The following is a 52,228-nucleotide window of genomic DNA, read 5'->3' as shown; positions in this document are numbered from 1 at the left end:
GCCCCTGCGCTTCCCGGGAAACGCTCAGCCAGCTCCCCATGCCGGACGTCCTTGGCTTGAAGGAGTGCCAGGACAACGAGAGAAAGCAGTTCCACTTGGTTTTTGCGGTACTCCGGGAAATGAGCACAAAAGCAGCGCGTCAGATGGGTCAGCGTGGCAGGGGACGCGTTCTGTTTTGACGGATCAGACGGGAGATTTCAACCCCTCAACAAAGTGTCGGGTACTGAGGGGTCTTTGACCCCCCCTTCTTCCCCAGGAATCAGCACACCGAAATTCCACAAGAGTTGACCGAACCGCTGATCGGGTTCAGTTTCTACAGCTTCCAGCAGACGTTCCAGAATCGCAAAGTTGGCTTCCAGGCGGCTTATCGGCACTGCGGCAGTGTCTCACGTCGCCCGCACGAGGTTTCCGACAGGGTCTTCCTAAACGCTATTCTCCTCGCCAAGTTGAGTTCTAAACCGAGCGGCCCTTGGGCAGGGTGAAGCCGAAGGTCGCGCCCTGATCCACTTGCCCCTCGGCGAACACCTGGCCGCCGTGTTTGAGGATCAGGCGGCGAACGCTGGCCAGTCCCACACCCGTTCCACCGACTTCGTCGGCCCGGTGCAGCCGCTGGAACAGGTTGAACAGTCGGTCCTGATAGCGTGGATCAAAACCCAGACCGTTGTCCTGTACGCACACCCGCCAGGCCTCGCCCTGATCCTCTGCCCAGATCCGGACGCTGGCCGGGTCACGGGTCCGGGTAAACTTCAGCGCGTTCTCGGTCAGCTGGGTCATGACCTGTTTCAGGGTTTCCCAGTCTCCCCACACCACAGGCAGGTCTGCCACCTCCCACACGACGTTCCGGGTCAGCAGATCCGGGAGCAGGGTGGTCTGGATCTGCGCCATCAGCCCGTTCAGGTCGACCAGACTCGGCCGCAGGGTCTGCTGGGCCGCGTGCGACAGGTCCAGCAGGCCATCGATCAGGGTGTTCATCTGCCGTCCTGACTGTTCGACCACATCCAGGTATCGTGCGCTGCGCTCGTCGAGACGGCCATCCAGGGTCTTCCGGGCCAGTTCCAGAAAGCCGATCATGTGCCGTACCGGGGTACGCAAGTCGTGCGACACCGAGTAAGAAAACGCCTCCAACTCCTGGGTCGATTCTGCAAGCTCCCGGGTGCGGATATCAAGCGCGTCCCGCTGGGCGGTCACCATTCGGGTCTGCCGCGCCCGGTCGAGGGCCAGGTCCAGACTCCGACCGACAGCGCGGAAGATCCCCTTGCTCCGCTCATCCCAGGTCGCTGATGTCTGTGACCCGATCATCAACACGCTCTCCAGCGCTCCGTCCAGGAAGTACGGGTAGCCGGCCACCGCCTGATAGATTCCAGACTCTGGGATCAGCAGCCCGGTGTCCTGCCAGTGGTCGATGTACGCGGCTGTATTCTGCTGAAGCACCTGAGCAATGCCGGAGTTTTGCAGGGGGAAGCCCTGTTGTAAGAGAGGCAACAAGGCAGGATCCGCCGAGGAATTCCAGACTGTGGCCCTGAAGAGATCGCCATCACGCTCGAAGTGAGCGGCTTCTACACCACAGGTTTCATGCAGCAGGGTGATGGCCTGCCCGACCAGGATCTGAACATCGGTCTCGCTGCCCACCATCTCGGCGAAGCGTATAAACGCCTGCAAAGCGGCGCGTTCCTCGTCGAGCGACTTCGTCTTGGCGGCCCGGTCCAGCGCCAGTTCCAGGCTGTGCACAGTCGTCTCCAGCACCACCCGGTCCACGCTTGACCAGGTGCGCTGGTCGAACAGCACAAATGCCAGCACCCCGGTCAGCGTTCCTTCCACCCGCAGGGGCAGGGCGGCGGTCGCGCTGACGTGACCCGTGAGAGAAGCCAGTCCATCGGTCTCTTGGTCGTAGACGTCCTGATAGTACGGTCGCCCGGTTGTCCAGGGGATCAACAGGTTGTGGGTTTCGGCATAGGGCAGGCCCGCGTCAATGGTGGTCTGCAATTCGGGCGAGCGCAGGACGCCGTGCTGCACCCGGTTATACCAATGGTCGCCTTCAGGGATGTAATACAGCGCCGCGCCGTCCGCCAGCATCGACACCACCACCTCCTGAGCATGCCGGATGAGCAGGAGCGGGTCGGTGGTGAAGGCCAGGTCACGGGTCAGTTCCGCAAAGGCTTCCAGCGCCCGGGTGCGGGCCTGCAATTCGGTGTTCCGAAGCGCCAGCTGACGGGTGGTCTCGGTGCGTTCCAGCGCCAGATTCAGGCTCCGACCGACCGACCAAAGCAGAGCTCTGTCCGCTTCGCTCCAGCTGCGGGTGTGACGCAGACCGATGGACAACAACCGCTGCAGGACACCGTCCATCACAAGCGGATAGTTGGCGGCAGCGCCGTATTCCTCGCTTGAGGTCACGCCCTCCCGCTCGGCGTCCCAGGCGTCAGTGAACACCGGCTGACGGGTGTGAGACACTTCCGCGAAGAGCGGAGTTTCCACCGGAAGGCCAGCGGTGATCAGGGCGACCAGTTCAGGGTGCAGATCGTCGCTCCAGACTCGCGCCTTCCAGAGGTTTCCCTCCACCTCGTAGTAGACGATGCTCGCCCCTGGAAAGCGGCCCTGGAGCACGGTGATCGCCTGGCGGATCAGCGTGGGGAGGTCGGTCTCACTGCCGACAGCCTCCGTGAAGGTCACGAAGGCAGCCTGAGCGGCCCGTTCTTCTTCAAGTCGCCGGGTCTGTATCTCCAACTGCCGGGTACGCTCCTGAACGCGGTCTTCCAGCGTCCCAGTTGCCTGCGCACGCCCCAGAGCAAGGGCGCACTGACCTGAAAGAATCGTGAGGAAGCGCCGTTCCTCGGGTGAGAAGTGGTGTGGCTCGGTAAAATCCAGCACGATGACCCCAAGAGGTCGGTCATCCAGGAACATCGGGAGCGTTGCGTGGGCAATCGCCGCGAGCCCCCCGGTGCGGCTCTCCAGTTCTGGATAAGCTTCCCTCAACGCACCGGCATACTCGAAGTACAGCGCCTCACGCATGCGCAGGATGTCCGCAATCAGGACATGATCTTCAAGTGCGCCTTCCTGCCAGATGGTCGGGATGCCGTCTTCATATCCCTGGCTGCCCGCAATTTTCAGCTGCTGGTCGGTCTGGTCAACAAGCAGGACGATTCCGGCAACGGCTCCCAGAGCTTGTACGGCGGGGGTCAGAGCGATCTCAATGACCTCCCGCTCCGTGTTGGTTGCGGCGAGCGCTTCGGTGATCTGCTGAAGGTTTTCTGCCAGAGAGGCGAAGGGCTCCAGATCGGAGCCGGGCAGCGAGGGCATGGCTCAACATACCCGCTGCGTCCTCCGTTGGCCGTTGTCGGAGCCTTAACCCGGTGGGCAGTCCGTACACCTGAGTGGGTGTCTGCCAAACATAAGCATTCCAAATTGCGAACACCTGCGGCATGGATCAACACAACAGCAGCCGCAGGGCATATAGCAGGGGGATGCCATGTTCATTAGCATCTGTTCTACAATCTCTTCCCTTGACGCGGCTGATTTGCACAGCTTCTTTAATCCGGCACGGTCTGCAGCGGGCGGCACTGTTGGACTGGAAGCCGACCTCGCTGAAAAGCAAAGACTGCAGGTCAGTCGCCATCTCTCCAGAACCAAATGCCCATCGGTCAATGATGTCTTCAATCACCACAGAAGTTGAGCTTCGTCCCCCGAGTCATGCCGCCGCACGCAGGTAGTGCGCCCAGTATCCCTGCCAGGCCCCGTAGTGGCGCGCGTGAGCGCTCAGGGCTTCAAAGTTCAGTGGGCCATATACATGGGTCGCTGCTTTCATTATCTCCTGCGTGAACAGGCTGTCTGGAGCATCCAGGACCGCACCCTCCATTCGTCCCAGTCCGCGCAGCAGCACAAAGGTCGCCGACCACTCCCCAATGCCATGAATGCCGCGCAGCCAGGCCCGCACCTCGTTCAGCGGCCCCTGACGTAGCCAGTCCTCCTTGACTTCTCCGAACGCCTGGACAACGGCAGCCAGGTACTCGCCCTTACGCGGATGCTTCAACAGCGCCCCCAGCTCGGCTGCAGAAGCCCCCGCGAGATCAGCAGGCTCAGGAAACGCCCACAACACGCTGTCTCTGTCCTGCACTGACCCACCGTATGTTTCCACCAACCGCCGCTTCATCACCCTGGCCCCATCCCCCGGAGTGCGCTGTGTCAGCACTGCCCAGCAGACGTTCTCGAACGGCGTCAGGAACTTTACCTGGTGGTAACCGTACAGGGGACGCAGCACCTTCTGAAACGGTGCATCCTGCTGTGCCAACGCATAGAACGGCCCCAGATCCTCGTCCAGGCTGAGGAAAAAGCGCACGCGCTCCAGGACGGCTTCCTCGACTCCCGGCGTCAGAGGCCGGTCTGCGAAGAGGGTACATCTCAACTCAGGTGCCTCAAGGGTGCCGACCGAGCGCAGGTCAAATCCCACAGTCTGTCCATGAATCCGCACCGCCTTGGTCAGCGACCGCGCATCCACCTGCTGTTCACCGCTGGTAGGCGTAAATCCGCTCAGAAACCCCAGCGTTTGCGCGAAGTCGAAGGGAGGGATGGGCCGCAAAAGGTGGGTGGTGTGGGTGATCACGTTCTTTTCCCTCCTCCCTGATGGAAGGTGAGCTGGTAGCCGTCTGGGTCGCGCACCACGAACATTCGTCCGAAGGGGCCAAGCTGCGGGGGCGAGACGACCTGTCTACCCGCCGAGACGATGCGGGCGTGCTGCACATCGGCATCATCCACGGCAAACCAGAGCGCCACACCCAGCCCCAAGTCTTTGCTGATGTCTGTCTCAGGCAAGGGCAGACGAATGGCGAAGATTGCGTCCTGCTGGTTTCTAAACACCACCGCGCCCGGAGGAGAGTGGTCAACTGCTTCAAAGCCGACCACCTGGGTATAAAACTCCTGCGAAGCGCTGAGATCGCGCACCTGTACTGACATGAAATCCAAACGAGTCTGCATCTGTTGACCTCCGCCTTCAGTTTGGCGGGGGCGAGTGACACCGTCCTGTCAGTAGCGTTCAGGCGTACTTTCGCAGGATGTCTTGGGCGGCCCTGATCAGCTGGGCTTGCACAGAAGCAGGTTCGAGCACCCGTACCCTGCTCCCCCAGGACAGCAGCCAGGGCAATACCTCCTCAGCGGCACGCACCCGCAGCGTCACCAGGAGTCCATCTGGGGTGTCCTGCGTCTGCGTCACGTAGTACGACAGGTTGTGCCTCACCTCGCGCCTCACTTCCGGGTCGAAGAAGGCCTGAATGGTCAGCTCGCGTCCCTCACGCGTCTCGTCACGCTCAAGTTTGAAGTGTGGTTGCCGCCTGAACTGCCCGGGCAAAACCTTCAGATCCTCAATCCGGTCAAGACGGAAAGTGCGGAACTCCACCCGTGCATGATCGAAGGCAGCAAGCAGCCAGACCAGGTTGAGGCGGAAGAGCCCATGCGGATCGGCCTGCCGGATCTCCTGCTCGGCGTGGGGCTTGTGATAAATGAACTCGACGGTTCGTCGCTCGGCGATCGTCTGACGAAGCATCCTGACCTTGCCGTGCAGTTCTTCCGGCTCTCGCTGCACCAGGCGGAGGCTGTCGTAGAGGAACTGTACCTCACCCCGTACATCCTCGCTGAGTACAGCCCTGAGCTTGCGTGCGGCGCTCCCTGCGGGGCCAGCCTCGAAAGCCTGCGCGACAACGTCGCTGCCCAGGAGAAGCATGACGGCTTCCTCGACACTGAAGTGAAGCGGCGGCAGGAAGTACCCGGACATCAGGGTGTAGCCCTGCCCAGGGGCACTGATGATGGGAACCCCAGCTTCGTTCAGAGCGAGTACGTCCCGGTAGATGGTTCGCTTAGAGACTTCAAGTTGCCGCGCGAGGTCTTCGGCACGCACGCGGCCCCGTCCTTGCAGTTCGAGGACGATAGCGAGCAGACGGTCAGTACGGTTCACGTGCCTTCAGTCTAAATGAGGGGCCGTTTTCTCCGATCGGGCGGGGCAGTTTCGTCCCGGTCGTCCCTTTAGACGTTCCCTCCGTATTGAATGCTCTGCAGATGGGTGTGGCTGGACGCTCCAACGCAACGCGGCGCAAGTATCAGGCACCCGTTGTAGGCCCATGGTTCTACGGGCCTCAATACTGGCAAATTCAGGTGGGTGTCTGCTGATTGGCAGGGATTTCCCCTCTGATCATGTGGCACACTTCCTTCAGCATTCAGGTGGCTCAATCAGCACTGGAAGCCCTTGACAGCGGTCCTGGTCACGCTTGAGGGACTCAACTTCCCCCACCACCAACCATTTGATCTACCAGCAGAAAATTTGGAATTATGATGCGGTCAATTGTTGTTTGAGGTCATCGACAAACGTCTGGAGCGTAAGTGTGGCGGCCCCCCGGGCTGCGTCGTGGGCCAGCTTTTCTACTCCGGCACAGTGTCTCCAGGGTCGTCCGTTCGATGGGGGTCGGGACTTTTTGGAGCCGCCGCCGCAGGGTCTGACTGACCGCCGTCCACTTGGAGACAACGCCACCTAGGCAGTCAGCCGGGCGTCGTGTTCCTGCTGAGCCTCCGTCTCGCTGTGAGCCAGTGCCCGTTTGATGTGCTCACCCGGGCGCGGGGCGGCTGGTTCACCCACCTGCTCAGGCAGTTGTCTGGGTTTGAGATCACATCAGCGATAAATCCTGGTGGGTTTCGGGGAGGCTTTCCTTGCCTGCGTAATTGCTCAGCATAGACAACGGCCTGCTCTACCCGTTGTGGATATTCAGTGGCCAACTGCACCGCTCGCGGCGCACTGATCCGCTGCTCCCTTAACAGCTGAACCAGCGCGGGATCGGGCTCAGACTCTTGCCGAAACAGGTACATCAGATGCTGATCCTGCCCGCGATCCGTGACCGTGATGTCAGTCAGGTCACCGACGGCTTTCAGTTCCTCATGGGCTGCATCCAGAGCCCGCATCACCTTGCTGGGTCGGTCCTCACGAATACCGCAGGCTTGCCGCCACTCCAGCAACGGCACACTCAAGCTCCGCAGGCGCGTGCCGCCGTCCGCATACCGGTGGGCCTCGGCCAAGCGGTAGAGCGCCCGGGCATGAGGTTGTTCAAGGTGTCTCAGCACTTCCCGGCGTAAGGCATGGGTGTAGCCCGCCCGGATACTGGACGCCAGATGCGCCGAGAGCCGGATGCTCAGACGGGCGTCTGGCAACAGTTCGGGCAGCGCTGCTGTTTCCCGGTCCCAGTACCTCAGCTCTTCAAACAAACGGAAAGCTGCGTTGAAGCGGATGGGCCGTCCCAAAGGATCCACCCAGCCCTCCCGGACAATAAATCCGGTGGCCCAGATGCGCAGCAGGCCTTCCCGCATGCGGTGAAAAGCACGACCATTCTTGGTCATGAGTGAAGCTTCACTCAGCGCATTGGGGGGAGTGTGAAGCCAGTTGTCCTCGGGAGATCCCTGGGCGATGAACAGCTGTTCCACACCGAGCATCAGGTCTGTATCGGCCCCGTGATGCCTTCCACGGGTGCCTTCGCCGTGCATGTGAACGGATCGCCCCCCCACCTGGAACTGGCTTTCCCAGGACGTTTCCAAAGGAAGGCGAGTCTGTACCGAAAAAAAGCCCAAGCGGTCAAGATTTCGCTCAGTCAGCAGTTGGGGGGTTGAGGGGGTGTTTTTCGGTACATGATGTTTGTCTTCTGTCTAAAATATAAAAGAAACAACCACAAGGGAATTAACGTTTGCTGTGCTGGTGCAGGTTTTTGGGGTCAAACGGCCCAAAGGTATCCCACAACAGGGCCAAAACGGCCCAAAAGTATCCCAAACAGAGCAAGAAAGACAAAAAGCCTCAGGGCACTGTCTGAGATGAGATTTGAGGAGCAACGGCCCAAAGGTACCCCACGGAGATAGGCGGGTTCTGAGGGGCTGATCAGCGGTCAAATATTTTAAAACGGCCCAAAGATATCCCAAATTGGGCTGTGTTTCCTTGACCGGGTGGGGCCAGGCTGACCCGCCCTGACTGATGTCAACCCTTACGGCCACCGTTTCTCCATGACCACCATCCAGCCCGCCCTGACATCTGTACTCCCTGTTCCTCTGAGTGACATAGATGTTCAGGAAGACTGCAACCGCGCCGCCTAGAAATCCAGTCACGAGACGCTGCGTGAATGTGTATCAGGTTCGGTCTGGGAATACCTCGTTTTTGCCTACCTGAAGAACACCCCCGAGAATTGACACTTAGCCCTCAGTACCCGAACCTGGTATGTCAAGTCGGCAGGGAAAAAGATCCTAAGAGGGGGCTGGGATGGGGCCGCCAACATGGCTGGTCTGCAATGTTCGGTACAACTCGCGAGCCAGGTGGGTCTTGAGTGCTCGAAGTGCCGCTCGTTTCGTTTTTCCCTCTTGCTCTTTCTTGGTCACGAATGTTTTGGTCCGTTCATCACAGCGCAGGCGGGTCAAGGCCATCAGGTGGAGCACTGTGTTGAGTTGCCGATTGCCGCTGACGTTCACACACCAGCGCGTGTTCTTCCCACTGCCCCGTTCAACTGGGGCAGCGCCGCAATAACTGGCGAAATGATGGACAGTCTCAAACCGCTTGATGTCACCGACTTCGGCGAGCACCGTGCCGGCCAGCACGACGCCAATCCCCTGCAACGTCAACAGGGTGGGGGCGACCTGAGCGACCAGGGTCGCCATGACGTGTTCCAGCTCTTTCAATGCTGTTTCGAGAGAGGTCAACACCGCCTGAAGGGCGGTGCTCAGCGAGGCAGTCGTGGTGTCTGGGAGCGCTTCGAGCATCATCTGGTTCGCCTTGCGCTGCTGAGCGAGCTTGTCCCGTGTGCGGGACAATTCCTGCAACCGGGTGCGCTGCGTGCTGAGCTGATAGGGCGGTAGTTTTGGATTGGCCAGCAACACCCGAGCGACGTTCTCGGCATCGACCAGGTCGTTCTTTTTCTTGCCCCGCCGTGCACGGTACTGACTGGTCAGGCTGGGATGAATGTGATACACCAACTGATTCCTGGCGAAGAGCAGGGCCAGCAGGGGAGCCACATACCGGTTGCCTGCGCCTTCAATCGCCCAGCAGTGCTCTTCGAACTGCACGGACCACAGCCACAACTGGTGGAGACTATCGGCGCCGTTCTTGACGCTGAGGCTGTCCAGCACCACTCCACGCGAATCGAGAGCAACGGCGGTATGGGTCGTTGGGTGGGGATCAAGTCCAAGAATAATCATGGCGTCCTCCAGCAGAGTTCGGCGTTTCACCCCCACCCGCGCAGGTCTGTTCTGGATCGGGCCCGGAGGCAGCCTGGTATCAAGCGAAGAGCAGCGGTGTGGTGCCGTTGAGAAAGAGAACGCGCAATTCGGGTACAAGCGACAAGCGCAGACAGTTTCAGGGCGACGCTCTCTCCTCACCTTATTGTTGACATACAGACACTTTCTGAATTGAGCGTCTGAGACGGCGTCAAGAGTCCAATCAGATCGAGAACCTCTGCCTTGCCGTGTTCGAGACTGCGGGCGAACGTTCGCACCAAGGTGCGCAGGCCAAGTGTGACGATGCTCCAAGCCCGTCGGCCATGCGCCTTCGTGGCGCATGCCTGAAAAATACCCACCAGCACGCACCAGACGTAGGCTAGGGTCAGGAGGCACAGGAGGCGCTCCACGTGATCGTGGAGCGTCATATCAGTACTCTCGAGCTTGAACCCCTTGCTCTTCAAGGCTCGGAAGAGGCACTCGATGCGGAATCTTTTTCGGTACCCGCTCAGGATGCTCTAGGCGGGGCCAGCGTTGCTGGCGATGATCAGCGCCTCTCCCTCGTCGGTGTACGTCAACACGACGTTGATGGGCTGTCCGTACACCTCGGCCCCATCGACGAGGATGCCTCTCATCTCTGGCTGCAGTCCCTGCAACCACTCGCTCGCCGGGACGTCGTCGATGAAGGTGTCCTGCCGCAGTCGGACGCAAAGAGGGATACCGGCGCGTGCCAGACCCTGGATCCACGCTTGGCCGATGAATTCCCGGTCGGCAGAGAGGACGGCGATCTCCCGGCAGGACAGCAGGCACAGGACGTCATCCAAGAGGGCCAGGCGGATCTCGGTGCCGCTGCTGCCCCCGTGGGGCAGCAACTCAAAGAAGAGGGGGATGGCGGTACCACGCCACAGGACGGCCAGCACAAGGGCGTTCACATCGGCTGTGCCGAGCTTCCAGTTGGTGCGGTCGATGATGAATTCCCGTTTTCGGGTATCCGGAAGCAGCGCGAGGACAACGGCCGCAACGTCTGCTGGACACAGCGGATGGCGGTTGAAGAACCGCTCGATCCGGCGGACGACAGAGGCGGTCTGAGCGCTGCTCAGGCAGCGCTCCGCGAGTTCAGCATGACGCACATCCTTGGCTTGGAGGAGCGCGAGGACGATCAGCGCCAGGACTTCAACCTGATTTTTCCGGTACTCCGGGAAGTGAGCGGTGAAACAACGTGCAAGAGACTGGAGGGCAACAGGAGACGCGCTCTGTTCTGCCGTTTAGAACGCGGGCTTTCAAGCCCCCCTAAAACTGTCGGGTCCTGAGCACTTAGCCTACCTGTCTACCTTCAACTTCGCAAAATAGGGCCTGGAGGTTGTGAATCCCTCTGGGCCGGAGACCCTCCACGTTGATTTCCCACACCAATAGGAGATGTCCAGCAGACGAGGAACCCTCATTCTGCTGGACATCTCTTGGTTCGTTCAGTTATTCCATTTGCTGACCGTAAAGACGTCACCGGTAAATTTATTGACGCTCCAGGTGGCGAGGTTGCCTTCAGAGTGGCAGCCATAGCAGTTGCGGTCAAAATTATCTTTGACGACCCCGTCCACCAGAAGGTCGACGTGCATCTTCCAACGGAAGGTTTCGTACCACGACGGCGACCGGCCCACGACACCCACCCGGATTTCGGCGTCTTCAGCCAAGAGCTCCGGCGTGAGGTCGATGGTGCCGGGATTCCCGCTGTAATTCAGGCGTCTGAAGGTGTTGGTACCGGAAGACTTCACTTCGATCACGGCGTCGTTGTCGACCTCGCGGAAGCGCAGCTGAATTTTCTTGGTGGGAATGGCCTGGCACTCGCGGCTGTCGTAGTCGTAGGTTCGGTTGACGCGCATCAAGGTGTCGTCCCAGTAATTGATGGTGTGGGCTAGCGGCATCAGACTGCTGATCGCGATGCGGCTGGTATCGAAGTAATTCTGGTAATTGCCGCTGCGAACGACAGCGATCTGCGGCTCTGCGGGGCCGCCTGCCGCGTAGACGCTGATGTGGCTCGAGCTCATGATCTCTTTGTCCCGCGTCGACGATCCAGCTGAGCCGTTCTTGAACGTGGCATTCACGGACGCTTCAAGCTCGGTGGTCGAGGCATTGGCACTCACGCGGACGATCAGCATCCGGCCCAGGGTGCTGCCAGTGGCGTAGGCAGGCGGGTTGGTGCTGTCGATCTCACCGACATTGCCGAGGGTATTGATCTCACTCAAACCGAAAGCCGAATTGAACAGGCCATTGACCGGGTAATTGCCGGATAGATCAACCCGGATGTTGTAGAGACTCTGATAGAAGACGGCGTACACGGTGTTCTCACTCCGGACGGCGGTGCTGTCCAGCTTGCCTTTGACGTCACTGCCAAACGCTTTAAAGTCGATGTTGAATTTGCGCGACGCTTCTTCTACGGTCGAGGCCGACCGCACATCGAACATGATGTTGGACTGCTGAAAATCGCCGTCTGCGTTGGCCTGCACCAGCATCTGCCGCAGGGCCTGCGCGTAGTCGGTGTAGGTACTGGTGGGCATGGTGGCCGTGTTGAGGTAGCTGTCGACCAACCGGACAGGGGCGCGCTGGCTGCTGGGCACATGGATGGGCGTGGGCGTGTTCCCTGACACTGACAGGAAACGGCCCTGCAAAATGGTGCTGGGGAAGACCGTCGAGGCCGTACTCTGTTCGGCGAAGAGTTTGTCGACCGAAGTGACGGCGTTGACGCGGCTGACCTGGCAACGTCCATCAACGACTGGCGAGCCGCTGGTCTGACTGTCTGGAAGCACGTTCTTGTTTACCTGAATAAACAGCTGACGAACGTAGTCTTCCCGGTTGGTGGCGTTGGTGGGCACCCATTGGGCACTCAGGCGGCCTGCAGACACGGCGCTGGCCGTGGTATTGGCGCTGTCCCAAGGCACCAGGGCGGGCGTGCCGGGCATCGAGATGTACTCCGGATCTTCGGGCGGATCAACCGGGCCGCCGCAGGGGTCACTGGGGTACCGCTGACCCTGCAACGGAGCGCTCTGGGCCGCCAGATAGGGCTCGCAGGGTTCAATGAACTGCCCTTTGACGGTGGTGCCTGCAGCCGGAGCGGGCGTGGCCTGTTGGCTGCAGGCTCCCAAGGCGAGGGCGACGGTGGACAGCAGCATCAAACGGGTGGCGCGAATAGACATAGGAAACTCCTGGTGCTCAGAGCACAGAGAAGAGGGGGCCAGACGCCCAGTGCGTCCGGTAAGGGGCGCTTTGCTGTTCGGCGTGTTCAGAGTGTGCCGCCGACCCCCAGAACCGGGAGGGAACCAGGTCCAGTTCCCTGCCCATTCCCCGGCAACCCATCAGCTCACCGGCAGCCATGACCAGAGGCGGTGTGTCGGGGGTGCGCGGCCATCCCCAGGCAGTGACTGAACTCCCCGCCCATTTCAAAGCCGGCGCGCCTGATCTCCAAGTTGATGTCCTTCCACGTACTGCCGGTATTGTCCTCGCCGTTATCACCGTGGAAGGAGTCAACTGCGGTGAATTCCAGACGGATTCATCAACATCAGACAGGCCCTGCCGCGCCCTGTGCCCCACGGCGACAGTCAAAACGTGACGTTATCCGGCGTAGACCCAAGTTACCCAGCAGAAAGGACGGCTGGAGACGTGCGCTTTTAGTCGGTGCGCCGTGCAGGGCTGCTCTAGACTGAACAGCATCCATGCAGCCTTTTGTGATTCCCCGGGCGGGACGATTCGAGGTGACGCGCTCCGCCCTGCTCACGCAACTTGCGGAAACCTTGGACGTACCAGTGGTGGTGCTGGCTGCGCCTTCAGGCTACGGCAAGACCACCCTGCTGGCCCAGTACGCCCGCAGCACGCCGCGCCGGGTGGTGTGGTGCCGTCTGGGAGAAGCGCAGGTCAGCCCCTATGAGGTGACGCAGCTCATCGCGCAGGCGGCCTCGCCCTTGATCGGAGACCGCCCCGAACTGCACCGCCCTGATTCCCGCACTCCCAATGATGTGCTGGCGCAGCAGTTGGGCGCGGCATTTTCACAGATCAACGACAATCTCGACCTGATCGTCGATCATGTAGAAGACGTGACGGTGGCCCGCTGGCTCCTGACCGTAGCAAACCACTTGGATGAGGGCCACCGCCTCCTGCTGAGCTGCTACAGCACCGACGGCCTGCGGCTGGCCCGGCGTGTGTCCGACGGCACAGGCCTGATCCTGGACGCCACTGACCTCAGATTTGCCACTGAGGAAATCTCGGGACTGCTCGAAGCCCGCAATGTGGCTCTGGACGCGGCGTCGGTGGCCCAGCTCGAAGGCTGGCCTGCGGGCGTGACCCTGGCTGCTGCCGGAACGCACCGGCAGGTGGGCACCCGGGATCTGCTTCAAGACACGCTCGATGTACTCCCAGACGGGGTACGGGAGCACTTGGCCGAGATGGCGGTGCTGGGCATCTGGAGTGAAGCCGAGGCCCAACTGTTGGGCAGCGCCCTGCCCCCAGGGTGGTTGGCCCAGGTGCAGCGGGCCGGGCTGCCCATGGTGCCGCTCGGACAGCAGACCTACCAACCCCACCGATTGCTGCTCGAGCTGCTGGAGCGTGAACTTGCTGCCGACCCCCCGCGAGCCCGCCGCTTTGGACTGGTGGCCGCCCGGCGGGCCGAAGCTGAGGGTGAAACCCGGCGGGCCGTGAGACTCTATGCCCAGGCAGAGGCGTTTTCCGACGCTGCTCGCCTGGCTGGCCAGCTGGTCCAGGGACACCGCAACCGCAGTGAGCACCGCTTGACCCGTCAACTGCTGGAGCAACTGCCCGTAGATCAGCTGGGCGCAGGCTTACAAGCTCGCCTGGCCTGGGCCTGCATCGAGACGGGAGACACCGATCAGGGCGAGAGGTTGCTGCTGACACTGCACCGGGCGGCGCAATTGGAACCGGCAGGCTACGCGTCGTTGGCAATGGTCTACGGACGGCGGGGCGACGCGGCCCTGCAACGCCACTATGCAGAAACTGGAATGGCACGGCTACAGCCAGATGAGGTCGTGCCCGCCCTGTTCTGGCCCTTCGCTCAGGCTGCGCTGCGTCAAGGTCAGCCGCAGGCGGCCCAGGACGCTGCCACCCACTTTCTCTCCTGGGCACAGGAACAGGGGGACCAGATCCGGGTGGCCGAAGCCCTGCAACTTCAGGCAGTGGTCTTGCGGCAAACCCATCAGCTGGAAGCCGCTCAATTGGCCTTGCGGGAGGCCCGGAAAGTCTATGACACGCTGGGCTGGATCGTCCGGGCCGCCGCCATCCGGCTGGATGAGGCGGAACTGGCTGTCCGGCGTGGGGAACCGCAGGAGGCCCGGAGTGCCCTGGACGAGACCGAACACTGCTTTGATGACGAACATCACGTCTATCAGGTCAAACGGCTGGTGCTGAGGGCTACCCTGGCCCGCTGGACAGGCGACCTGCTTGCGGCAGATCACGCCCTGAGCCTCGCAGAGGACCATGCCCGGGCAGGTCAGCTGCATCCGGGCAATGCCGGACTCCCGCTGGCGCGGATTGATCTGCTGATGGCTGAGGGAAACGTGGAGAAGGCGAGGGTCCAGTTCGGACGTCTGGAGGCGGGAAAAAGCCCGCAGGAGGTGGCCCACCATCAGCTGCTCCGAAGTGCCCTCTTCGGTGGCCCTTTGGGGATGAGGGTGCAAGACGTTCGGGCGTGGCCCGATGCCGAACTGCGCCTGCGCGGCTGGTGGACATTGCTCGGGACCCAGCCGCTGATGTGCAACGATCCAGCAGAGCCGTTACGCCGAGAAGCAGAGGTCAGCTCCCTGTCCCGGCTCCTGCGGCCCACGTCAGTGGAGCAAGCCCAGTCCACGCCAGCAGTGGCCCCACCGCCGATGCTGCAGATTACGGCGCTGGGGGATTTTGCCGCGCACCTGCTGGGCCAGCCAGTGGCCATCCCACTCGCCAAATCCCGCGAACTGCTGGTGTGGCTGGCGCTGCACGGCTCCGGGTCACGCGATGAACTGGTGACCGCCCTCTGGGACGGTTCTGCGGAGGAACGGCACATTGAGTATCTGCGCGTGGCTATCCGGCGGCTGCGCAGCGCCTTGCGCCCAGGCCTGCCACTGGCTCTTGATCCGCTGCCGTATGCCCAGGGCCGCTACCGTCTGTCGGCTGACCTGCGGGTGATCCTCGACGCACAACCGGACGGTCTGCTGCCTGATCCAGCGGCGCTGGGAGAGGTATTTGCTTCTCACCGCCGTACCTTTTTGCCCGGTGCCGAAACTGAGTGGGCGCAGGAGGTGCGGCGCAGCTGCCTGCGCCGCGCCGTGGAGGTGGGGCTGGCGTGGGGCGCACAGTTGCTCAGCACAGCTCCGGCCCAGGCGGTGGGCGTGTACCGGCAGGTGTTGCAGTTGGAAGCCTGGTCAGACCGGGGCCACCAGGGCCTCATTCGGAGCCTGCTGAGCCTCGACCTGCGGGGCGAAGCAGATCAGGCTCTACGTGATTACCGCGTCCTGCTGCACAAAGAATTTGGCCTTTCGCTTGATCCGGCCTTCGAGCAGGTAATGGCAGCACAAGGAATGCCGCTCTCTCCCTGATACCACCTAGGCGGCTCAATCATCCTGCCAGTTCCCTGCGCGTTCCCTGCTCCTGGGGCACACTGCGGCCATGACTCCCCGAATGTTGCCTTGGCTTCTTGCGCTCCCCCTCTGGCTGGCCTCCTGCGGTACCGCCAGCCTGCCGGAGAGAGCGGCCCTGCAACCCCTCGATGACTGTCCGTCATGCGGCATTATGGCGCCCACTCCCACCTTCACCTCTCAATTCTGGACATGGCCCGTTGCCGAGCTGGCGGGCAGTCTGGGTCAGCCACAGCAGTGGACCTACGGTGGGAACCGTCTCACTCTGGCGGGCACGGAAGTGTTCCTGGTTCCGGCCCAGATGCAGACAGAGACTCAACTCCTGTCGGTGGGCTGTGTCCAGGAACGCCTGCACCAGTTTCCTGGAGTCTCTCGCCGCGCCTTTCAATCTACCGCCGCCGTGGATGTCAGCTCGGTAGGCACGCTGGCCGACGCGGACGCCCTGTGCAGCGCTACCTTCGGCGCTGATTGGCAAGTTGCTCGGCCCTCTGTAACTGCGGGGTTCTGGGCTGCGGGACAGCCGCCGGTAGAGTTGGCGGCCACATGGTGATTCGCCTCGAAGAAGAACGACCCCAGTTGAGACTGATGGTTCAGCGCCGACTGAACGATATTCGGCTGGCGCTTGTGGCCCAGCCCTCAACGAGTACCTGGGGAGCGGCGGACCATGATTGGGCACTGACGTTGCTCGACGAGCTGGGCCAGGACTGGGAAACCGAGGGCATCCGGGTCGGGGCCCTGCACGATTTGGGGCAACTGAGCCACCAGCTGGATATGGTGGCGGCCACCGTGACGCGAGCCAACCTGGAAGCTCTCAGCCGTCACGTGCGGTTGGTCTTGAACGCTGCTGCCCTGAATCTGGAACAGAGTGACCCAGACCGGGGAAAACGCCGCCCGCCAGACTAAAAACGTTCCTCACCCAAATTCAGTCCAACGGCAAAATACCGGCACCAGTCTACTGGCCGATGCAGAACTGTTCAGTTGTCCGGCCGCATCGGTGCGTTCGTCTGTAGTGAGTGTTGTCCTGTGGTGAGTGTTCAGAAAGATCTGCAGGCACTACTGCCGGATGTGACGGTGGGACTGTTCGTCTTCCTGAACGCATGAGAAAGAGGGCAAAAGCCTTGGCGCCGCCCTCTCCCCTGCTGTGAAAATCAGCTGTCGTTAGAGCAGCGTCAGGATTCTGAGATCGGTGCTCTGCCCCTCGGTGACCGTCAGAGGATGGGTGCCCGCACTTCACCGTTGCTGGCCTGACCATCCGCGTTCGTATCTCGGATCAGCGTCACTGTGGCCGCGCCCCCGGGCAGGTAGGCGCTCAACTGCAGGTCTGCACCCAGGACAGGCACAAAAGTTTTGCCCAGTATATTCAGGTACAGCAGGGCGAGCTCTACGGCGTGCTCAAAGTTGCGGATGTGCAGGCTCTCGTTTTCTGCTGCTGACCGCCCATGGTGGACTGCAAATCAGCGAGGCGTTGGCCCGGCGCTGGGATGACCTGCAGGCAAAAGCCCGGCGACTGCTGGTGACTTCCGGTAAGGGTCTGAAAAGCCGCGTCGTTGCCTTGTCCACCAGTCTGTTCCTTGCCGCCCAGGTCCCAGCTTACCGGTCATGGCCCGAAACTCTCTACAACACTTTCTCTGGTACTCGCCCCGCCGTTCAGACGCCATGTGGTGCCAATTGCCCGTCTGGAGGTGCGCTTTCCATCTCTGCCGAAACCATGAAGGCCGCGCCAAGATGACGCTGCCGCGCCTGCGGGTGTAGCGTCGGGTCAGAGCGAAATTCAAGGAGGCGTCAACTATGGATTACCGTCATCTGGGCCGCACTGGCCTGAAAGTCAGCCCTCTGTGCCTGGGAACCATGAACTTTGGTCCCGAAACGGGCGAGCAGGACAGCCACAACATCATGGACACAGCGCTGGAGCAGGGTGTCAATTTCTTCGATACCGCCAACGTGTATGGCCGCCAGCCGGGACAAGGCGTGACCGAACAGATCGTTGGGCGCTGGCTGGAGAAAAATCCAGGCAACCGCGACCGGATTGTGCTGGCGACGAAGGTCTACGGCAAGATGGGGGACGGTCCCAACGATCAGAAACTCTCGGCCTACCACATCCGCAGGGCGTGCGAGGACAGCCTGCGCCGCCTCAAGACCGATCATATCGACCTGTACCAGATGCACCACATCGACCGGGCCACACCCTGGGAAGAGGTCTGGCAGGCGATGGAACAACTGGTGCGTGAGGGCAAGGTGCTGTACGTGGGCAGCAGCAACTTCGCGGGCTGGAATATCGCGCAGGCCAACACGCTGGCCGCCCAGCGCCACTTTATGGGCCTCGTGTCCGAGCAGAGCCTGTACAACCTGTCGGCCCGCATGATCGAGTTGGAGGTCATTCCCGCGTGTCAGGCGCTGGGACTGGGCGTGATTCCCTGGAGTCCACTGGGCGGCGGCCTGCTGGGGGGGGTCTTGCAGAAAGCCAGCGAAGGCCGCCGCGCCAGCGAGAACATGCAAAAACAGATCGACAAGCACCGCCCGCAACTGGAGCAGTACGAGGCGCTGTGTCAAGAAATCGGTGAATCTCCGGCAGATGTGGCGCTGGCCTGGCTGCTGCATCAGCCCGCCGTAACCGCTCCGATCATCGGCCCGCGCACGGCAGAGCAACTGGGCGGCGCACTGAAAGCGCTGGACATCAGACTCACGGATGACATCCTGAACAAGCTGGATGAGATCTGGCCTGGCCCCGGCGGACAGGCCCCGGAAGCCTACGCGTGGTGAGGGCTTCCGCCCAGATTCTTTCGGCAGAACCGCTCCCTCCGGCGGGGCCAGTGGTGCTGACCGGCGCAGCGGGTAGGGCCGGTCGCGCAGCCCTGCGACATCTGCTGGAACACGGTTATGAGGTCATTGCCGTCGATACCCAACCTATTCCCAGGCCAGACGGCAACTTTGCAGGTTCCCTGAAGGCCACCCTGCGTGCAGACCTGACCGATCTGGGCCAGACGCTGGAAGTCATGCGGGGGGCGGGCAGCGTGATTCATCTGGCGAATATTCCTGCCCCTGATCTTCAGGCCCCGCACCACACCTTCGTGCAAAACGTGACCATGAACCACAGCGTCTTTACAGCGGCCACCATGTTGGGCCTGGGCCGGGTGGTCTGGGCGTCCAGTGAGACCACGCTGGGCCTGCCGTTTGATGTGCCGCCGCATTACGCCCCGGTAGACGAGGCGCACTACCCACACCCCGAATCGTCCTACGCGCTCAGTAAGGTGGTCACCGAGACGATGGCAGAGGATTTTGCGCGTCACTCGGGCATTGCTTTCGTGGCCCTGCGGTTCTCCAACATCCTGGGGCCTGAGGAGTACCGCCGTTTTCCAGAGTTGGCCTGGCCGGACCTGCACGCCCGCAAATGGAACCTGTGGGGCTACATCGACGAGCGGGACGCCGCGCTGGCCTGCCGTCTGGCCCTGACTGCGCCGCTTGAGGGAGCCAGCAGCTTTATCATCGCCGCCGCCGATACGGTGATGCCCTTCCCCTCGCGCATGCTGATGGCGCAGGTGTTTCCCGATGTCCCGCTGCACGAATCGCTGACGGGTTTCGGAACGCTGCTGAGCATTGACCACGCCCGCGCCCAGCTCGGCTTTGAGGCCCAGCACACCTGGCGCGACACGCTGGGCGATCAGGGCCAGACGTTGGTACAGGAGAAAGCATGAAAGTTCTGTTCATCGGCGGCACAGGCATCATCAGCTCAGCGTGTTCGGAACTGGCGCTGTCGCAGGGCATGGATCTGTTTCTGCTCAACCGGGGCGAATCCTCAAGGCCCGTTCCAGACGGCGCAACAGTATTGCGCGGCGACATCCGCGATCCGGGCAGCGTGCGGGAAGCGCTGGGCGATCTGGACTTTGACGTGGTGGTGAACTGGGTGGCCTTCACACCCGAACACATCGAGACCGACCTGGCGCTGTTTGCGGGCCGAACCAAGCAGTACGTCTTCATCAGCTCGGCCTCGGCGTACCAGAAGCCGCTGGGCCACCTGCCGATCACAGAATCCACGCCGCTGCACAACCCTTTCTGGCAGTATTCGCGCGACAAGATTGCCTGCGAAGATCGGCTGACCCGCGCCTACCGCGAGGGCGGCTTTCCGGCAACCATCGTGCGGCCTTCACACACCTATGACCGGACGCTGCTGCCTATGGACGGCGGCTGGACGGTGGTGGACCGCATGCGCCAGGGCAAGCCCGTGATCGTCCACGGCGACGGCACCTCCCTGTGGACCCTGACGCATCACCGCGACTTCGCCGTGGGCTTCGTGGGGCTGCTGGGCCGCCCGGCAGTGATCGGTGAGGCCGTACAGATCACCGGGGATGAGTGGCTGACGTGGAATCAGATTTTCGAGCTGGTGGCCGGAGCGGCGGGCGCGGAAGCCAACATCGTCCACGTGCCCTCCAGGGTGATCGCCGCTTTTGCTCCCGACTGGGGCGCGGGACTGCTGGGCGACAAGGCCCACAGCGTCATCTTCGACAACAGCAAGATCAAGCGTCTGGTGCCAGAGTTCAGGGCCACCGTTCCCTATGCGCGTGGCGTGCAGGAAGTACTGGCTTGGTATGACGCGAATCCAGTGCACCAGGTCGTGGATACAGAGCTGAACCGCCTGATGGACGAAATCATCGGGCAGGTTCAGGGCGTGGGGCCACGGAGGTAGAGATCTGTGCCCCTCACGGGTACAAGACTGACTCACCTCCACACAACCTGCTGAGGTGCTCCGCCTCACCTTTGGCGTAGAATGACGTCAGTCCTGTGCCTCTTCTTCTCTCTTCTCATATGTCCGCTCTGGTATGAGTAAGAAGGTTGCCAGAGAAAAGAACCTGACCGCTCCCGAGCGCGTCACTGCTCTGGACGTGGTTCTGCCCAGCGGTTTGGGTAGCGTCGCATCCGGAGGTCACGACGAACTCAATGTGGCGCGGCTTTCCCTGATCAGTGCCCAGTCGCGGGTTCCCTCCAGTTACACGAGCTGGACACGCACCTATCAGGCTGGAGAAACGACAGTCACCGTCACCTGCACGGCTCTGACTGGGCATGTCGTGCCGCATGGACTCGACAACGACGTGATGGTCGCCATCATCAACCTCTATCTGGAAGACGGCTGTCCCGAAGACGGCACCATCCGGGTTTCGATGCACCGGTTATTGCAGGCGGCGGGTCTGAACGGCAGCGCCCATTACTACCGGGAAGTGCGTCAGTGCCTACGCAGGCTCCAGAGCACCAGTTACCAGATTGTGCAGGGCTGGTGGGTACATGGCCGTCAGCGGCATGTGGACGCCACCTTCAACTATCTGTGGAAGGTCACCGCCACGCGTGAAGATGACGACGACATCCGGAGCGCTCTGGAAATCCGGTTGCCCGACGAGGTGGCCCGCAGCATCCGTGACGGCTACGTCAAGCCACTGGATCTGGGGGTCTACCGCGACCTCAGCAGTCCGCCAGTGCGGGCGGTTTACCGTGTGCTGGACGCGCTACGCTGGGATTCCGGCTCGGCCCAGAACCGCGTGACCGTGAATCTGCTGGAATGGGGGGAGCGTCTCAGTATCTACAGCGCGGAACCTGACAAGATTCGCCGGGTCCTGCAACCTGCCCACGAGGAGCTGACCCACCGAGGCATCCTGCTGGGCGTCGAGATCGAGGGGCGCGGCAAGGCGCAGCAGCTGACCTACGTCTTCGCCCCGGTCACCCGTTTGCCTGACCCGGAGCTGCTGCACGAACTGACCCGCCGGGGTATGTATCCCGCTGTAGCCGGAAAATACCTGCATGACCACCCTGATCCTGTGCCAGTACAGCGGGCGCTGCGCCAATTTGACGCCTACCCTGGACGCAAACAGAATGCCGGAGCCTTGCTGCGCGATATGTTGATTCATCCAGAGCGGTATGACGATCCCCTGCCGCTTGCAGCGCTCAGGGGAGAACGGTTACGCCCGGCTGCGGCCGTTCAGCCGGTTCTGTTGGAGCAGGAGGTCGAAGCTGCCCAGGTGGCAGAGCTTCTGGCGCTCAGCCCAGCACGGCAGCTATCACGCCTGGAGCACCAGCTGACCTTCATGCAGGTCACGCCCCACCTCTCTGGAAGTGATCGAGAAAGGCTGAAGCGGGGAGTACTCAACCAGCAGGTCTCGGTGGTTCACCTGATTCAGACACTACTGCGGAGTCTCAGCCAATCTCCAGAAGAGCGGGCTGCCCTGATCCGGGCCGCGTTACCCGCTTGAGATTTCCCCCACAGAGTTCAGAAAGGGGAGAGCCCCTTCAACCATTTTTCCGTCCCCTCTCCCTTCATTCGTCAAGTTTGGGGGGAATTGAAATTGAACTCAAAAAAATGCTGTTCCAGACAGTATTCAGATGAAGGCAGCAGGAGTTCGTCAACTTTGGGGGGAATTGACCCTTTTATTCGTCAAGTTTGGGGGGAACCATTCGTCAACTTTGGGGGGAAATTATTCGTCAAGTTCGGGGGGAAAGAAAAAACTCCATTGGGACGTGATTTTCAGGTTCTCTGGCCTTTATTCGTTAAGTTTGGGGGAATCCAATGATGATTCGTCAAGTTTGGGGGGGAATGTTCGTCAAGTTTGGGGGGAATTGACCTTTTTATTCGTCAAGTTTGGGGGGAATGTTCGTCAAGTTTGGAGGGAATTGACCTCTCAATATCCAGAAAAACGCGATCTACACGACAAATGTTGTGATGTCTCTTTCCTCCTATGATGATTGATGATGTTTTTTCTTTTTAAAACTTAAAAACATCAATCATAGAGAAGCAGCGTCCTGAGCATTCACTGCTTGCCCCCAGCAGACCAAATCGGAAAGGGGGAATGAACCGCGCCCCACGCCTCAACTCAAATCAATGATTCGGTCTGTGGAGTGATGTTCCGTTCGAACCACATTGCGCCCGGATGCTTTCGCACGGTACAGCGCCTTATCTGCTGCGTGAAGTGTGGCTTTAAGGTCGCGCTGCCCGTCCAGCATGGCAAGTCCGAAGCTGGCCGAAGTTCTGAGGCCAGGCACCACGTCATCCCAGTTGAGGTCGTTCAGAACCCGCCTGAGGCGCTCGCAGGAGTCCTGGGCATCAGCGAGCGTCACGCCTCTCAGGATGACCACGAATTCTTCACCGCCAAAACGGGCCACGCTGTCCACGGCCCGGACTCCGGCATTCAGGGTTTGTGCCACGCGCGTCAGCACCAGATCCCCTGCTGCGTGCCCCGAAGTGTCGTTGACCTGCTTAAAGTGATCCAGGTCAACCAGGGCAATGGCGCTGCTCTCACCCTGCTGGGCGCGGCCATGCAACTGGGCCAGGAGCTGCATCGCGTAGGCCCGGTTGGGAATGCCGGTCAGCGAATCTTGCAGCGCCGCCTCCGCAAAAGCTGTCGCACGCACCTCGGCTTCCCGGGCCTGCTGCGTGATTTGCCCCAGTAAGGCCCGTTGCTGGTGATATTGTCGGTAAAGCGACTCGACCTGCTGGGTCACTTCCCGCTGCGTCTCAAAGGCCTCCCGAAACTGCTGGGTCTGGGCATAGGCTTCGGCCAGCGCTGTCCGGCCACGGACCGCCCACAGGTCATGTTGCCCGGTCTCGAACTGGGCAATGGCAGCCTCGGCATCCTGAATCGACCCCTCCCACTGCTGCATCCGTGCCCTGACCCGGCTGCGGTTCAGGAGCGCCCGTCCGTACATGACCGTGCTGCCCAGACGCCGAGACACCTGAACGAACTCATCTGCAAACTGCTGTGCGGCGGGCAGATCGTCCTGCCACAGGGCGTAGCGCATCAGGGCGTCCAGGACGTCCAGCAGGTGCAGGGCATTGGTCAGCCCGGTTTGGTTGGCGTGCAGAAGCTGAAGCTCATGTGCAGACGCCCTCAGCCTCATGCGCCATGATTCAAGGTCAGCGATCTGCGTCTCATGGGCCATCAGGGCTTCAGCTGCGCTGACCACATAGTTGATATGGAAGACCTGCCGGAGTTCAGCGGAATCAGGCTGCTTCAACACGCCCAGATAGGGGGGATGCGACAGGGCACCGAGCTGGGTGGCAGCGGCCAGGTACTCGCCGCGCTGCATCTGATAATGAGAGACGTTGACGGCAACCAGGGCCACTCCCCGGTGATCGCCGGCAGCCCTTGCCAGATCTTCGGCGTGGCGAAAATGCTCTGCGGCTCCCAGGTCGTCATAGCCTTCGGCCTGCACGATCGCAACAGCGACGTGGGCTTTGGTCTGAAGGTTCAGGTCTTGACATGCCCGCGCCAGATCGAGACAAGCCAGTGCATGCGTCAGCGCCACCGCCGTCTCCCCGATGTTGAGGGCCAGGTAAGCGGCTTCCCGGTGCAGCAGAGCCTGGTCAGCCGCATCCTGGGATGCCTGAATCTGCTCGTGGAAGCCCCGAAGCTCGTCTCTCAGGGCGGCCATAGAAGGTGGTGGCGTCTGGGTCATGGTGAAGTTCCCACCCTCTTTGCGGTGGGCCTGCGGCTGCGTGATCTCTGAGAAGGTCTCAAAACGTGACTCGGTTTCTGGACTCAGTGTAAAGCGGCACTGGCCCAAGCGGTGCAGATGTGACCTGCTGCATCTGCTCACCTGTTGCCTGATGTGCCGAAACGCGGAAGTGAACGGGATTGCCGTCCCTCTTCCAGCCCGGCGCATTCATGTAGCTACCGTACCAAAACCTGCGTCACGCCTGTCTCACAAGTCAAAAACCCAAGGTTTCAAATCGGGATGCCCGGATCGACTGCACCCCAGCAGACGACGTGACGCCGGGTTCTCTTTTGCAGAAGGCAATGACAGCCCAGCGCATGCGGAGCAGCGTGAAGACAATCCTAAGAATTCGTGATGGTTTCGAAAACAGTCTCCGGCCAACGTTCCGGGAGCGGCTTTCTGTGCAACCGAATTGCCCAAATTGTGCGGGGACGCCGCCTGCTCCAGCGCATTACACGGACGGTCAGGAGGTTTCTGTGAATGAACGCTTTTCTGTTCTGACAGATTTCGCCGCACCAGATCCGGTATTTTCGCAACATTTCTTCGATATTTCTTCGTTAACCAGTGATTCGATGGTTCCATGGATCAGGTATCGAAGACAGTGGCAGACCGAGACGACCTGACTGCTTCTGCTCCGGCTCAGGTGGCTGGAGCCAAGAAACGCCGTTCCTTTCCCTGGGGATGGTTGCTGATTCCCCTCCTGCTTGGCGGAGTCGGTTATGTGGGTTACCGACTGGGGCAGGATGACGGGAGCGGTGCGGCGGGTTCTGGGGGCGGTTTTCAGGGTGGCGGCAATGCAGGCCCAGGCAGCGCAGGTGCAGGCAGTCAGGCCAGAGGAGGCGGCGCTCAGACAGGAGCGGGGCAGACCACCAGAGGGCAGGCCGGTTCCGGCTTCTCCCCCGGTTCCGGTCAGGCCGCAGGAGGCCGCGCCAGCAGCAGCGGCACGGGCGTCACTCTTCCGGTGCAGGCGGTAGCCGTTGAGGAAGGAACGCTGAGTACCGAACGCCGCCTGACAGGTACAGTCGCCTCGGCCCAGACCACCACGGTATCGGCCCGCGCCTCGGGAACCGTCACGACCATTGCCGTAGAAGTCGGCGGCGAGGTGGAGGCTGGACAGACGGTGCTGGCCCTGACCAACAGCGACCTGAATTCCTCGGTAGACAGCGCCCGCAACGCGCTGGAGACGGCGCAGGTGCAGCTGCGCTCTCAGACGAACAGTGTGAGCAGCAGCCGCGCTCAGCTTCAGCAGCAGGTCACTTCTGCGGCAGCGGCGCTGGCGAACACGCAGCAGAGCCTCTCGGGGCTTCAGAAGTTGGCGGCCATCGGCGCAGCGTCGCGGACCGAGGTCAACAACCAGCTGGCGCAGGTCGAGGCCGCCCGCACGACCCTCGTGACCGCGCAGGCCAATCTGGCCGAGAATACTCGTGCACAGACCGAGGGCCTGGCCGAAGCGCGGCTCGCCGTCGAGAGAGCGCAGATCACGCTGAATCAGGCGCAGCAGGCCGCAGGAGCCTTACGCATCACGGCTCCTTTCGCGGGGCAGATCACGGGCCTCAATGTCAGTGGAGGCCAGTACCTCGCCGCCAACAGCGAGGCGTTTTCGCTGGTCAGCCGCCAGCGGCAGGTCTCGGTGAACGTGCCCGCCACCGAGGCTTCCACGCTGCCTGTGGGCGCGGCCCTGACCTTTGTGGTCGGGCAGCAGAAGTACCCGCTCAAGGTGGCACAAAACGCAGGTGCGCCGACCAACGGCAGCGTGCCCACCACGGCGCGGTTTATCGGCTCGGCCCTGCCCGCACTGGGCACCGTCGGTTCGGTGGTCTACAGCGCCAAGGTCGCCTCGGGCATTCTGGTGCCCAGCACCGCGCTTCAGGTGGACGGAGATCAGACCTACGTGTTTACCATCGAATCCGGGAAGGCGCAGCAACAGCCCGTGACGGTCTTGGGACAGGCGGGCACCCAATCGGCGGTCAGCGGCATCAACGCCGGAAACGAGGTCATCACCCAGCCACCGACCGGGTTGCTGGACGGGGCCAGCGTCAGCACGGTCAACAGCAGCGGGCAGCGGGGCAGTCCGGGCAGCCAGAGGATTCCGGGCAGTCCGGGCGCAGGTAGCCCCGCCGGTGCCGGAGGCGCTCCATGATCCGCAATGTGGGCAAAAAGGTCTTCAGCGGCGTCAATCCGGTGATCAATTTCTCGGTCACGCGCTACGTCTTTGCCATCGGCATCTTTGTGGGCATCGTGGTCTTCGGCTTCGTGTCTATGCGCTCTCTGGGCGTAGACCTGCTTCCCACCGTCAATATTCCGGTCGTAAACATCAGTACCTCGTATTCCGGGGCCAGCCCCACCTCGGTGGATGAGGAAGTGACGCAGGTCATCGAACGCGCCGTCGCGCAGGTGCCCAACGTCACCTCGATCAGTTCTACGAGCAGCACGGGCAACAGCCGCGTGACCCTGCAACTCGAAGACGGCACCGACCAGAACGCGGCGGCCAATCAGGTCGCCTCGCTGGTCTCGGCGGCCACCCGCCAACTGCCCGACGGGGCTGGAAGCGCCAGCGTCCGTACCTTCAACCCCAATTCTCAGGCGATTCTGGAATTCGGGGTTTCGGGCGGCACGGCCAGCCAATCCGATGTCTACGACTACGTTCAGAATCGGCTCGTGCCCAGCCTTCAGCGGGTCGAGGGCGTGGCCGACGTGGAACTCAGCGGCGGATCACAGCGCTCGGTCGAGGTGCTGCTGGACCCCAACAAGCTGGCGGCCTACGGCCTGACCCCCCAGAGCGTGTCGAACGCCATCAGCGGCAGCAACGTGCGCTCCTCCATCGGCACCGTGACGCGGGAAGGCAACAGCCTGAACTACACGACCAACGCCCAGCTCACCAGCGTTCCCGATATTTCCAACGTGATCCTCGATCCCACCCGAGGAGTGCGTGTGGCGGATGTGGCGGGCGTACAGGACGGCAGCACGACCACCGGAGTCACCCGCGTCAACGGCTTGCCCGTGGTGCTGGTCAGCATTCAGCAGACCTCCGGCAGCAACGCGGTGGCCGTGGTAGACGGCGTAAAAGAGCTGATCTCAGGCATCGAGCTTCCGGCAGGGTACGCCGCCACCTATAGCAACGACACGACGGGGCCGATCCGCGCCAGCATCGAATCCACCACGCATGAACTGTGGGTCACGGCGCTGGTGGTGGCCTTCGTCACGCTGCTGTTTCTGGGCAGGCTGAATACGGCCTTCACCGTGATCGCGGCCATTCCCATCTCGCTGGCCGCCGCCCCGATCCTCTACAAGCTGATGGGCTTTACCTTCAATCAGGTCTCGTTGCTGGCCCTGATCGTCGCCATCGGGATCGTGGTCGACGATTCCATCGTGGTCGCGGAGAACGTGGAGCGCTACCGGGCGATGGGCTATGACCGCATTCAATCGGTGCTGCGCGGAGCTTCGGAGGTGTTCAGTGCCGTGGCCGCCGCTTCTCTGTCGCTGCTGGCGGTTCTCATTCCGGTCAGCTTTATGGGCGGCATCATTGGGGAATACGTCAAGCAGTTTGCGCTGGGCCTCGCTGCTGCGGTGCTGCTGTCCTGGCTGGAAGCCCTGCTGTTTCTGACCGTCCGAATGGCCTACACACCGGACGCCGAACCGCTGGGCTGGCGGGACGTGCCCCGCGCTTTTGCCCGCCTGCCGCAGGCCGTGCGCTGGGGCGCTGACTCGGTGAAAACCTGGTGGTTCTGGGTGCTGGTTGCCGCCGCCGCCGCCCTGATCTGGACACGGCTGGATAACCGCCTGCCCCTGCTTGCGCTGGTGCTGCTGCCCCTGCTGCTGATGGCCCTGCGCTACGTGTGGGGCGTGCTGCTGACGGTGCTAGAAGCCCTGACCACCACCCTGCACGGCGTCACGGACCGTGGATTGACGGCGGTGCGCGAAGCCTATGCCCGTAGCCTCGACAGCGCCCTCAAGGCCAGCGTGGGCGTGCTCCTGATCGCCGCCGCGTTCCTGGTCGCCACCGTGGTCCTGGTGGTGCCGCGCATGAATTTCACGTTCACGCCGACCACCGATTCGGGCACGTTGCGGGCCTCGCTGCGGGTTCCCAGCGGCCTCGCACTCAACACCCGCAACGAATTGGTCAGCCGTCTGGAGGGTTACTTCATGGGGCGGCCCGAGGTGCAGACGGTTCAGGCCAGCGTGACTGCAGGCGGCACCAGCCTCAACATCACCCTCAAGCCCAAAGAAGAGCGCGAGAACACCGCCGCGCTGACGGCCACCTATCAACAGGCGCTCCGCAGCATGTTCAGCGACGTGCCCAGCGTGCGGGCCAACATCTTCAGCGGAGGCGGTTTCCGGGGTCAGGGCAACAGCCAGAGCCTGACCCTGATCGCCAGCAATTACAACCTGCTCAAGCAGCGGGCAGCGGCGGCGGTCAATATCCTGGAGCAAAATCCGAATGTGCTGAGCGCCAGCAGCAGCCTCGACAACACCACCCTTGAGAATCAGTTCGTGCCCAATCCCAGCCTTCTGGCCGGAACGGGCCTGACCGCCTCGGCAGTGGCGCAGGCGCTCGGCACTTACGGCAGCGGTTCCAGCGGCGGCAACGTCGAGATTGGCGGCGTCACCTACCCGATCACGGTGCAGCTCGACTCTCAGTACCTTCAGGATGACCAGTCGCTGCTGTCGCTGCCGATCTACAGTTCTGCCCTCGGCAGCAGCCTGACGGTGGGCCAGCTCGGCAGCATCGTGCAGACGAGTGCGCCGACCAGTGTGGAGCGGACCAACCGCCTGTATAGCCTGAATCTCACGGTAGAGCCAGACCCCAATAGCGGCCTGACCAGCGCCCAGTTGCAGACCCAGTTGACGGCGGCACTCACGCAGGCGGGCATCATCGACAACCTCGTTTCGGTGGGGTCGGCAGATGCCAACAGCGGCTTTGCGCTGGGCAATCAGGTGGGCAGTTTGGGCCTGCAGGCCTTCGCCATTTCCATGCTGCTGGTGTACCTCGTGATGGGCGCACAGTTCAATTCGTTCCGCTATCCGCTGTACCTGCTGCTGCCGGTGCCTTTCGCGGTGGCAGGAGCCTACTGGATGATGTTTCTGGTGGGCGGCACCCTCGACATCTTCGGGGTGCTGGGCTTCCTGCTCCTGATCGGACTTTCGGCCAAAAACGCGATCATCTATCTGGAATTCGTGGTCGAGCAGATGCAGGAGCGGCCCCTGCGAGAAGCCCTGATCGAGGCGAGCCGCCTGCGTTTTCGCCCCATTATCATGACCACCCTCACGGTGCTGGTGATCAGTATTCCCCTGCTGCTCAGCACCGGCAGCGGCAGCGAGTTCGGCAAGAGCCTGAGCATCATCATCGTGGGGGGCATCACGGTTTCAGCCCTGATGACTTTCTATGTCGTGCCCGCCGCCTTCTACCTCTTTGAGCGCAAACGCGCCCCCAGGAGCACGCCGCAGGGAACAGAAGCGGCTGTGTTTGACCGGCCCCTCCCCCAGAGCAGCAGTCCGGCTCCCGGCGCGTAATTCAGGAACAGCAAGAATCGGGGGGCAGGCAGTCTGAATTCTCGGCTGCCTGCCGCTTTCTGTCATTCTGATCACTCAAACGACACTTTTCTGAGCGCATGTTTCCTGCAAAGGGGACTCAGGGCAGATGTAACCAGGCCAGCAATTCCTGTGCCGCCGCACCGCCCGCCCGGTTGGCGCCGATTGTGGAGGCGGATGGCCCGTACCCGACGAGATGGATTCTCGGGTCCTTGGCGACCTGTGTGGCCAACCGGCCTGTCATGATGATCCCGCCGCCCGGTTCCCGCAGACCCAGGGCAGACAGATGATCCAGAGCGCTGCGGAATCCTGTGCACCACAAGATCACGTCTGCGTGCAGCGTCTGTCCATCTGACCAGCGAACTCCATCCTCGGTGATCTCGCTGAACATGGGCCGCCGCTCCAGAACTCCCCGCGCCCGCGCCGCCTGCACCGCTGGGGTGTCGAGAAGTCCCGTGACCGACACGACCGATTCGGGCAGCAGCCCTTGCCTGACCCTCTGATCCACCAGGGCGACGGCGCTGCGGCCAGCCTCCTCATCGAAGGGGCCAGAACGGAACTCTGGCTCGCGCCTCGTGACCCAGGTCGTGGTGGTGACCTGGGAAATTTCATCCAGCAGCTGAAGGGCTGAGATGCCGCCGCCCACAATGACGACGTGCTGACCAGCGAACGCCTGAGCCGAGCTGTAGTCCCTGGTATGCAGTTGGAGGCCCCTGAACCGGTCTGCGCCGGGATACACCGGCACGTAGGGGGCTTCCCAGGTGCCGGTGGCATTGAGGATGCCCTGAGCAGAAAATGCCACGCGGTCTGTGGAGACGAGAAGGCGCTCGCCACGTTCCTGAACTGCCGTGACCTGCACGGGCCGGTAGACAGGCAGCTGGAAGGCCCGTTCATACGCCGCGAAGTAGCGGGGAACAGCCACACTGGCCTGCACATCTGTGGCCCCCACCCCGGCGGTGTCGGCGAAGGGCAGACCTGGCAGATCGTGAATGCGGTTGACCGTGCTGAGCGTGAGGGAGGGCCAGCGGAACTGCCAGGCACCGCCCGGCTGCGGAGCGTGGTCGAGCACCACGAAACCGCGATGGGGCGCGAGGCCACGCTTCTGAAGGTGGTAGGCCGCTGACAGGCCAGCCTGCCCAGCCCCGATGACCACGATGTCAGTTTTAACTGCCACGCCGGAAGCCGGAGCGCGGAGCGGAACGGAAGCCTCAGATTCCACAGGCGGTTTCACAGACCAAGGGGTTGAGTAGAGATACTTTATGGGCGTCATTCATTGTCAAAAACTACCGTGTTCAGGCAGGGTGAAGTCTGAGGCCACACGCTAACTCCTCCGTGGGTCTCTGTTGACCTGTGTGCCGCCGCTGCCAGCATCTGGAAAAAGCAACTCGCGCACCCACCTGGCGGGCTGCTGACCAACAGGCTGTCCGGTTGTTCGACCTCTACCCTGGATTCTGGTGGCCTCTTCTCACCGCGTCTCCATTGGCCTGGAAATGATGTTGACTTTCCTCCTGATTGAAAAGATTTAAAAACTTGATGAAATAACATCATCAGGCGGCGAAGGAAAAGCCCAGCCAGTGCAGCTTTTCGCAGTTTTCCCCTCAGAAACTACGGGAAATGGGGCCTGTTTCCCCTCAGAAAATACGGGCAACATTCGACCTAGGCCCTCAGAAAATACGGGAGAGAAGACTTTACTGCTCTCTTTTTCCCCTCAGAAACTACGGGCAATCTGTTCGCCATCCCCTCAGAAACTACGGGTGGGAAAGAGGAGCATCTAACCTCTGTCCCCTCAGAAACTACGGGAGATACCGGGACAAAATCTCCCTTTCCCCTCAGAAAATACGGGAGAGATGGTTTCGGCCAAAAAACACTGTGTAACATAGGTTTTTTTTGCTCTTCCCCTCAGAAAATACGGGTGAGCGGGATTCCCTTCCCCTCAGAAAATACGGGCTGCTTTCAGAGATGAATTCGGACATCTTCGACCACGGCAGCGATGGCGGGTGCGCCTCCGACCATGGCGTGGGTGGCGGCCCTCACGAGGTGGCGACCATCGAGGCTCCCCGTAAGCACCACGTCGGCGAGGCGGGCGCGTTCCGGCACTGTGAAGTGCTTGAGGATGCCCAGCACGCTGAGTTGGCGCAGCATCCAGTCCACCAGATCGGTGCCGCTGAGGGCCGCTAGGCGCGCTTCTTCTCTGGCCAAGTCCAATTCGCTGTCCTCGGTACGGGGATCTGCTGGGCGCGGGGCGGCTGACTTTGTCGGTGAACCCGCTCCAGTACTGCTCCGCTTTCCGTAGCCGGGTAACTCGGCAAAGTCTTCGGGGCGCTGGACCATCGCCACCAGGAGGCCGCCCGGATTGCCCACCGGGCGCAGGCTGACTTTCAGGTAGTGGTCAAAGCGCTGGGCCGCTTCCTCGATGCGCTCTGGGAACACCGTGGAGAGCCGCACCGCCACGCCTTGCTTGACGCCCCGCGCAGTGAGGAGCGCGGCCAGGTCCGGATGCTCGCCCTGAGGCGGCGGGCCGAACACATACCGCACCACCTTGTCGCGGCCCCGGCCTGTAATTTCCACAGCGGCCACATAGCCTTTGGCTTGAAGCTCCTCATGCGCGGGTGTGAGGGTGCGCACCACGTTGTCAGGGCGGTCGCTGAGCAGTCCCAGCCGGTTGCCCCAGGCCATCAGGGGCGCGCTGAGTTCCCGCACCAGGCCGTCGGCGGTGGACTCATCGAAATGCAGGGCGTCGAGTTGCCGGTACACTGCCCGCACCAGGGGCTGACTGAGACCCCGGTAGAAGTTGAGGTCGAGTGGCTTGATGTATCCGGCCCGCAGGCTCTCCATCACGGGGGGGGCCAACTGCACTGTGACCACGCTGGTGCCCTGCACTCCGGTCCGCGAACGGGCATAAGACAGGTAACTGACCTGCGCGAACGACTGGGTGGTCCAGCTGTGTGGCCCCTGCTCAAACCAGCCTTCGTCAATGGTGTAGGACGCCTTGTTCAGGCGCACCAGACTCTCCTCAAGTGCCCGGTAATACTGGGCTGAGTCGGAAAAGCCGGAAGCTTTCAGCAGGCCGTAGGCCGATACGCTGAAGGGGCCGTCGGGCAGACCCGCCTCAAAGCACAGGTTGACCAGCCCCACCATAAAGTCGTTGTCGAGGCCGTGCGGCACCACCTGATCATCTGGAACCGTGCAGGTGATGATCACCGGACGGCCGTCGGGCGTGGTGATCTGCTTTTGCCAGCGGCGCAATGTCCCCGGTACCGTTTTTTGGCCGCTGATCAGGGCCAGGCGACCCAGGTTGAGTTCATCGTAACCGCCCGTTACGTCAAGCACCAGCGGCGAGATTCCGGCGCTTCGCCGTGGTTTGCGCTCAGGCATAGGGCACTATAGGGTTCACAGCGGGCCTCCGACAAACCCCTCAGAAACTACGGGTAAGACCGGGGAGAATCTGAGCTCCTCAAATATTTTGTGAGGCTCTGGAAACTGTTTGCTCGGCTCAGGCAGGCCAAGACTGAACCGGTGTTCCACCAAACTCTGCTAACCCCAAGTCACGATCCAATCGAATAGTTCTTCAGTGGTGAATTGACCGCCAAGATGGCTGTGTCCAGTTGGCTGAGATCATCAAGATTGAGAAGTCTGCACTGGCCATTCTCACGTCGGAAGTTTCTGTGGCGGCTCCTGGTGGCTGATAATTCCGGTATGGATCCTTCATTGCCGCTTCTGTACAACTGGGCCAAACGCACCCGCGAAGTGCTGCTGGATTACACTGAATCTTTGCCGCCCGAGGTCTATATCTTTGAGCACCCGGACTTCGCTTACGGCAGCATCCGTAATATCCAGGCCCATGTGGCCAATTGCTACCTCTCATGGGTGGGGCGTTATGGGCTGGACCTGGAGCGGTATCACGACCAGTTCGAGGCTTCAAGCCTGGAAGATGCGTCAGCCATGCGCACCAAGTTTGGCGAAGTGGATCTGGTCGTGGAACAGGCCTGCGCCAGCTTTGCGCAGCCCGACGAGATCTTCGAACTTGTTCGGCCAGGGCGCGACCGCCTGCACGTCACGCAGCGTTGGCTGATCATGCATCCCATGACACACGAGTTTCACCATAAAGGCCAGTTGCTGGCGCTTGGGCGAGTTGTGGGCCATCCACTCCCAGCAGGTGGCGATACCGACCTCGTCTTACCGTAGGACCCGTCGCGCAGGCCAGCTGGAGTGTGAAGAATTACAGGCTGAGCTGCCCTGGCGGCAGGAACGAATCGGCGGTCCGCCTTTGGCTGCCTGTATTCGTCTGTCCTCATGACATGTCTCTGGACTACGCCAGGCTTCATCAACTGATTTGTGTACAGGCGTTCGGTCAGCCTGCTCTGCCTATCTTGCCGCAACACAACCGGCGCGCGGCCTCTTTGCTCAATTTCAGTTACTGGCCCGTCTCGTGTGGAGGTGCTGAAGAGGTGGAAGTGCTGCCCCGCAGGATCAGACAGGTGGTGGTCGCCGTGGCGTAGATTTTGCCAGCCTCATCCACGATCTGTGCGCTGGCAGTGGCGACCTGACGCGACACGCTGATGACTTCGGCCACCGCGCGAACCTCACCCATGCCCAGCCGCAATGGGCGCAGGTACTTCACCGCCAGATCAACGGTGGTGTACCCCACCCCGGCAGGCAGCATGGTGTGGATGGCGCAGCCCAGCGCCGAGTCCAGCAGCGTGGCGTATACGCCGCCGTGTACGCTTCCAATCGGGTTGTAGTGGAATTCCTGCGGATGCAGGCGGAAGGTGACCTGACCCGGTTGGACATCCTGTTCGTCCAGAATATGAAAGCCCATGGTCTGGCCAATCGGGGGTGGAGGAAACTCACCCCGTGCCATCCCCCGCACGTACTCCAAGCCGCTCAGACCAGAGGCGACCCCTGCGCCGATCAGCGGGTCTTGCCAGGTATAAGTACGCATGCGCGGTGAAGAAGTGAGTTCGGCGGGCTTGTCTTCGGTCTGGGTCATGTTGCTCCTCGGCTCACCGCGTGAGCGCATAAAATGGCCTGTCGTTGATGGAATCGAGAGGAGAAAACTCTCAGTCTGGGGAGGCGAGGGCGGCGGCAACGCGTTCAAGCACCTGATCGGAGAGCGGTGACCCTGCGGCGGCGCGGGAGACCAGCAGTGCCCCGATCAGCGTGCAGGCTGTGACCAATCCATCGCCTCCAGGCTGATCCAGCCATTCCCCCAACTGCGCAACCCCACTCGTCAGCAGGTCGCGGGTCTCGGCACTGTCTGTGCGGGCAATGTCCTGAATCAGCCCGGCGGTAGGACAGCCCCGCCCCGGACGATCCCGGTGGGCCGCCGACAGGTAACTCTGGATAAACTGGTGCTGCGCGGCAGCGTGGTCGGCCGTGCTGGCATCAAGCCTGGTCAGTCGGGCCGTCATGCTGTCGTAGGCATAGCGGGCCGCTTCCGGCAGCAGGGCTTCTTTAGAGTCGAACTGGCGGTAAAAGCCGCCATGCGTGAGGCCAACGGCGGCCATGATGTCCTGCACGCTGACGTGATCGACGCCCCGTTCGCGAAACAGTTCGGCAGCGGCCTGGACGGTCAGTTCCCGGTTCTGGGCAGCTTGGGTTCTGGACACTCTGGGCATGATTGCTCCTCTCTCCTCTGGGAGGCGTACACAGTGAGTCTACGGGCCTGCATGGAGCCACCTCCCGTTGACCTCACTTAGATTATTAGTTTAATCTATTTTAAATGGTGTAGATCATCTGATCTGAGTTGGGGTCGTTTTCAGGCGGTCCAAGTTCTCTGGATGTGCCCAGGAAGCTTGGCATGTACAGTGAAAATTTCGCTGATCTTGTTACGGGAGCCCATCATGGTCTCACCCAGAGTCCCTGGCCACCAGCATGCCTGGAGCCTGCGATCCCTTATGCCTCTGGTGCACTCTCGACCCGCCCATTGCTTTATTGCAGCTAGTTGCTTTATTGTGGTTAAGACATGGCCCTGACCGACACCGAATCCGCGCTGCTGACTCTCATTCGGGAGACCCCGCTTGCCAGTCCAGAGGAACTGGCCCGTCGCCTGGGTACCTCACGGGCAGCGGTGAACGTGCATGTGAGTGCGCTGGTTCGGAAAGGCGCACTTCTGGGACGTGGGTATCTCCTTCCGACAGACGGGCCAGTGCAACGGGTGGTCGTGGTCGGGGGCATGAACGTTGACGTGAAGGCGCAGACGACCACAACGGCGATTGCCGGAACGAGCAATCCGGGCACGCTGGTTCAGGCTCCAGGGGGAGTGGCACGGAATGTGGCGGAGAATCTCGCCCGCCTCGGCATCGCCGTCTCACTCATCTCGGCGGTCGGGCGGGACCTGCTGGGAGACAATCTTCTGAGGGATACGGCCGCTGCTGGCGTGGATATCAGCCCGGTCTTGCGGGTGGATGGAGAGCCGACCGGAACCTATACGGCTGTACTCGGAAAAGATGGTGAACTGCTGGTGGCTGTGGCGGCCATGAGCGTCATCAACGCCCTGACTCCAGCCGCGCTCCAGGAACGGCGCAACGTGCTGCGCGGCGCCTCATGGCTGGTGGTGGACGGCAACCTCTCCAGAATGTCACTGGCACACCTGCTGACCCTGACCACCGAGCTGGGCATCCGGGTGGTGTTCGAGCCGGTCAGCGCCCCCAAGGGAGTGCGGCTGCGGGAAGTGATGGGCACCGACCTGAACGGGAAGCGGCTGGTGCCTTTTGCCGTGACGCCGAATGTGCTGGAACTGAGCGCACTGCTGGGCCGGGACCTGCCCGATGACCCCGTAGCGTTGCGGGCCGGTGCCCTGGAACTACACGCTCAGGGGGTGGAGCTGGTCTGGATCAGACGCGGCAGGCTGGGGAGCCTCCTTTCGACTCCTGAGGAGATGCACGAGCTTCCCGCGCTGCCAGCAACCGTCCGTGACGTGACGGGCGCGGGCGACGCGATGCTGGGGGCCTTTCTGGCGGCCCTGGCCTCGGGTCTGCCTGCACTGGAAGCGGCCCGGCATGGGCATGCTGCTGCTGCCCTTACCGTGGAAAGTGAGCATACCGTTTCTCCCCTGCTGTCGCCCACGGCCCTTCAGGAGCGCCTCTCGTCGATTTCCCACTGAACGCCCTGTTCTCTTCTCTTTCCCGCTTTCTTTTTCCAAGGAGTTTCTTATGACCATTCCAGCCCATATCCGCCCTGAAATCGCCGCCCTGATGGACATTCACCCCGAGGTTGCCGAGGCCCTCTCTGCCGGGCGTGCCGTCGTCGCATTGGAAAGCACCATCATCAGCCATGGCATGCCCTTTCCGAAAAACGTGGAGATGGCACGCGGCGTGGAAGACGTGATCCGGGAACACGGAGCTGTTCCGGCCACCATCGCGGTGCTGCACGGCCGCCTCAAGATTGGACTCACGCCGGAAGAACTGCACCTCCTCGCCACCGACAAGGACGTGCAGAAGATCAGCACGCGGGATCTGGCGCTTACAGTGGCCCTCGGTCGCCACGGCGCGACCACGGTCGCCTCCACGATGTGGGTCGCGTCGCTCGCTGGCATCCGCGTTTTTGCCACTGGCGGCACGGGGGGCGTCCACCGGGGGGCCGGGGACACCATGGACATCAGTGCCGACCTCATGGAACTTGCTCATACGGATGTCTGCGTCGTGAGTGCCGGGGTCAAGAGCATTCTCGATATCGGCCTGACCCTTGAAGTGCTCGAAACGCAGGGTGTCCCGGCCATCACCCTGGGAAGCACCGAATTTCCGGCCTTCTACTCCAGGCAGAGCGGCTTTCCTGCGCCTCTGAGCGTGCAGACAGTCGAAGAAGTGGCCCGCATCCTGAAAGTCAAATGGACTCTGGGGTTGGCTGGCGGCGTGATGCTTGCCAACCCGATTCCGCTGGAAGCAGAGATTCCTGCCAGCGAGATCATGCCGCAGATCAATCAGGCGCTTGAGGACATGAACGCCCTGGGCCTGTCCGGTAAGGAGACGACCCCCTACCTCCTGGGCAGGATCGTGGAGATCACCGAGGGCCGGAGTCTGGAGGCAAATATTGCCCTGGTTCGGCACAATGCTGCCGTGGCCGCGCAGGTTGCCGTGGCATACGCTCAACTGGTCTGAACCACCTGCCCTCTCCAGAGCTTGCAGCAACCCGGTGACTGCCCTGCTCTGGCGTTTGGGCCTCTAGCGTTCGGGGGTCAAGAGCTGCCAGTGTCCCTCGGAGATCACCTCGATGCTGCCGTCGATCACCTTGATGGCGGTCTGATCATCAACCGCGTAGCACGGCCCCGTCATCCTGGCCGCCCACCTCTGGGCATCGGCCAGGGTGTTTTCCGGCAGATCCTTGTGATCCAGGTGCGGAAAGATTGAAAAATCGACCAGCCCGAGCGTGTGGTCGTCGCCGCCAAGAGCCTTCCAGCCGACAAACTCCTGCCCGATCCGGGGGGTCATGACCATGCTTCCGGCGCTCAGGCCCACCCAGACGGTTTCCTGCAACGATGGCAGAAGATCTGCCAGGCCGGATTCCCGCAGCCAGTGGCACAGGTACAGGGCGTCGCCGCCACCCACCAGCAGGACGTCGGCTTCCTGAACCCAGGGAACCCAGCGCTCCTGACCGATGCTGGGCAGCGCCGTGAGCTCCAGCACGCCCAGAGACTTCCATCCCAGTTCGCACATGGGGCTCTGGGGTTCCTGACCGCTGATGAATCGCCATGCATGGCCTGGATTGGTGTGTGGATGCCCATACATTGCCGTGGGAATACACAGGGCATTGCACTCGGAGATGGGCCGACCGAGCAGACTCACCAGTGCCTGATGAATGCTGGCGTTGGTTATGCCGCCGGACGTCAGAAGAAGTTTCATGATCCCTCCCCCAGCATTGTATGGAGACGCTTTCTCACCTGGATCAACGTCACACTCCGAGCCAGATCAATGCAGGATTCAACCTGGTTTCTGGATCAGGCCAGTATGCCCGCGTAAAGGCCGCTCTTTTAAAAATGACCGGGACTGGTCTGGGGATTACCGGGCCAGTTTGAGCAGTTTCACCAGGTCGGCAGGCTCCTCCCCCCGGGCCTGACACTGCGCTACGTACGTCTCCAGAATCACGTCCCCGGTGGACTCCAGAGCGCTCCTGACACTGGCGTAGAGGGTCATCATCTCCACACAGTTCTTCTCCTCCTCCACCATTTTCTGTAGTCCCCGAATCTGTCCCTCCAGGCGGCGCAGGCGGTTGAGAATCCGGGTCTTCTCGGCGGCGAGATTACTGGCAGGGAGGGTCGCGGTCATGCGTTCAGTATACCCCCCGGGGTATTTGACAGGATAGGGGGAGGGGGTATACGCTCTGGGCATGTATTTCCAACGCTTCTACGACACCGACCTGGCCCAGGCGTCCTACCTGATCGGCTGTCAGAAGACGGGGGAATGCCTGGTGGTCGATCCAGTCCGCGACATCAGCCAGTACCTCGGTGAGGCGCAGGCCCAGAAACTGCGTGTCACGCACGTCACCGAAACCCATATTCACGCAGACTACCTGTCTGGCAGCCGAGAACTGGCAAAAGCAACTGGGGCGCGTCTGCTGCTCTCCGACGAGGGCGGCGAGGGCTGGCAGTACACCTATGACGGTGGCAACCAGACCAGGTTGCATGACCGCACTGGCTTCATGGTGGGCAATATCCACATTCAGGCGCTGCACACCCCCGGCCACACTCCCGAACATCTGAGCTTTCTCGTCACTGATCTCCCTCGGGGGGAAATGCCCACCCTGCTGCTGACCGGCGACTTCGTGTTTGTCGGGGATCTGGGCCGCCCCGATCTGCTCGACGAGGCGGCGGGCGGGCAGGACACACGTTTCGTGGGTGCCCGGCAGATGTTCGCCTCACTACGCGACAAATTCTTGACTCTGCCCGATTACGTGCAGGTCTGGCCCGGACACGGCTCGGGGAGTGCCTGCGGCAAGGCGCTGGGTGCAGTGCCCAGCACGACGGTCGGCTACGAACGGGCCTGCAGTTGGTGGAGTAAGTTGGCCGAACAGGGCGACGAGGAAGCGTTCACGCGCGAACTGCTCTCCGGTCAGCCCGACGCGCCAGCGTACTACAGGCGCATGAAGACCGAAAATCGCGACGGCCCCGCTCTGCTGGACAATTCGGGACCCCTACCAGAACTGAGCGCCGAGGACGTGAAGTTGAGGATAGGTGCGGGGGCACGCCTGCTTGATACCCGGCCCAGAGAAGATCATCACGCCGCGGCACCCCTCGGCAGCGTCAACATCCCTGATGGCAGCACCTTCGAGACTTGGGCCGGATGGTTGCTGACCCCAGACCATGAGTTGATTCTGCTCGCTTCCAGACAACGGGCCGAGGCACTCCGGCGCAAGTTATGGATGGTCGGTCTTGACCACGTGACCGGATACCTTCCGAACCCCGATGGGCTGAAGACGACACCTGCACGCCCTCTGGATGTGGGCGAGTTGCAGAGCCACCCAGACGCCCTGATTCTTGATGTGCGTTCCCAGACCGAATATGAGGCGGGGCACCTGCCCGGCGCACGGCAACTGCACGCGGGCCGCCTGCCCTGGCTGTTGGATACCCTGCCGCGCAACCAGGAAATCATCGTGCATTGTCAGGGCGGTGCCCGTAGCGCCGCAGCTGCCAGCCTGCTGCGCGTTGAGGGCTTTGACGTGCTGGAACTTGCCGGAGGTTACGACGCCTGGGCTGAAAGCCACCAGCAGAGCTAACCCGCATTACATCTTGTGACTCGGCGGCAACATGATTGGGGAAGCCTCGGTCACTGGTCTTTCAAGGCAGCGACTGACCTCACTTCTGAAGGATACACTGACCTGATGACTCTCTCAAACAGAACCTGAGGGCAACAAGTGACTGATACGGATTCTAGTTGAAAGCCGTACATCCTGGCTTTTGACATGAGCAAAACACAGGAGAAAAGAGTACGGCCTCTGCGTGATGGACAGGCCACCAATAAAGTTCTTTGGTAAGTGGTTATGACAAGGAATTCGTATGACTGCACAGAGATAGTCTGATCCTGCCCACTGAGCTACAATTTGCAACCCTCAGCAATTCATCATTATCGAAAAGGTGAACTGTGCCTGTATAGTTTCTGTCCTTTTCAACTTCCTGATTGGCGCACAGTAGAGTCACATGACAGAAGGTGCGTTTTTCTATGAATCTGACCGTCTGCGTAAAGAGGCCGAACAGCAGTTGGTTCGTGCGGTTCCATTGGCTCTCTGGGACGGCTGGTTGGCCTCGGATATGGTGCATGAGCTGGGCGTCTACCACACTGAACTCAAGTTGCAGAATGAGGAATTGCAGCTGACTGTCACGGAACTGGAACTCGAACATCAGCTCTATCACGCGCTGTATGAACACGCTCCCACTGCCTATTTCACCCTCGATCAACACGCCGACATTCTCAACGTCAATCAGGCAGGCGCGGCCCTGCTGGAGTTCGGGCGCACTCACCTGTTGATGCGCCGTTTCCTGCTGTTTGTCGATCCGACACAGCGTTCGGCACTGAATCAGCTCCTGGCGACCCTGCTGGAAACAGGCACGGCACAGCCCCAGCAATTCACTCTGGTACGGCGCAGCGGGGAGCGGCGTGAGGTGCAGCTTCAGGGCCTGACTCTGCCTGCGTCCGCACCTCAGCAACTGCGCTACCTGATTACCCTGACAGATATCACCCCACTGGTTGAGGCCCAGGTCCGTCTCGAAGCCCTGAACGGTACTCTTGAGGAGCACGTCAACGACCGAACCCAGCAGCTTCAGGCTCTGACAGCCCAGTTTCGCCACCAGGCACAACACGATCACCTGACTGGTCTGCCCAACCGGGCTGCTTTTGAGGAGGCGTTGCAAAAGGCGTTGCAGGAGCTTCATCAGACGGGACGGGGATTTACCGTCCTGTTCTGCGATATCGACCACTTCAAACGCATCAATGACAGTCTCGGACACGCCGCAGGCGATCAGGTGCTTCAGGAACTGGCGAAGCGGCTGAGGCACGTGATCCGGCCTACCGACCATGTGGCGCGGCTCGGCGGCGATGAATTTGCCCTCTTGATGCCGGGCGGAAGTGAACTTATCGTGGCGGCGCGGCTACAGGAGGTTCTCGTCTCTCCGGTCTGCCTTGAACATCAGGACGTGTTCGTTCAGTTGAGCACCGGCATCCTGTCTGTTTCGGGTGGATACGAAACGGCTGAGGAAATCCTCAAGGATGTCGACCTGGCGCTCTATCAGGCCAAGCGGGAGAGGACGACGAGATTTCAGGTGTTTGAACCCGCTCTGCGCGGACTGTTCCGGGACAGGATCAAACTGGAAACAGAGCTGCGTCACGCGCTGAAGCAGAACGAACTGGTCGTCCACTACCAGCCGATAGTATCGCTGCGGGACAAGCATCTCCTGGGTCTCGAGGCTCTGGTACGGTGGCAGCATCCGCAACGTGGCCTGCTGTCGCCAGGAGACTTTATTCCTCTGGCCGAGGAACTCGGTCTGGTCGGGCAGATCGACCGGTGGGTTCTGGGAGCCGCCGAGCAGCAGATGATCGCGTGGCAACGGGAAGGACCTACACACCCACAGTACTGTCCGAAACTCTGGATGAACGTCAATGTCTCCGCACATGAGCTGGCCGCCGTGGGTGAGGTCACAGCCCACCTGATTGGGCAGACTGTTCCCAGACCCTGGCATCTCCAGATGGAGATCACGGAGCGGGTGCTGACCCACAGCAGTGAGACAGATTCCCTGACCCTTCAGGCCCTGCGCCAGGCCGGAGTCGAACTGGTCGTGGATGATTTTGGGATGGGTTACTCGTCGCTCAGCACCCTGCACCGTTTCCCCGTGCGGATGCTCAAAATCGACCGCTCCTTTGTCAGCACATTGAGTGAGAATCAGGAACTTGTGCGGGCCATCGTTTCTATGGGCCGCGCCCTGGGCATGACGGTCGTGGCAGAGGGAATCGAGACAGAAGAGCAGCGCGACCAACTGATCGAGCTGGGCGTGGATGTGGGACAGGGCTACCTGTTTGCCCCAGTTCTGCCACCGGACCAGATCGGACCCTATCTGCGCTCCGGAATCTGCCTCTGAGTCGGAACCACCTCCGAGACTATTTCTCCTGTGTTGCCAAGTGCGAGATCTTTTCCGCGCTGATCGCCTCGTTCCCCACCACGTTCTGAAAAATCAGGAGGGTCCGGTCCGTCATCTCTCTGGCTTTCTGCAAATATTCTGCCGCCAGTTGCGTTTTGCCCGCTGATTCCAGCTCCCGGCCCGTGTTCTCCAGCAGCATGCTGGCCTCTTCCAGCGCCCGCATGGTGATCCAGAGCCGGTCTTCGATGGCTTCGGTCACGCTGACAAGCAGGGTATCGCCGCTGTAGGCATGTCCGGTATGGCAGCGGTAGCGCGTGAAGCCTCCCTCCTTGATTTCTATCAGGACGCCCCCGCATTCCGGACAGGTCTGGGGCGTCACCTTGCCGAAGTTCATCACGCCCTTTCGGAAGGCATGGGCCGTACTGGCAATACTGATTTCGATGGCAACCCGTTCGCGGTCATTCTCGTTCACCTCACGCGGATGTGGCATTGGCGCGGCCACCAGGCGGCTCAGAAGTGCGGGGAGCTGCTGGGCGGTCACCGTGTGGTCGATCTCTACTTGATCCAGAGCATTTTTGGGCATGGAAGGATATTCGGCATCCGCAGGATCTTGCACGACGCTGATTCCGCCGAAATGCTTGATCGTCCACAGCCCGGAGGTGCCGTCGTCCAGCAACCCGGACAGCACCACGCCGATCACATTCGGCCCCTCGCTGTAGGCCGCAGAACGAAAAAGCGTGTCGATGGCCGGGCGCACCCGGTTTTCCTTGGGGCCTTTGGTGATGCTGAAGCGGCCCTCTTCCACCAGCACGTGATGGTCGGGCGAGGCACAGTAAATATGTCCAGGCAAAATCGGCTCGCCGTGCCTGGCATGCGAGGCGGGCAGCGGCCCCGCACGGGCCAGAATCTCCGGCAGGGCGCTGGGTGCGTAGGCAGGAATATGCATGACGATACAGATTGCTGCGGGAAAGTTGGCAGGCAACGCGGCGGCCAACTGCTGCAGGGGCTGCATTCCGCCAGCAGACGTGCCGATCACGACCAAGCGGTGGGAGAGCATAGGGGCAGTGTGCACCTCTGTGTCAGGAATCATCTTCAGTGTTCGTGAACCTAGAGCGGAAGAAAGAACAGAGCCAATGCACAAATAGAATCCCGGCAGCTCTGTTTTCTTCTGCTCGTTTCCGCTTATTTGCTCTGCTCAGTCATCGTACGGACTTGCCTCGATTCCCCCATATCTGAGAAAAGCGCCATCGTCCATCGTCGTCAGCCCTCATCGTGAACGGACACCGAGAAGGACGCCACTCCTCCCGCACTTCTGGCCACTCGCTCTGCTTCGCCGCTTTGCCAGTCCGCTGCGATGATCCTCACGCAGTCTCGCCATTTGGTATCACTCCTCCTTTTTCTGCTCATCCGGGGGTACGGCGGGAGTGAAGTGACCGTTCGACGCCTCGCGGTGAGTGTCCTGTTGCATGTACCACTCGGCTTTTCCCCGCATCTGGCGCGTGTACTGCTGCGACACGTTCAGTTCAAGCAGCACGCTGGAGAGTGGTTCCTCGGTCGCAATGACCGCCCGCAGACGGCGGCGCAACTCTTCCACATCAAAATCAAAGGGAGTGGCCCGCGCATCTGCAGGTGTTTTGCCCTCCAGATGCGGCTGCCCCCCCAACTGTGGCTGAGGGGTATTCAGCCAGTGCAGCAGGGCGCGGCTGGCCGTCACCGCCTGCAGATGTTCATCGAGGATCAGCAGTGGATCATGCCTCTCGTTGAGCACCGACTCTGTGTGATTCAGGGATTGAACCAGACGCCATTCCAGGGACTTGATCAGCTCGATATTGGTAAACGTCAGTACCAGACCGTCAATGCGGTTGTCTGCGGTACGGTAGGGGCTGACGCGCATCAGATACCATTCCGCACTGTGTGCCTGCACCTGTTCCTCGAACGGCTCCAGGGTCTGCAGTACCCGCCGCATGTCATCCAGAAGCCGGTCATATCGCAGTTTCACATTGAAATCGATCAGGGCACGTCCCTCATCTGCCGCTGTGAGGTGAACGATGGATTCGATCAGGGGTGTAAAACGCCTGATCCGTAGCTCGTTGGTGAGAAACAGAGTTGCGGTTCCAGCATTGTTCAGCAGATTGTGCGTATCGTCGTTGGCCTGTGTCTGCCGTTCGATGATGACCTGATGTTCAGCGTTAAGGGTACTCAGTTCCTCATTAAGAGACTGAAGCTCCTCTTTGGAGGTCATCAATTCCTCATTGGTGCTCTGAAGTTCCTCGTTGGCGGTCTGCAATTCTTCATTGCTGTTCCGCAGTTGCTCCATCGAAACTGCCATCTCCTCAAAGGTGGCCTGCAGCGCCTCGCGGCCCTCCCGCAGTTCCAGTTCCAGAGCCAGTAGCTGTCCAGTCTCATCTGAAATCAGCCTGCCCTGCCCCTCTCCCTGCACTTCTGCACGGTGCTGAAAGGCCACCATGACTGGGCCTGTGCCCAAGGTCTTAAGCGGCCTGACCACCAGATCGAAAGTAGAGGTGCCTCCCTCTCTTTCCAGCAGGAGGCCCCGCCGAATCACCTCACGCCGTTCCGTGTAGGCCTGACGTACTGCCGACTGCACGGCGTAGCGGAGGCGTTCAGGCACCAGCTCGAATACGTTGTTGGTGACGTAGCCGGGCGAGAGTTCGAGGTAACGCGCAGTGCGTCCGTGAACAAACAGGATCTCGCCGTCCTCATCGACGACCACAGCGGGCGGCGTGAACTCGGCCAGCAGGGTCACCTGAAGTTGCCGCGAGATCTCGCCTGTTCTGGCACTGGCCGGATCTGTTTTCAAGCCCTTCAAAGAGTTTGAAAGGAGAGACACATCGCTGGGTTTGAATGATTGTGCGATGGGCGGCAACCCCACCTCCGCGCCCTCTACCCGTTCATAGAGCTTCCAACGGGAATTGAGGGGCGTAAACTGACCACGTTCCTGACCTGCCGTTTCACTGGCCCCCAACAACAGCAGGCCTGTAGGTTTGAGGGCGTAGGCGAACAGGCTCATCAGTTGACGCTGCAACTCGGCCTGGACATAGATCAACATGTTGCGGCAAGACAACAGATCCAGCCGTGTAAACGGGGGGTCGCCAAAGGTGCTGTGGGTGGCGAACACGATGCCCCCGCGCAACTCGGCCCCTACCTGATATCTCCCGTCTTTCAGCACAAAATACCGCGCGAGGCGCTCGGGAGAGACGATCAGGGCAATGTCGCTGGAGTAGTGGCCCTGACGCGCCACCTTCAATGCTGCGGCGTCAATATCGGTGGCGAACATCTGAACCCGCAGTTCAAGCCCAAGCTCTTCCTTCAGTTCCTGCAAGATGATGGCAACCGAGTAGGCTTCCTCCCCTGTGGAGCAGGCCGTCACCCACACCCGGAAGGTATCCTGTTCCGGTGGGCGTGCCTGAAGCGCTGTCCGGAGCTGATCTTTGAGGGCCTCGAACGCTTCGGGATCGCGGAAAAAGCTGGTGACGTTGATGGTGAAATCCTGAAACAGAGCCTCGATTTCATCAGGGGAAGACTTGAGCAACTGGAGATACTGCGCGACGTCGTGTACGCCGTGACTTTTGATCCGCCGGGCAACGCGGCGCACCAGGGTCGTGCGCTTGTAGCGGGTAAAGTCATGACCGGTCTTTGCCCGCACCAGCCGCAGAATATGGCCCAGAGGTGCGGCCCCCGGACTCAGGTCGTCAATATCCAGCAGACGGGTCAACGCTGTGAACTCCAACAACCGGACCATCAGGTCTTCGGCAGGCAGCACGGCGTCGGCCACCTGTAGAGCGGCGCTGGGCATTGCTGAGGACTCCGCTGTGTCCCCCCGCTCATCAACGACTCTGCGCTCATCAGCCCTGTGCTGAAACTCGATCAACACCCGGCCCCCCAATTTTTTGAGGGCCAGGGCGCCCTGCACACCGTCGTCTACCAGACCAGAGAACAGGATTCCTATCGCCTGTTCGCGTTGTTCAAAGGCCAGAGATTCAAAAAACCGGTCAATGGGTCGGCCATCTGCCTGAGTGGGGTCATCCAGACGCAGGACGCCACCAAAGAGGGTCAGGCTGTGCCCCGGCAGGAGCAGATACACCCGGTCGGCCTGAACCGCCATCCCGTCTTCGATGGGGATGACGGGCAGATTGGTGCAGCGCTGCAACACCTCCGGCATCAGGCTGCCGTGCAGGGCGTGGGGCTGTGCAACCACGACAAAAGCCAGGCCGCTGACCGGAGGCAGGCCCAGAAAGAACCCCTCGTAGCCGTCGAGGGTAGCCGTCGAACCACCCAGGCCCACGATGTATGGGGAAGACCTGTCGCCGGGCAAACTTGGAGAGCTGAGCGGCGAATGACTCAGGTGAAACAGATCTTCAGGCATAACCAAGCACTCCCAGAAGGGCGACAGGAGCGGGCCTCGGCCAGTCTGTGACTTCACCCAGAATGGAGCAGTCTAACCGACGAGGCGGCGAACGCACTACCGACCAGTCCCCCTTGCCTGACCCCCTGCGGCCTTCATAAGCACTGCCGTTTTCCTCAAAGCTCCCCCAATTCACTCGCTCTGTTCGATCGAAACAAACAACATTTTTGACCCATCCTCTGAGCACCTCAGGATGAACTGCAACCCCGTTAGCTGCGGCCCAGTTCGATCTCTCCCTCTGTAACCTCCTGGGGCAGCCGCTCACGTTGGGCTGTCCAGCGCCCCGGCGTGATCTGTCCGCCGTACAGCGGCAGGGCCAGCGGCAGATCGCCCGGCTGAAACTGCTGCCACGGACGCGTGAGGCCCGCCGTACCGTACTGACGAACCCGCGCCACGTGCTCCAGATCCAGCACATCGGTCAGCACGGTGCGGTCTGCGCCGCTGGCCGAGGCCCGCACCAGTCCTTCTGGATCGACGATCAGGCTCTGGCCTGTGCCTGTCGGCCCCGCACAGTTCACGCTGACCACGAACACCTGATTCATGATGGCGTTGGCCCGCGCCAGAATGACTTCCTGTGCGCGGTCACAGGTGGTCGTCTTGACCAGATTCAGCACGACTTCTGCCCCCATCCAGGCCAGATGGCGCGTGACCTCCGGAAACCAGGCGTCGTAACAGATGGAGAATCCCGCCGTGCCGATGCCCGCCAGATCGAACGTCACGAAGCGGTCACCCGGATCGAAGGGTTCGTAGGGCCGCCAGGGAAATACCTTGCGGTAGAAAGCCGCCAGCTGGCCCTCCGGCGACAGCGCGACGGCGGTATTGAAGAGCTGGCCTGCTGGCCCCCGTTCGCAGACACTCCCCGGCACCAGCCAGACGCCCAGGTCGCCTGCCAGTTGCGCGAGTGCCTTGATGCGCGGGCCGTCCAGAGCCTCGGCGTGCGCGTTCAGCTCGGCATGTGTCGGAGCGTCTCCAAACAGGTGCAGTTCTGGATAGACCAGCAGTCTGGTTTGCGGAAAAGCCTTGAGCAACGTTTCCACCGATTCGCCAAAGCGTGACGGCGGTTCGGTGGACAATCTCGGTGAATCCTGAACGACGGCGATAGGCAGCACTCTGGACATGGGTTCTCCGTAAAGAAGGGCGCTGGCAAGCATATGGGCCTTGCCAGCGCCGGGGCAGATGGAATTAAACCAGTTCCAGAATCACCGGATTCGCAGGCGCATGGAATCGGCATGCCCGATCATGCCCTCGGTATCGGCCATTCTGATAAAGGGCGGGGCCACCGTATGATTGGCCGCGTCCGACACCCGCTGCCAGGTCACGGTCTTGATGAATTTGCCTACCCACAGGCCCCCGGTATAGCGGGCGGCGCGGCTGGTGGGCAACACATGGTTGGTGCCGATGCCCTTGTCGCCGTAGGCCACGGTGGCATTCTGGCCCAGAAACAGCGAGCCGTAGTTGGTCAGGCGTTGCAGATACCAGTCGGGGTCGCGGGTCATGACTTCCAGATGCTCGGAGGCCACCTGATCCGACACTTTCAGCATCTCGGCATCGTCTGCGACCAGAATGATTTCGCCGTACTCGCGCCAGGACTGACCGGCGGCGTCGGCGGTGGGCAGGGTCGCCAATTGGCGCTCGATTTCCCTGGTCACGGCCTCGGCCATCTCCCGCGACGACGTGATCAGCACCGATTGCGAGTTGGTGCCGTGCTCGGCCTGCGCCAGCAGATCGGCAGCCACCTTTTCGGGGTCGGCAGTTTCATCGGCCAGAATGCAGATTTCGGTGGGACCAGCCAGCAGGTCGATGCCCACCACGCCGAACAGCTGGCGCTTGGCCTCGGCCACGTAGGCGTTACCCGCGCCCACGATCATGTCCACAGCTTCCAGCGGCGGCGCACCGTCCAGTCCGAAGGCCATCGCCGCCATCGCCTGAGCGCCGCCAATCGCGTAGATCTCGTCGGCTCCACTCTTGACCATGCCGTACAGTTGCAGCGCGTTGACCTTGCCCGTGCCGCGCTGAATCGGTGCACAGGCCACGATCCGTTTCACGCCTGCCACTTTCGGCACGCCGATAGTCATGACCGCCGAGGCCAGAATGGGATAGCGCCCGCCGGGAATGTACGACCCCACCGCATTCACCGGAATCTGCTTTTGCCCGATCATCACACCCGGCAGCGTTTCTTCCTCGAAGTCGGTGAGCGTGCGGCGCTGCAACTGGGCAAAGTGTTTGACCTGCGCAATGCTGAAATCGATGGCGCGGGCCACGTCCTCATCGATGCCGCTGAACTGGCTGTAAATGTCGGCCTCCGACAGCCGGAATTCTGCGGGCGCGAAGCCGTCGAATTTTTCGCTGTAGCGGCGAACGGCGTCCACGCCCTGCTTCTCCACATCCGAAATGATCTGGGACACGGTGTCGCGGATTTCCTGATTGACGGCGGCGGCTTGTGGGGGGGCTTTCTTGAAATATTCCATACGAACTCCGGGAGGGGGATTGAGGGTGTGAATTGCTTTGCTTGTGGTGCTCGTGAGACAGATTCCGTATTACTTCGGCCAGTGCAACTGCTTGAGCAGGGCAAATTCGTTCCAGACCATGTATTCGCGCACGACCCTGCCGCCCTGAAGTTCAAAGTGGCTGATGCCCAGCACGCGAACCCGCTTGCCAGTGGGAGCGCCGTAAGTGCCGGGGCCGTCATGCGTGCCCTGAAAGGTCCAGCGGGCGGCCACCTTGTAGCCCTCGGCCTCGCTGCCGATCCAATCGACATGTTCAAGTTGCATGGCCCCGTCCGAAAAGGCTCCCAGCAGTTGCAGCACGTAGGCAGTCAGGTCGCCGTGACCTTCCAGTCGGCGGTTTCCGGGCACCCACACCACAGCGTCAGGCGCGTAATACTCGCCCAGAAAGTTGAGCATTCGGGCATCCCAGACCAGACCGTAGAGCAGTCCCGGCAACTCGGCGGGATTGGCCGGATCGCCGTCCAGCGAGATCGGGGGGTGCAGTTGGCCCCGGCTGCGCGGCACCTCGCCCAGACCGGAAGCGTAGGGTTGCCTGCCGCTGTCGGCCTCGGCCAACGCCAACGCTTTTGCCAGCGCCACCTCATCCAGCCCCAGTTGCCGGATCAGCGCGGTTTCGTCCTGCACGCTCCACTCTTCGAGGATCCGGTTGTTGATGACGATGCAGTGCGCGATCTCGCGGCGCTGAATCCGCGCTCCGGTGGGCGGCCCGTAGACGCTGTAGCCCGTATTGTGCCCGCTCCACATTACCCGGTGCGAGGTATGAAAGCCGTCCACGTCGTTGCCGCTCCAGATCACCTCGTCGCCGTACAGCCGCAGGTCAGGGTAGGCAGCCAGCGTCCGTAAGGTTCCGGCAACCATCTGCTCGCGTCCATACAATTCGGCGTCCGTCAGGTGAACGGGGGTGTTGTGCGCGTAATGCGTGTAGATCAGACCGATGGCCTTGTCTTCCCAGATTTTGTGGGTGCAGCGCACGATGTAATCCACGATGTCGGTGTAATCGGCATCGAAACCCTGCATGCTCTGATGGCCCACGCTGCCGTGCCCCATGAATTCGCTGATGTCGCGCCTACTTAGGCCGGATGCGGACTGTTCAGAGGGCATGGCCTTCACCGATCTGCCCATAAAGCTGCTTCAGCAGTTCAAATTCGTTGAAGACTGTCCATTCCTTGGTAATTTTGCCGCTCTGAACGGTGTGATGGCTGATCACGATCATCGAAATGCGCCGCCCGGTGGGAGCACCGTAGGGGCCGTAGCCCTCGTGGGTGCCCTGAAAGGTGCAGCGCGTTGCCACCCGGTAGCCACGCTCTTCATTGCCCACCACACACTGATGATCAATATTCATTGCCAGATCAGGGAAACAGGCCAGCAACGTGATCACAAAATTCTCGTAATCGCCGTGTCCGTACAGCTTGCGCGAATCGGGTACAAAAGCGACGTGGTTGGGGGCGTAGTGTTCGCGCACCATGTTGATCAGGCGGGCATTCCACAGGTTCTGAAGAATGGCCGCCACAAACGCCTGTGGATCTTGATGGGCGTCGGGCACGTCCAGAAACGTCGGGTACTGCTGGCCCGTGGGCAGGCGATCCAGCTCGCCGTGGGTGTGGGGTTTATTGGGCAACACCGCCCGCTTTGCCAGAACGACTGGGTCGTAGCCCATCTGCCGGAGGATGGTCACGCCGTCGTGGGTCAGCCACTCTTCCACGATCAGATTTCGGCGGATCAGGCAATCGGCGATGCCCCAGTAAAAGATTTTGCGTCCAGTCGGCGGGCCGTGTTCGGTATAGCCGGTGTGGGTGGCGGTGTTGACGTGGCGGTGAGAGCTGTAATAGCCCTGCTCCTCGTCGCCGCCCCAGATCACGTCGTCGGCGTAGGCTCGCAGATCGCCCCAGATGGCCTGATTCTGGAGGGTGTTTCTGACGACTGTTTCTCGCCCGTAGATGGTGCCGCCGCTAGCCGTATGAACTAACGCATTGTGGGCGTAGTGGGTATAGATCAGCCCGATGGCTTTTTCTTCCCAGATCTTGTGGGTGCAGCGCACGATGTAATCCACGATGTCTGTGTAGTCGGCATCGAAGCCCTGCATCGGCTGTCTGCGCCCGCTGCCTGCCGCCTGCACAAAGTCGGAATAATCGGGATGATCGGCAAAATCGAAGACCGGCTCAGGCTTGCTCACGCGTCAACCCTCCAACTGGGCATGAAGTTGCTTCAGCAGCGCAAATTCATCGAAGATCGTCCATTCCTGAGCAATCTTGCCGTTGCGGATGATGTGATGACTGATGACGATCAGGAAGATGCGCCGCCCGGTGGGAGCGCCGTAGGGGCCGTAGCCCTCGTGGGTGCCCTGAAAGGTGCAGCGCGTTGCCACCCGGTAGCCACGCTCTTCATTGCCCACCACACACTGATGATC

41 protein-coding genes are annotated in these 52,228 nt (G+C 61.4%); 15 read left to right on the top strand and 26 right to left on the bottom strand.

Features of this window, described 5'->3' with window-relative positions:
- Window positions 1-197 precede the first annotated feature (197 nt).
- The 6 genes from F561_RS28855 to F561_RS0111910 form a co-directional block, all read right to left on the bottom strand.
- Window positions 198-374, bottom strand: coding sequence for a hypothetical protein (locus F561_RS28855; RefSeq protein WP_019010201.1), 177 nt, complete (start codon window positions 372-374; stop codon window positions 198-200).
- Between the two features lie 79 nt (window positions 375-453).
- Window positions 454-3,294 (bottom strand): GAF domain-containing protein, encoded by a 2,841-nt coding sequence (locus tag F561_RS27210; RefSeq protein WP_019010200.1) that lies wholly within the window; start codon window positions 3,292-3,294, stop codon window positions 454-456.
- A 127-nt stretch (window positions 3,295-3,421) separates the two neighbouring features.
- Window positions 3,422-3,655, bottom strand: a complete 234-nt coding sequence (locus F561_RS28850) for a hypothetical protein (RefSeq protein WP_157451820.1) — start codon at window positions 3,653-3,655, stop codon at window positions 3,422-3,424.
- Window positions 3,656-3,682: 27 nt separating this feature from the next.
- The gene (locus F561_RS25360) at window positions 3,683-4,594 is read right to left on the bottom strand and encodes a DNA-3-methyladenine glycosylase 2 (protein ID WP_019010199.1); all 912 of its coding nucleotides are present in this window, start codon (window positions 4,592-4,594) and stop codon (window positions 3,683-3,685) included.
- A complete protein-coding gene (locus F561_RS0111915; RefSeq protein ID WP_019010198.1) occupies window positions 4,591-4,965 on the bottom strand; it encodes a VOC family protein in 375 nt (124 codons plus the stop codon). The genes F561_RS25360 and F561_RS0111915 overlap by 4 nt, the downstream gene beginning before the upstream one ends.
- Before the next feature lie 58 nt (window positions 4,966-5,023).
- Complete coding sequence (locus tag F561_RS0111910; protein ID WP_019010197.1) at window positions 5,024-5,938, bottom strand: helix-turn-helix transcriptional regulator; 915 nt, start codon at window positions 5,936-5,938, stop codon at window positions 5,024-5,026.
- Window positions 5,939-6,362: 424 nt separating this feature from the next.
- Here F561_RS0111910 and F561_RS28845 point away from each other — a divergent pair, with 424 nt between their 5' ends.
- A complete protein-coding gene (locus tag F561_RS28845) occupies window positions 6,363-6,512 on the top strand; it encodes a hypothetical protein (RefSeq protein WP_157451819.1) in 150 nt (49 codons plus the stop codon).
- A gap of 4 nt (window positions 6,513-6,516) precedes the next feature.
- On the opposite strand, the gene F561_RS25355 is transcribed toward F561_RS28845, so the two are convergent.
- The 5 genes from F561_RS25355 to F561_RS0111885 form a co-directional block, all read right to left on the bottom strand.
- Entirely contained in the window at window positions 6,517-7,617 is a 1,101-nt protein-coding gene (locus F561_RS25355) for a replication initiator protein A (protein ID WP_281166587.1), read from the bottom strand.
- Between the two features lie 636 nt (window positions 7,618-8,253).
- A complete protein-coding gene (locus F561_RS27205) occupies window positions 8,254-9,198 on the bottom strand; it encodes an IS110 family RNA-guided transposase (RefSeq protein ID WP_083922424.1) in 945 nt (314 codons plus the stop codon).
- 176 nt (window positions 9,199-9,374) lie between these two features.
- A complete protein-coding gene (locus tag F561_RS29960; protein WP_281166586.1) occupies window positions 9,375-9,728 on the bottom strand; it encodes a transposase in 354 nt (117 codons plus the stop codon).
- A gap of 6 nt (window positions 9,729-9,734) precedes the next feature.
- Complete coding sequence (locus tag F561_RS29955) at window positions 9,735-10,346, bottom strand: hypothetical protein (protein WP_019010194.1); 612 nt, start codon at window positions 10,344-10,346, stop codon at window positions 9,735-9,737.
- A gap of 336 nt (window positions 10,347-10,682) precedes the next feature.
- On the bottom strand, window positions 10,683-12,404 hold the full coding sequence (locus F561_RS0111885) for a thiol-activated cytolysin family protein (protein ID WP_019010192.1): 1,722 nt from the start codon (window positions 12,402-12,404) through the stop codon (window positions 10,683-10,685).
- Between the two features lie 516 nt (window positions 12,405-12,920).
- Here F561_RS0111885 and F561_RS0111880 point away from each other — a divergent pair.
- The 3 genes from F561_RS0111880 to F561_RS0111870 all read left to right on the top strand — a co-directional run bounded on the left by F561_RS0111880 (window position 12,921) and on the right by F561_RS0111870 (window position 16,730).
- Entirely contained in the window at window positions 12,921-15,788 is a 2,868-nt protein-coding gene (locus F561_RS0111880; protein WP_019010191.1) for an AfsR/SARP family transcriptional regulator, read from the top strand.
- A gap of 70 nt (window positions 15,789-15,858) precedes the next feature.
- Window positions 15,859-16,377, top strand: a complete 519-nt coding sequence (locus tag F561_RS0111875) for a hypothetical protein (RefSeq protein ID WP_157451818.1) — start codon at window positions 15,859-15,861, stop codon at window positions 16,375-16,377.
- Window positions 16,371-16,730 (top strand): hypothetical protein, encoded by a 360-nt coding sequence (locus F561_RS0111870; RefSeq protein WP_019010189.1) that lies wholly within the window; start codon window positions 16,371-16,373, stop codon window positions 16,728-16,730. Before F561_RS0111875 ends, F561_RS0111870 begins: the two co-directional genes overlap by 7 nt.
- A 305-nt stretch (window positions 16,731-17,035) precedes the next feature.
- On the opposite strand, the gene F561_RS30315 is transcribed toward F561_RS0111870, so the two are convergent.
- Window positions 17,036-17,167, bottom strand: coding sequence for a hypothetical protein (locus F561_RS30315; protein ID WP_019010188.1), 132 nt, complete (start codon window positions 17,165-17,167; stop codon window positions 17,036-17,038).
- Window positions 17,168-17,615: 448 nt separating this feature from the next.
- Here F561_RS30315 and F561_RS0111860 point away from each other — a divergent pair, with 448 nt between their 5' ends.
- From F561_RS0111860 to F561_RS0111845, 4 genes are all read left to right on the top strand, one after another.
- Window positions 17,616-18,587, top strand: a complete 972-nt coding sequence (locus F561_RS0111860; protein WP_019010187.1) for an aldo/keto reductase — start codon at window positions 17,616-17,618, stop codon at window positions 18,585-18,587.
- Window positions 18,581-19,519, top strand: coding sequence for an NAD-dependent epimerase/dehydratase family protein (locus F561_RS0111855; protein WP_211214812.1), 939 nt, complete (start codon window positions 18,581-18,583; stop codon window positions 19,517-19,519). Before F561_RS0111860 ends, F561_RS0111855 begins: the two co-directional genes overlap by 7 nt.
- Window positions 19,516-20,508, top strand: coding sequence for an SDR family oxidoreductase (locus F561_RS0111850; protein WP_019010185.1), 993 nt, complete (start codon window positions 19,516-19,518; stop codon window positions 20,506-20,508). The genes F561_RS0111855 and F561_RS0111850 overlap by 4 nt, the downstream gene beginning before the upstream one ends.
- Window positions 20,509-20,641: 133 nt before the next feature.
- Window positions 20,642-22,060, top strand: coding sequence for a replication initiator protein A (locus F561_RS0111845; protein WP_019010184.1), 1,419 nt, complete (start codon window positions 20,642-20,644; stop codon window positions 22,058-22,060).
- Between the two features lie 613 nt (window positions 22,061-22,673).
- On the opposite strand, the gene F561_RS0111840 is transcribed toward F561_RS0111845, so the two are convergent.
- Window positions 22,674-24,260 carry a GGDEF domain-containing protein gene (locus F561_RS0111840; RefSeq protein WP_157451817.1) on the bottom strand — a complete coding sequence of 529 codons (1,587 nt, stop codon included), beginning with the start codon at window positions 24,258-24,260 and terminating at the stop codon, window positions 22,674-22,676.
- Window positions 24,261-24,879: 619 nt separating this feature from the next.
- Here F561_RS0111840 and F561_RS0111835 point away from each other — a divergent pair.
- Both F561_RS0111835 and F561_RS0111830 read left to right on the top strand, forming a co-directional pair.
- Window positions 24,880-26,439, top strand: coding sequence for an efflux RND transporter periplasmic adaptor subunit (locus tag F561_RS0111835; RefSeq protein WP_245556503.1), 1,560 nt, complete (start codon window positions 24,880-24,882; stop codon window positions 26,437-26,439).
- Window positions 26,436-29,810, top strand: coding sequence for an efflux RND transporter permease subunit (locus F561_RS0111830; RefSeq protein ID WP_019010181.1), 3,375 nt, complete (start codon window positions 26,436-26,438; stop codon window positions 29,808-29,810). The genes F561_RS0111835 and F561_RS0111830 overlap by 4 nt, the downstream gene beginning before the upstream one ends.
- A gap of 118 nt (window positions 29,811-29,928) precedes the next feature.
- Here the strand turns inward: F561_RS0111830 and F561_RS0111825 are convergent, their stop codons facing one another.
- Both F561_RS0111825 and F561_RS25340 read right to left on the bottom strand, forming a co-directional pair.
- Entirely contained in the window at window positions 29,929-31,002 is a 1,074-nt protein-coding gene (locus F561_RS0111825; protein ID WP_026298846.1) for an NAD(P)-binding domain-containing protein, read from the bottom strand.
- Window positions 31,003-31,781: 779 nt separating this feature from the next.
- Window positions 31,782-33,203: a replication initiator protein A gene (locus F561_RS25340; RefSeq protein ID WP_019010179.1), complete on the bottom strand. Its 1,422-nt coding sequence runs from the start codon at window positions 33,201-33,203 to the stop codon at window positions 31,782-31,784.
- 321 nt (window positions 33,204-33,524) lie between these two features.
- Between F561_RS25340 and F561_RS0111815 the strand changes: the two genes are divergently transcribed.
- Complete coding sequence (locus F561_RS0111815) at window positions 33,525-34,013, top strand: DinB family protein (RefSeq protein ID WP_019010178.1); 489 nt, start codon at window positions 33,525-33,527, stop codon at window positions 34,011-34,013.
- Window positions 34,014-34,242: 229 nt separating this feature from the next.
- Here F561_RS0111815 and F561_RS0111810 read toward each other — a convergent pair whose 3' ends face one another.
- A complete protein-coding gene (locus F561_RS0111810) occupies window positions 34,243-34,818 on the bottom strand; it encodes a PaaI family thioesterase (RefSeq protein WP_019010177.1) in 576 nt (191 codons plus the stop codon).
- A gap of 70 nt (window positions 34,819-34,888) precedes the next feature.
- Window positions 34,889-35,446: a TetR/AcrR family transcriptional regulator gene (locus F561_RS0111805; protein ID WP_019010176.1), complete on the bottom strand. Its 558-nt coding sequence runs from the start codon at window positions 35,444-35,446 to the stop codon at window positions 34,889-34,891.
- A gap of 347 nt (window positions 35,447-35,793) precedes the next feature.
- Here F561_RS0111805 and F561_RS0111800 point away from each other — a divergent pair, with 347 nt between their 5' ends.
- Together F561_RS0111800 and F561_RS0111795 are read left to right on the top strand one after the other, a co-directional pair.
- Entirely contained in the window at window positions 35,794-36,933 is a 1,140-nt protein-coding gene (locus F561_RS0111800; RefSeq protein WP_019010175.1) for a carbohydrate kinase, read from the top strand.
- 49 nt (window positions 36,934-36,982) lie between these two features.
- Window positions 36,983-37,927, top strand: coding sequence for a pseudouridine-5'-phosphate glycosidase (locus tag F561_RS0111795; protein ID WP_019010174.1), 945 nt, complete (start codon window positions 36,983-36,985; stop codon window positions 37,925-37,927).
- A gap of 63 nt (window positions 37,928-37,990) precedes the next feature.
- Here F561_RS0111795 and F561_RS0111790 read toward each other — a convergent pair whose 3' ends face one another.
- Entirely contained in the window at window positions 37,991-38,668 is a 678-nt protein-coding gene (locus tag F561_RS0111790; RefSeq protein ID WP_019010173.1) for a Type 1 glutamine amidotransferase-like domain-containing protein, read from the bottom strand.
- A 156-nt stretch (window positions 38,669-38,824) separates the two neighbouring features.
- Complete coding sequence (locus F561_RS0111785; protein WP_019010172.1) at window positions 38,825-39,091, bottom strand: metal-sensitive transcriptional regulator; 267 nt, start codon at window positions 39,089-39,091, stop codon at window positions 38,825-38,827.
- Between the two features lie 61 nt (window positions 39,092-39,152).
- Between F561_RS0111785 and F561_RS0111780 the strand changes: the two genes are divergently transcribed.
- Window positions 39,153-40,538 (top strand): MBL fold metallo-hydrolase, encoded by a 1,386-nt coding sequence (locus tag F561_RS0111780; RefSeq protein ID WP_019010171.1) that lies wholly within the window; start codon window positions 39,153-39,155, stop codon window positions 40,536-40,538.
- Window positions 40,539-40,959: 421 nt separating this feature from the next.
- Window positions 40,960-42,891: a putative bifunctional diguanylate cyclase/phosphodiesterase gene (locus F561_RS25335; protein WP_019010170.1), complete on the top strand. Its 1,932-nt coding sequence runs from the start codon at window positions 40,960-40,962 to the stop codon at window positions 42,889-42,891.
- A gap of 19 nt (window positions 42,892-42,910) precedes the next feature.
- Here F561_RS25335 and F561_RS0111770 read toward each other — a convergent pair whose 3' ends face one another.
- The 7 genes from F561_RS0111770 to F561_RS25320 all read right to left on the bottom strand — a co-directional run.
- Complete coding sequence (locus F561_RS0111770) at window positions 42,911-43,948, bottom strand: chemotaxis protein CheB (RefSeq protein ID WP_040380566.1); 1,038 nt, start codon at window positions 43,946-43,948, stop codon at window positions 42,911-42,913.
- Window positions 43,949-44,275: 327 nt separating this feature from the next.
- A complete protein-coding gene (locus tag F561_RS25330; protein WP_019010168.1) occupies window positions 44,276-47,275 on the bottom strand; it encodes a CheR family methyltransferase in 3,000 nt (999 codons plus the stop codon).
- Between the two features lie 248 nt (window positions 47,276-47,523).
- Window positions 47,524-48,432: a carbon-nitrogen hydrolase family protein gene (locus F561_RS25325; protein WP_026298845.1), complete on the bottom strand. Its 909-nt coding sequence runs from the start codon at window positions 48,430-48,432 to the stop codon at window positions 47,524-47,526.
- A gap of 81 nt (window positions 48,433-48,513) precedes the next feature.
- The gene (gene hisD / locus F561_RS0111755; protein WP_019010166.1) at window positions 48,514-49,782 is read right to left on the bottom strand and encodes a histidinol dehydrogenase; all 1,269 of its coding nucleotides are present in this window, start codon (window positions 49,780-49,782) and stop codon (window positions 48,514-48,516) included.
- Window positions 49,783-49,851: 69 nt separating this feature from the next.
- Window positions 49,852-50,922 carry an ester cyclase gene (locus F561_RS0111750; RefSeq protein WP_245556502.1) on the bottom strand — a complete coding sequence of 357 codons (1,071 nt, stop codon included), beginning with the start codon at window positions 50,920-50,922 and terminating at the stop codon, window positions 49,852-49,854.
- The gene (locus tag F561_RS0111745) at window positions 50,912-51,994 is read right to left on the bottom strand and encodes an ester cyclase (protein ID WP_019010164.1); all 1,083 of its coding nucleotides are present in this window, start codon (window positions 51,992-51,994) and stop codon (window positions 50,912-50,914) included. Before F561_RS0111745 ends, F561_RS0111750 begins: the two co-directional genes overlap by 11 nt.
- A gap of 3 nt (window positions 51,995-51,997) precedes the next feature.
- A partial coding sequence (locus tag F561_RS25320) for an ester cyclase (protein ID WP_040380552.1) occupies window positions 51,998-52,228 on the bottom strand: 231 nt, incomplete at its 5' end.

The organism is Deinococcus aquatilis DSM 23025 (assembly GCF_000378445.1).
Classification (GTDB): Bacteria; Deinococcota; Deinococci; order Deinococcales; family Deinococcaceae; genus Deinococcus; species Deinococcus aquatilis.
The sequence above is the reverse complement of the archived record's forward strand: the minus strand, read 5'-3'. Positions and strand labels throughout refer to the sequence as shown.

Excerpts from the sequence above, each read along its gene's own strand:
- F561_RS0111780 (WP_019010171.1), top strand. The coding sequence starts at position 39,153 with ATGTATTTCCAACGCTTCTACGACACCGACCTGGCCCAGGCGTCCTAC.
- F561_RS0111795 (WP_019010174.1), top strand. The coding sequence starts at position 36,983 with ATGACCATTCCAGCCCATATCCGCCCTGAAATCGCCGCCCTGATGGAC.
- F561_RS25340 (WP_019010179.1), bottom strand. The coding sequence starts at position 33,203 with ATGCCTGAGCGCAAACCACGGCGAAGCGCCGGAATCTCGCCGCTGGTG.
- F561_RS0111870 (WP_019010189.1), top strand. The coding sequence starts at position 16,371 with ATGGTGATTCGCCTCGAAGAAGAACGACCCCAGTTGAGACTGATGGTT.
- F561_RS0111885 (WP_019010192.1), bottom strand. The coding sequence starts at position 12,404 with ATGTCTATTCGCGCCACCCGTTTGATGCTGCTGTCCACCGTCGCCCTC.
- F561_RS0111785 (WP_019010172.1), bottom strand. The coding sequence starts at position 39,091 with ATGACCGCGACCCTCCCTGCCAGTAATCTCGCCGCCGAGAAGACCCGG.
- F561_RS0111860 (WP_019010187.1), top strand. The coding sequence starts at position 17,616 with ATGGATTACCGTCATCTGGGCCGCACTGGCCTGAAAGTCAGCCCTCTG.
- F561_RS0111800 (WP_019010175.1), top strand. The coding sequence starts at position 35,794 with ATGGCCCTGACCGACACCGAATCCGCGCTGCTGACTCTCATTCGGGAG.
- F561_RS0111815 (WP_019010178.1), top strand. The coding sequence starts at position 33,525 with ATGGATCCTTCATTGCCGCTTCTGTACAACTGGGCCAAACGCACCCGC.
- F561_RS25325 (WP_026298845.1), bottom strand. The coding sequence starts at position 48,432 with ATGTCCAGAGTGCTGCCTATCGCCGTCGTTCAGGATTCACCGAGATTG.
- F561_RS0111750 (WP_245556502.1), bottom strand. The coding sequence starts at position 50,922 with ATGCCCTCTGAACAGTCCGCATCCGGCCTAAGTAGGCGCGACATCAGC.
- F561_RS0111915 (WP_019010198.1), bottom strand. The coding sequence starts at position 4,965 with ATGCAGACTCGTTTGGATTTCATGTCAGTACAGGTGCGCGATCTCAGC.
- F561_RS25330 (WP_019010168.1), bottom strand. The coding sequence starts at position 47,275 with ATGCCTGAAGATCTGTTTCACCTGAGTCATTCGCCGCTCAGCTCTCCA.
- F561_RS0111790 (WP_019010173.1), bottom strand. The coding sequence starts at position 38,668 with ATGAAACTTCTTCTGACGTCCGGCGGCATAACCAACGCCAGCATTCAT.
- F561_RS0111830 (WP_019010181.1), top strand. The coding sequence starts at position 26,436 with ATGATCCGCAATGTGGGCAAAAAGGTCTTCAGCGGCGTCAATCCGGTG.
- F561_RS0111875 (WP_157451818.1), top strand. The coding sequence starts at position 15,859 with ATGACTCCCCGAATGTTGCCTTGGCTTCTTGCGCTCCCCCTCTGGCTG.
- F561_RS0111850 (WP_019010185.1), top strand. The coding sequence starts at position 19,516 with ATGAAAGTTCTGTTCATCGGCGGCACAGGCATCATCAGCTCAGCGTGT.
- F561_RS27210 (WP_019010200.1), bottom strand. The coding sequence starts at position 3,294 with ATGCCCTCGCTGCCCGGCTCCGATCTGGAGCCCTTCGCCTCTCTGGCA.
- F561_RS0111805 (WP_019010176.1), bottom strand. The coding sequence starts at position 35,446 with ATGCCCAGAGTGTCCAGAACCCAAGCTGCCCAGAACCGGGAACTGACC.
- F561_RS0111770 (WP_040380566.1), bottom strand. The coding sequence starts at position 43,948 with ATGCTCTCCCACCGCTTGGTCGTGATCGGCACGTCTGCTGGCGGAATG.
- hisD (WP_019010166.1), bottom strand. The coding sequence starts at position 49,782 with ATGGAATATTTCAAGAAAGCCCCCCCACAAGCCGCCGCCGTCAATCAG.
- F561_RS27205 (WP_083922424.1), bottom strand. The coding sequence starts at position 9,198 with ATGATTATTCTTGGACTTGATCCCCACCCAACGACCCATACCGCCGTT.
- F561_RS0111810 (WP_019010177.1), bottom strand. The coding sequence starts at position 34,818 with ATGACCCAGACCGAAGACAAGCCCGCCGAACTCACTTCTTCACCGCGC.
- F561_RS25335 (WP_019010170.1), top strand. The coding sequence starts at position 40,960 with ATGACAGAAGGTGCGTTTTTCTATGAATCTGACCGTCTGCGTAAAGAG.
- F561_RS0111880 (WP_019010191.1), top strand. The coding sequence starts at position 12,921 with ATGCAGCCTTTTGTGATTCCCCGGGCGGGACGATTCGAGGTGACGCGC.
- F561_RS0111840 (WP_157451817.1), bottom strand. The coding sequence starts at position 24,260 with ATGACCCAGACGCCACCACCTTCTATGGCCGCCCTGAGAGACGAGCTT.
- F561_RS0111845 (WP_019010184.1), top strand. The coding sequence starts at position 20,642 with ATGAGTAAGAAGGTTGCCAGAGAAAAGAACCTGACCGCTCCCGAGCGC.
- F561_RS0111835 (WP_245556503.1), top strand. The coding sequence starts at position 24,880 with ATGGATCAGGTATCGAAGACAGTGGCAGACCGAGACGACCTGACTGCT.